This is a genomic window from Blautia hansenii (genome assembly GCF_013304445.1).
Lineage (GTDB): Bacteria > Bacillota > Clostridia > Lachnospirales > Lachnospiraceae > Blautia.
This window is the reverse complement of the sequence record NZ_JAAITA010000014.1, coordinates 1-57,671: the sequence shown is the minus strand read 5'-3', so window position 1 is coordinate 57,671 and position 57,671 is coordinate 1. Positions and strand designations below refer to the sequence as shown.

Annotated in this window: 41 protein-coding genes, 1 riboswitch and 1 other annotated feature (1 of these 43 running past the window's edge); of the genes, 8 read left to right on the top strand and 33 right to left on the bottom strand. The window is 43.2% G+C overall.

From position 1 onward, the window contains the following. Together G5A70_RS10850 and G5A70_RS10845 are read right to left on the bottom strand one after the other, a co-directional pair. A protein-coding gene (locus tag G5A70_RS10850) for an ABC transporter substrate-binding protein (RefSeq protein ID WP_173749664.1) crosses the window boundary here: on the bottom strand, window positions 1-672 show its 5' end (the start). 720 nt of this gene lie to the left of the window's left edge; the window shows 672 of its 1,392 coding nt (coding positions 1-672); the start codon lies at window positions 670-672; its stop codon lies beyond the left edge, outside the window. 207 nt (window positions 673-879) lie between these two features. After that, a complete protein-coding gene (locus G5A70_RS10845) occupies window positions 880-1,854 on the bottom strand; it encodes a family 43 glycosylhydrolase (RefSeq protein ID WP_173749663.1) in 975 nt (324 codons plus the stop codon). A gap of 238 nt (window positions 1,855-2,092) precedes the next feature. Here G5A70_RS10845 and G5A70_RS10840 point away from each other — a divergent pair, with 238 nt between their 5' ends. Next, window positions 2,093-2,746 carry a YesL family protein gene (locus tag G5A70_RS10840; RefSeq protein WP_173749662.1) on the top strand — a complete coding sequence of 218 codons (654 nt, stop codon included), beginning with the start codon at window positions 2,093-2,095 and terminating at the stop codon, window positions 2,744-2,746. A gap of 19 nt (window positions 2,747-2,765) precedes the next feature. Here G5A70_RS10840 and G5A70_RS10835 read toward each other — a convergent pair whose 3' ends face one another. The 8 genes from G5A70_RS10835 to G5A70_RS10800 form a co-directional block, all read right to left on the bottom strand. Further along, a complete protein-coding gene (locus G5A70_RS10835) occupies window positions 2,766-3,071 on the bottom strand; it encodes a winged helix-turn-helix transcriptional regulator (protein ID WP_173749661.1) in 306 nt (101 codons plus the stop codon). Window positions 3,072-3,248: 177 nt separating this feature from the next. Continuing rightward, entirely contained in the window at window positions 3,249-4,442 is a 1,194-nt protein-coding gene (tuf, locus tag G5A70_RS10830) for an elongation factor Tu (protein ID WP_173749660.1), read from the bottom strand. A 152-nt stretch (window positions 4,443-4,594) separates the two neighbouring features. Continuing rightward, complete coding sequence (gene fusA / locus G5A70_RS10825) at window positions 4,595-6,715, bottom strand: elongation factor G (RefSeq protein ID WP_111917898.1); 2,121 nt, start codon at window positions 6,713-6,715, stop codon at window positions 4,595-4,597. A 15-nt stretch (window positions 6,716-6,730) separates the two neighbouring features. Beyond that, window positions 6,731-7,201 (bottom strand): 30S ribosomal protein S7, encoded by a 471-nt coding sequence (rpsG, locus tag G5A70_RS10820; protein ID WP_207657634.1) that lies wholly within the window; start codon window positions 7,199-7,201, stop codon window positions 6,731-6,733. 219 nt (window positions 7,202-7,420) lie between these two features. Further along, window positions 7,421-7,834, bottom strand: coding sequence for a 30S ribosomal protein S12 (gene rpsL, locus G5A70_RS10815; RefSeq protein WP_111917896.1), 414 nt, complete (start codon window positions 7,832-7,834; stop codon window positions 7,421-7,423). Window positions 7,835-8,056: 222 nt separating this feature from the next. Continuing rightward, window positions 8,057-9,550 carry an ABC transporter substrate-binding protein gene (locus G5A70_RS10810; protein WP_173749659.1) on the bottom strand — a complete coding sequence of 498 codons (1,494 nt, stop codon included), beginning with the start codon at window positions 9,548-9,550 and terminating at the stop codon, window positions 8,057-8,059. A gap of 42 nt (window positions 9,551-9,592) precedes the next feature. Further along, complete coding sequence (locus G5A70_RS10805; protein WP_173749658.1) at window positions 9,593-10,435, bottom strand: carbohydrate ABC transporter permease; 843 nt, start codon at window positions 10,433-10,435, stop codon at window positions 9,593-9,595. A gap of 20 nt (window positions 10,436-10,455) precedes the next feature. Beyond that, a complete protein-coding gene (locus tag G5A70_RS10800; protein ID WP_173749657.1) occupies window positions 10,456-11,403 on the bottom strand; it encodes a carbohydrate ABC transporter permease in 948 nt (315 codons plus the stop codon). Between the two features lie 239 nt (window positions 11,404-11,642). On the opposite strand from G5A70_RS10800, the gene G5A70_RS10795 reads away from it, so the two are divergent. After that, complete coding sequence (locus G5A70_RS10795; RefSeq protein ID WP_173749656.1) at window positions 11,643-13,556, top strand: DUF4838 domain-containing protein; 1,914 nt, start codon at window positions 11,643-11,645, stop codon at window positions 13,554-13,556. Between the two features lie 31 nt (window positions 13,557-13,587). Beyond that, entirely contained in the window at window positions 13,588-14,769 is a 1,182-nt protein-coding gene (locus G5A70_RS10790) for an ROK family protein (RefSeq protein ID WP_173749655.1), read from the top strand. Window positions 14,770-14,816: 47 nt separating this feature from the next. On the opposite strand, the gene rpoC is transcribed toward G5A70_RS10790, so the two are convergent. The 12 genes from rpoC to G5A70_RS10730 all read right to left on the bottom strand — a co-directional run bounded on the left by rpoC (window position 14,817) and on the right by G5A70_RS10730 (window position 37,204). Then, window positions 14,817-18,518 (bottom strand): DNA-directed RNA polymerase subunit beta', encoded by a 3,702-nt coding sequence (gene rpoC / locus G5A70_RS10785; protein WP_173749654.1) that lies wholly within the window; start codon window positions 18,516-18,518, stop codon window positions 14,817-14,819. An 18-nt stretch (window positions 18,519-18,536) separates the two neighbouring features. Continuing rightward, window positions 18,537-22,388 carry a DNA-directed RNA polymerase subunit beta gene (locus G5A70_RS10780; RefSeq protein ID WP_173749653.1) on the bottom strand — a complete coding sequence of 1,284 codons (3,852 nt, stop codon included), beginning with the start codon at window positions 22,386-22,388 and terminating at the stop codon, window positions 18,537-18,539. A 190-nt stretch (window positions 22,389-22,578) separates the two neighbouring features. Continuing rightward, the gene (locus G5A70_RS10775; RefSeq protein WP_173749652.1) at window positions 22,579-24,045 is read right to left on the bottom strand and encodes a carbon starvation protein A; all 1,467 of its coding nucleotides are present in this window, start codon (window positions 24,043-24,045) and stop codon (window positions 22,579-22,581) included. A gap of 194 nt (window positions 24,046-24,239) precedes the next feature. Continuing rightward, window positions 24,240-24,614 (bottom strand): 50S ribosomal protein L7/L12, encoded by a 375-nt coding sequence (rplL, locus tag G5A70_RS10770; protein WP_111917888.1) that lies wholly within the window; start codon window positions 24,612-24,614, stop codon window positions 24,240-24,242. A 79-nt stretch (window positions 24,615-24,693) separates the two neighbouring features. Further along, window positions 24,694-25,179 carry a 50S ribosomal protein L10 gene (gene rplJ / locus G5A70_RS10765; RefSeq protein ID WP_173749651.1) on the bottom strand — a complete coding sequence of 162 codons (486 nt, stop codon included), beginning with the start codon at window positions 25,177-25,179 and terminating at the stop codon, window positions 24,694-24,696. Between the two features lie 37 nt (window positions 25,180-25,216). Beyond that, window positions 25,217-25,359, bottom strand: a sequence feature (ribosomal protein L10 leader region). Between the two features lie 74 nt (window positions 25,360-25,433). Beyond that, complete coding sequence (locus tag G5A70_RS10760) at window positions 25,434-27,437, bottom strand: heparinase II/III family protein (RefSeq protein ID WP_173749650.1); 2,004 nt, start codon at window positions 27,435-27,437, stop codon at window positions 25,434-25,436. A gap of 6 nt (window positions 27,438-27,443) precedes the next feature. After that, a complete protein-coding gene (locus G5A70_RS10755) occupies window positions 27,444-31,142 on the bottom strand; it encodes a polysaccharide lyase 8 family protein (RefSeq protein WP_226853661.1) in 3,699 nt (1,232 codons plus the stop codon). A 241-nt stretch (window positions 31,143-31,383) separates the two neighbouring features. Beyond that, window positions 31,384-32,571, bottom strand: coding sequence for a methionine adenosyltransferase (gene metK / locus G5A70_RS10750; protein WP_173749649.1), 1,188 nt, complete (start codon window positions 32,569-32,571; stop codon window positions 31,384-31,386). A gap of 125 nt (window positions 32,572-32,696) precedes the next feature. After that, a riboswitch (SAM riboswitch) is annotated at window positions 32,697-32,795 on the bottom strand. 66 nt (window positions 32,796-32,861) lie between these two features. After that, entirely contained in the window at window positions 32,862-34,154 is a 1,293-nt protein-coding gene (locus G5A70_RS10745) for a UDP-N-acetylglucosamine 1-carboxyvinyltransferase (protein ID WP_173749648.1), read from the bottom strand. A 255-nt stretch (window positions 34,155-34,409) separates the two neighbouring features. Beyond that, window positions 34,410-34,913 carry a shikimate kinase gene (locus tag G5A70_RS10740; protein ID WP_173749647.1) on the bottom strand — a complete coding sequence of 168 codons (504 nt, stop codon included), beginning with the start codon at window positions 34,911-34,913 and terminating at the stop codon, window positions 34,410-34,412. Between the two features lie 6 nt (window positions 34,914-34,919). Then, a complete protein-coding gene (locus G5A70_RS10735; protein ID WP_173749646.1) occupies window positions 34,920-35,513 on the bottom strand; it encodes a flavin reductase family protein in 594 nt (197 codons plus the stop codon). A gap of 32 nt (window positions 35,514-35,545) precedes the next feature. After that, window positions 35,546-37,204, bottom strand: coding sequence for a putative manganese-dependent inorganic diphosphatase (locus G5A70_RS10730; RefSeq protein WP_173749645.1), 1,659 nt, complete (start codon window positions 37,202-37,204; stop codon window positions 35,546-35,548). A 123-nt stretch (window positions 37,205-37,327) separates the two neighbouring features. On the opposite strand from G5A70_RS10730, the gene G5A70_RS10725 reads away from it, so the two are divergent. Both G5A70_RS10725 and G5A70_RS10720 read left to right on the top strand, forming a co-directional pair. Then, on the top strand, window positions 37,328-38,029 hold the full coding sequence (locus G5A70_RS10725; RefSeq protein WP_173749644.1) for a S1 RNA-binding domain-containing protein: 702 nt from the start codon (window positions 37,328-37,330) through the stop codon (window positions 38,027-38,029). Next, window positions 38,026-39,084 carry a PTS transporter subunit IIC gene (locus tag G5A70_RS10720; RefSeq protein ID WP_173749643.1) on the top strand — a complete coding sequence of 353 codons (1,059 nt, stop codon included), beginning with the start codon at window positions 38,026-38,028 and terminating at the stop codon, window positions 39,082-39,084. Before G5A70_RS10725 ends, G5A70_RS10720 begins: the two co-directional genes overlap by 4 nt. 89 nt (window positions 39,085-39,173) lie before the next feature. Here G5A70_RS10720 and G5A70_RS10715 read toward each other — a convergent pair whose 3' ends face one another. Continuing rightward, on the bottom strand, window positions 39,174-40,076 hold the full coding sequence (locus G5A70_RS10715; protein ID WP_173749642.1) for a DUF1002 domain-containing protein: 903 nt from the start codon (window positions 40,074-40,076) through the stop codon (window positions 39,174-39,176). Window positions 40,077-40,296: 220 nt separating this feature from the next. Here G5A70_RS10715 and G5A70_RS10710 point away from each other — a divergent pair, with 220 nt between their 5' ends. Continuing rightward, entirely contained in the window at window positions 40,297-41,466 is a 1,170-nt protein-coding gene (locus G5A70_RS10710; protein WP_173749641.1) for an ROK family transcriptional regulator, read from the top strand. 209 nt (window positions 41,467-41,675) lie between these two features. Here G5A70_RS10710 and rsmA read toward each other — a convergent pair whose 3' ends face one another. Together rsmA and G5A70_RS10700 are read right to left on the bottom strand one after the other, a co-directional pair. After that, entirely contained in the window at window positions 41,676-42,548 is an 873-nt protein-coding gene (gene rsmA, locus G5A70_RS10705) for a 16S rRNA (adenine(1518)-N(6)/adenine(1519)-N(6))-dimethyltransferase RsmA (protein WP_173749640.1), read from the bottom strand. Between the two features lie 15 nt (window positions 42,549-42,563). Further along, window positions 42,564-45,233 (bottom strand): tetratricopeptide repeat protein, encoded by a 2,670-nt coding sequence (locus G5A70_RS10700; protein WP_173749639.1) that lies wholly within the window; start codon window positions 45,231-45,233, stop codon window positions 42,564-42,566. A gap of 242 nt (window positions 45,234-45,475) precedes the next feature. Here G5A70_RS10700 and G5A70_RS10695 point away from each other — a divergent pair, with 242 nt between their 5' ends. Further along, window positions 45,476-46,105 carry a sugar O-acetyltransferase gene (locus G5A70_RS10695; protein WP_173749638.1) on the top strand — a complete coding sequence of 210 codons (630 nt, stop codon included), beginning with the start codon at window positions 45,476-45,478 and terminating at the stop codon, window positions 46,103-46,105. Window positions 46,106-46,223: 118 nt separating this feature from the next. Here the strand turns inward: G5A70_RS10695 and G5A70_RS10690 are convergent, their stop codons facing one another. From G5A70_RS10690 to G5A70_RS10660, 7 genes are all read right to left on the bottom strand, one after another. Continuing rightward, complete coding sequence (locus tag G5A70_RS10690; RefSeq protein ID WP_173749637.1) at window positions 46,224-46,718, bottom strand: QueT transporter family protein; 495 nt, start codon at window positions 46,716-46,718, stop codon at window positions 46,224-46,226. Between the two features lie 64 nt (window positions 46,719-46,782). Continuing rightward, window positions 46,783-46,932 carry a hypothetical protein gene (locus G5A70_RS10685; protein ID WP_173749636.1) on the bottom strand — a complete coding sequence of 50 codons (150 nt, stop codon included), beginning with the start codon at window positions 46,930-46,932 and terminating at the stop codon, window positions 46,783-46,785. Window positions 46,933-46,952: 20 nt separating this feature from the next. Beyond that, window positions 46,953-48,974, bottom strand: a complete 2,022-nt coding sequence (locus G5A70_RS10680) for a TIM-barrel domain-containing protein (protein WP_173749635.1) — start codon at window positions 48,972-48,974, stop codon at window positions 46,953-46,955. 61 nt (window positions 48,975-49,035) lie between these two features. After that, window positions 49,036-49,938, bottom strand: a complete 903-nt coding sequence (locus G5A70_RS10675) for a carbohydrate ABC transporter permease (protein WP_173749634.1) — start codon at window positions 49,936-49,938, stop codon at window positions 49,036-49,038. Between the two features lie 12 nt (window positions 49,939-49,950). Continuing rightward, complete coding sequence (locus G5A70_RS10670; RefSeq protein ID WP_173749633.1) at window positions 49,951-50,859, bottom strand: ABC transporter permease; 909 nt, start codon at window positions 50,857-50,859, stop codon at window positions 49,951-49,953. A 91-nt stretch (window positions 50,860-50,950) separates the two neighbouring features. Continuing rightward, window positions 50,951-52,576: an extracellular solute-binding protein gene (locus G5A70_RS10665; protein ID WP_173749632.1), complete on the bottom strand. Its 1,626-nt coding sequence runs from the start codon at window positions 52,574-52,576 to the stop codon at window positions 50,951-50,953. Window positions 52,577-52,601: 25 nt separating this feature from the next. Beyond that, window positions 52,602-54,860 carry a beta-L-arabinofuranosidase domain-containing protein gene (locus G5A70_RS10660; RefSeq protein ID WP_173749631.1) on the bottom strand — a complete coding sequence of 753 codons (2,259 nt, stop codon included), beginning with the start codon at window positions 54,858-54,860 and terminating at the stop codon, window positions 52,602-52,604. A gap of 483 nt (window positions 54,861-55,343) precedes the next feature. On the opposite strand from G5A70_RS10660, the gene G5A70_RS10655 reads away from it, so the two are divergent. Continuing rightward, complete coding sequence (locus tag G5A70_RS10655; RefSeq protein WP_202031325.1) at window positions 55,344-56,114, top strand: AraC family transcriptional regulator; 771 nt, start codon at window positions 55,344-55,346, stop codon at window positions 56,112-56,114. 355 nt (window positions 56,115-56,469) lie between these two features. Here the strand turns inward: G5A70_RS10655 and tnpC are convergent. Next, window positions 56,470-57,671 (bottom strand): IS66 family transposase (gene tnpC, locus G5A70_RS10650; RefSeq protein WP_173749629.1); only part of this gene is annotated, 1,202 nt, incomplete at its 5' end.

The window sequence follows — 57,671 nt, the reverse complement described above, 5'->3', positions numbered from 1 at the left end:
TACATACTGTTGAAGCATAAAGGCATTGGCCATACCACAGCCCCACTGGTCGATTTCCCCATCTCCGTCTGTATCTTTTGTAAGTTTCTGGCATACATCTACAAACTCTTCATAGGTATATGGATTTTCAGGATCCGGATATGGAATACCTGCTTCATCAAAAATGTCTTTGTTGTAAGCATAGGCAAATACAGAGGCATCTTTCGGAAGTGCATACAAATCACCGGAACCGGTCTTTTCTCCATCGTATCTATAGCTGTTTAATGCCTCCTGCGCCACAAGTCCGTCTGTACTGATTCCTTTCTCATCCAAAATTGGCTGCAAATCTGCAATATAACCATTTTCCACATATTGTTCTACGGCCTCAGGTCCCACATAGAATACGTCCGGCAAATCCCCCGCTGTCATCATTCCTGTTAATGTCTTACTATATTCTTCCTGTGTAGTAATCTGAATATCCACTTTTCCAATCGTATCTTTGTGGTCTTCCTCAAACTTCTTAATCATATCCTTGTACACTTTTGACTCATGGTCATTGGCAAAGATAAAAACAGATAAATTCTTTTTTCCATCTGCCGTTTCAGAAGAATCGGAATTTCCACATCCGGTTAAGGCAGTTGATGCCAACGTGGTTACTGCAAGTCCTGCAGCCAGAATTTTTTTTGCCTTCATAATCTTTTCCTCCCTAGGTAATATTTTCCAATACCTTATTTACTAATTGCTGAAATAATACCACTATTTTTTAGTTTTTTCAATAGTTTTTTATATTTAACTAAACATATACCACACTTTCTCTTTATTTCACAATTCCGCACCCATTATTTTATGCAATTTCAACTATAATTCTATAATATTTTAGATTTTACAAAAGTATATGTTTTATGACATCGTATCGTAAGAAAATACAGGAAAGCCTTTTTCATCATAGTTTACTTTCATAATCATGGCATGACGATTTGGGTCATACAAAGAATCTCCCTGTATTTCATCATACTGTCTCGCATGATAAATACACAAATCCGTCACTCCATCTTCCGCCTTTACAAAGGAATTGTGACCCGGTCCATAAATTCCTTTCTCTGTGTCTGTTTGCAAAACCGGTCTTTTCAGTTTTGTCCATACATGAGGGTCAAGCAAATCCGCATCCTCATGAGCATACAACAGCCCCATACAGTAGCAGGCTCCCGTAGCGCTGGCCGAAAACGTCATATAAATTCTGTCTCCATGTTTTAACACGGCCGGCCCTTCATTCACCCAGAAGCCTTCTCTTTCCCAGGCATAGTCGGGCGTCGTCAAAAGCACTTGAACCGTCGCAAGTTTATTCGGGGCCGCCAGTTTCGCAATATACAAATTGGAAATCTGCTTGCCAACTCCGGTCTTTTCCGCCCATACCCAATAATATTCCCCCTTATGCTGAAAAACTGTTGCATCCAGAGAAAAGGCATGAAAGGAAAACTCATCCCCATCGGCAGCCTGCATCATCCCCAGCTCCTCCCATTCATCTTCTAATGGATTCTGCCCTTTGCAGTGCAGTACATACGGGCGAATTTCCCAGATATCTGCCGCGTCCCCGGCTGCATAATAAATATACCAGCCACCATAGATGTAATGGATTTCCGGCGCCCATATATGAATACTCTGAGGTCCTTTTTCGTGTTTTCTCCAAAGAACGTGTTCTTCGGCCTCCTTCAGCCCCTCAATGGTATCTGACCTGCGCAGTATGATTTTGTTATATTCCGGAACAGACGCAGTGAAATAATACATCCCATCTGTGTGTTTATACACATAAGGGTCTGCTCTCTGTTCAATAAATGGTTGATTGTAACTTGTCTTTTTAAAATTATTTTTGTTCATATTCATTCTCCCTCATACACAGGTTTTATTTTCATACGCTTCAGTCTACACTACTTTTTTACTTCCCGCAATATTTAATTTAGTTTTTATTAAAATATTACAGTTTTAACTAAAGTTTTTTGTCTAAAATTACACTTTCTATCCAAGAAAAAAAACGTTATAATAATTTAAATGAAATTGACAAAACCCGTGTATTCGTACATGAAGAATCTGACAAAACTTTGAAGGAGATGTTTATATGAATTTGTTTTCCTATAACAGCGCATTTTCCCGTTTTCTCTATTTCGTGGCAGATGTGGTAACTTTGCATATACTTTGGATTCTTTACAGCCTGCCCTTGATAACCATAGGCGCTTCCACTACTGCGCTTTATTACAGTTGTATGAAACGTATCCGAACAGGAGAAGGTTATGTATCACAGAATTTCCGCAAGGCTTTCCGACAAAATTTTCGCCAATCTACCATTCTCTGGCTGGGACTGGCTGCTGTAAGTCTTTTATTTTTTCTGGACATCCGAATCAGTATGGCCCTGCAAAACACCATGGGCCGGATAATGTTAATCAGTTGCTCTGTGTTTCTGATTCCTTTTATTCTGCTGGCTCTGTATATTTTTCCGGTACAGGCAAAATTTGAAAACAAAATCTTTAATAATATCAAAAACGCTTTACTTATGTCTATCCGCCATTTTTTCTACTCTTTGCTTTTACTTATGATTTATGCCACCATTGTGCTGCTTGGCTTCTCTTTTCCGCCATTTATGGGGTTATTCCTATGCTGCGGAATTGGACTTACAGCATATTTAACCTCAAATATTTTCATTTATATCTTCAGAAAATATGTACCCGAGGAATTAGAACAGGATTTGGAAGCTTCCGGAAAAACCTTCTATTAACACACAGAAATGGGGCATGTCATGATATGCATGACTGCCCCATTTTCTTCGCTATACAGCAAAATTTTCGCTGTACTCTATAGTTTTTTGTTTTTAAAAATTCAATATAATCTTGTCCCCAGTTTTGCAATGTTTCTATTACCGAATGAAATTTCTTTCCTATTTTCGTTAAAGAATATTCTACTTTGGGTGGAATTGACTCATATTGCTTTCCCTCTACCAGTCCATTCTCTACCAATGTTTTTAATTGAACAGACAATGTTGCATATGGACATTGCCCAAAGCGTTCTTCCATTGTCGGATCTATTTCAAATAATTGCTTCATTTCAATACCTCTTATACATCAAATTCTTCCCCATCTCCCATCCATTTTTATCATACAAACATCTCACCTTTTTCCCCCAACAGAAAAACCCCGGAAACCTTACGGTTCCGGGGCATCTTACGCTTGGACACAATGTATCTTCCGATACTCTATATTTTAGTTGGTTCTAATCAATAATTACTCGATTACTGTAGCAACACGACCTGAACCTACAGTTCTACCACCCTCGCGGATAGCGAATGTAAGACCCTGGCTCATAGCGATTGGGTGAATCAGTTCGATTGTCATTTCTACGTTATCACCAGGCATGCACATTTCTGTACCTTCTGGTAACATACAAACACCTGTTACGTCTGTTGTTCTGAAGTAGAACTGTGGACGATAGTTGTTGAAGAATGGTGTATGACGGCCACCTTCGTCTTTTGTCAGAACGTAAACCTGAGCTGTGAATTTTGTATGGCATGTGATTGTTCCTGGTTTAGCAAGAACCTGTCCTCTTTCGATTTCGTTTCTCTGAACACCACGAAGAAGAGCACCGATGTTATCACCAGCCTGAGCTTCGTCTAACAGTTTACGGAACATTTCGATACCTGTTACAACTACTTTACGTGTTTCTTCTTTCAGACCAACGATTTCAACTTCTTCAGATACGTGAAGAACACCAGCTTCTACTCTACCAGTAGCAACTGTACCACGACCTGTGATAGAGAATACGTCCTCTACAGGCATGATGAAGTCTTTATCTGTGTCACGCTGTGGGTCTGGAATCCAGCTGTCAACAGCATCCATTAATTCCATGATTTTGTCTCCCCATTCTCCGCTTGGGTCTTCAAGAGCTTTTAAAGCAGAACCCTGGATGATTGGAGTGTCATCGCCTGGGAATTCGTACTCGTTTAAGAGTTCACGGATTTCCATATCTACTAATTCAAGTAATTCTTCATCGTCAACCATATCACATTTGTTCATGAATACAACGATGTAAGGAACACCTACCTGACGGGAAAGAAGGATGTGCTCTTTTGTCTGAGCCATAACACCGTCTGTAGCAGCTACTACTAAGATAGCACCGTCCATCTGAGCAGCACCAGTAATCATGTTCTTAACGTAGTCAGCATGTCCTGGGCAGTCAACATGTGCGTAGTGACGTTTTTCTGTTTCATATTCAACGTGAGCTGTAGAGATTGTGATACCACGTTCTCTTTCTTCCGGAGCTTTATCGATATTTTCGAAATCTGTAGCTGTGTTACCAGCAACTCTTGCAGCAAGAGTTTTTGTGATAGCAGCTGTTAAAGTTGTTTTACCATGGTCAACGTGTCCAATGGTACCAATGTTACAATGCGGTTTGCTTCTTTCAAATTTAGCTTTAGCCATTTTGAATGTCCTCCTTGTTTAACATGCGCCCCGTTTGGGCAAATAGTTTTTTTGATTTTGTTGCCTCATAACGAGGCGGTTGATATAGTCAACCTGCTATCCTTGATTATATTGCAAATCAAGGATATTTGCAAGTTTATTTTAACTATTTCTTATTTGTCAGCTTTTCCTGACAGAACCTTTTCCTGTACAGATTTTGGAACTGGTTCATATTTTTCAAAGAACATGGAATAGTTACCACGGCCCTGTGTTCTGGAACGTAAGTCTGTTGCGTATCCGAACATTTCAGCCAGGGGAACGAATCCGCGAATCATCTTACCACCGCCGATATCGTCCATACCTTCGATACGTCCACGACGGGAGTTGATATCACCGATAATATCACCCATGTAATCTTCCGGAGTTGTAACTTCAACTCTCATGATTGGCTCAAGAAGTACTGGTGACGCTTTTGCCATAGCATCTTTAAATGCAAGAGAACCTGCAATGTGGAATGCCATTTCAGAAGAGTCGACTTCATGGTAAGAACCATCATATACGTTAGCATGAACGCCTACTACCGGGAATCCACCCAGAATACCAGCTTTCATAGCTTCTTCGATACCTTCGCCAACTGCAGGGATGTATTCCTTCGGAATAGCACCACCAACAACTGTGGATTCGAACTTGAACAGTTCTTCACCGTTGGCATCCATAGGCTCGAATTTAACTTTACAGTGACCGTACTGTCCACGACCACCGGACTGTTTTGCATATTTGCTGTCAACATCTACAGCTTTTGTAAATGTTTCTTTGTAAGCAACTTGAGGAGCACCTACGTTTGCTTCTACTTTGAATTCACGAAGCAGACGGTCTACGATGATTTCCAGGTGAAGCTCACCCATACCAGCGATGATTGTCTGTCCTGTTTCTTTATTTGTATGAGCACGGAATGTTGGGTCTTCTTCAGCAAGTTTTGCTAAAGACTCACCTAATTTACCCTGACCAGCTTTTGTCTTAGGCTCGATAGCAAGCTCGATAACTGGTTCTGGGAATTCCATAGACTCCAGAATTACCGGATGCTGTTCGTCACAGATTGTATCACCTGTTGTTGTAAATTTCAAACCAACAGCTGCTGCGATATCACCGGCATATACTTTATCTAATTCCTGACGTTTGTTAGCGTGCATCTGAAGGATACGTCCAACACGTTCTTTCTTTCCTTTTGTAGAGTTCAGAACATAAGAACCGGAGTTGATTGTTCCTGAATATACACGGAAGAATGCAAGCTTACCAACAAATGGGTCAACCATGATTTTGAATGCAAGAGCTGCAAATGGTTCATCATCTGAGGAATGTTTTTCCATTGGGTTTCCATCTAAGTCTGTACCCTGAATAGCAGGTACGTCTACCGGTGATGGCATGTACTCAATGATAGCATCGAGAAGCTTCTGAACACCTTTGTTTCTGTAAGCTGTACCACAGCAAACAGGAACAGCAGCACATTCGCATGTACCTTTTCTCAGTGCAGCTTTTAATGCTTCTGTAGAAGGTTCTTCGCCTTCCAGATATTCCATCATTAAGTCATCGTCTAATTCGCAGATTTTCTCTACCAGTTCTGTACGGTACAGTTCTGCGTCTTCTTTCATGTCTTCCGGAATATCTACGATAGAAATATCATCACCTTTTTCATCATTGTAGATGTAGGCTTTCATTTCAAATAAGTCGATGATTCCTTTGAATTCATCTTCTTTACCGATTGGTAACTGAATGCAGATAGCATTTTTACCTAATCTTGTTTTAATCTGTTCTACTGCGTTGTAGAAGTCTGCACCAAGGATGTCCATCTTGTTGATGAAAGCCATACGAGGTACATTGTAAGTGTCAGCCTGACGCCATACGTTTTCAGACTGTGGTTCAACACCGCCCTTAGCACAGAATACACCTACCGCACCATCAAGTACACGCAGAGAACGCTCAACTTCTACTGTAAAGTCAACGTGTCCCGGTGTATCAATGATGTTGATACGATGCTCTAATGCACCTGGTTTCGGTTTGCAGTTTTCCTGCAGAGTCCAGTGGCATGTAGTAGCGGCTGAAGTAATTGTGATACCTCTTTCCTGTTCCTGCTCCATCCAGTCCATGGTAGCAGTACCTTCATGAGTATCACCGATTTTATAGTTTACACCGGTATAGTACAGAATACGCTCTGTTGTGGTAGTTTTACCAGCATCAATATGCGCCATAATACCGATGTTTCTGGTTCTCTCTAATGGATATTCTCTTCCAGCCAATTGGATTTCCTCCTCTTAGAAACGATAGTGAGCAAATGCTTTATTTGCCTCAGCCATCTTATGCATGTCTTCTTTCTTCTTAACAGATGCACCTGTGTTGTTCATTGCATCTAATAATTCATTAGCCAGTCTTTCTTCCATTGTTTTTTCTCCTCTTTTACGGGAGTACAATGTAATCCAGCGAAGAGCTAATGCCTGACGTCTGTCTGCTCTTACTTCGATAGGTACCTGGTAGGTAGCTCCACCGATACGTCTTGCTTTAACCTCTAATACAGGCATGATGTTGTTCATTGCTTCTTCAAATACTTCGATTGCTGGTTTTCCAGCTTTTTCTTCCACTCTGGCGAATGCACCGTAAACAATTTTCTGAGCTACACCTTTCTTACCGTCCAGCATAATGCTGTTAATAAGTTTAGTAACTACCTTGCTATTGTACATTGGGTCAGCCAGAACGTCTCTTTTCTGAGTATGTCCTTTACGTGGCACGTTACTTCCCTCCTTAATCATTTCCGATTAAATCATAGGTACTCACACAAACTATTCTGTATGTTCGCACTCGGTAACTTCTCTATATAAACCCGCAGCCACTCCTGGGCTTATGGAATCCCGGTACAATTTTAATAGTTCTTTGTGACTTCTATGAATTCATCATAATAAAAGCCTCTGATTTGCTTTTACTATTTCTGGATTTTTAAAAGTTACTTATTATTTTTTAGGTCTCTTAGCACCGTATTTAGAACGAGCCTGGCGTCTGTTAGCAACACCTGCTGTATCTAATGTACCACGAACGATGTGGTATCTGGTACCTGGTAAGTCTTTTACTCTACCGCCTCTGATAAGAACAACGCTGTGCTCCTGTAAGTTATGACCTTCTCCAGGAATGTAGCTTGTTACTTCGATTCCGTTGGAAAGACGAACTCTGGCGATTTTTCTAAGAGCAGAGTTAGGTTTTTTAGGTGTAGCAGTTTTAACAGCTGTACAAACACCTCTCTTCTGTGGAGAAGACATATCAGATGTCTTTTTCTGTAAAGAGTTGTAGCTCTTCTGAAGTGCAGGTGCTGTAGACTTTTTCGCTGTAGTCTGACGTCCTTTTCTTACTAACTGGTTAAATGTTGGCATTCCTTTCACCTCCTGTAAAATTTGCACATCCTTCTTCCTTTTAAGAAGGAATTAGTGGCTGCCAGTCATTCAATTCTGAATAAACTTTTTTGCACACAAAAAACTTACGTCTTTTATGCACGCTCTCTCATTATATCCACGAAAAATTACGGTGTCAAGGGCTTTTTCACTTTTTTGCAGAAAAAAACCGGAACCCAAATTCCGGGCCCCGGCTTTCCTCTCTTATTTGCTTTCGTAGTTCTCTGCCGTATAATCTTCTAATGGATTCCAGTTTTTAAATTCAAAATCTGCTGCAGAAACATTCGCCCCCGCTTCTTTTGCTTTTGCAATTCCGTTATCCCATTCTTTCTGTGTATTTTCTGCCAGTGTATTCAGGGAATCTTTGTAATCTGTTTTTCCGGTAAGAACACCCTGTACAATCTGTCCCAGATTCGGGGATACTTCTTTGATATTTGCATAAACAGCCGCTGTATCTGCATTTCCTACGATTGGATCCGGGCAGAGTTTACCCTGTTCCAGAGCCAGTGTGTAGTAATCTTTCATAACGCCGTCTTTCATGTATTTTTCATTCACACCTTCTATTGCTGATACGAAACCTCCATCTTCTACAACCCCAGACTGATATTCTTCAGAATAGAGTCCCTGAAGATATTTTGCTGCCAATTCCGGATTTTCAGAAGTTTTGGAGATACCCATCCATGGCTGCGCACCAATGTAAGGAAGACCGCCCTTTGCACCCTCATCCGGCACCGGCATTTCCATAACACCAAACTCCAAATCCGGATTTTCTTTTTCCCATGTGGAGATACACCATGCTCCCTGAATCAAAAATGCTGCCTGATTCTGTGCGAACAATGCTCTTGCTTCCGGCGCTGCCAGGTTTGCGGAATCCGGATGGAAACTGCCGTCCTGTACCAGTCCGCTGTAAAAATCAAAGGCCTGAATCATAGCATCAGAATTCAGTACATTTTTGCCGTCTACCATACTGATAACACCGATATCATTAGACTTGCTGCCTGCCAGACAAGACAGCGCACGGATTGCGATTTCCAGTCTGTTTATCTGTTTTCCGCCTTCAATCATACCATAGTATTTGCCTTTTCCTGCTTCTGTAACCTGTTTGCAGGCTTCTCTGAATTCACTCCAGGTTTTTGGAAGGTTGTTGGTATCTACACCTGCGTCTTCCAGTACATTTTTATTGTAGAATACCAGTGTATTAACAATATTAGCCGCTTCTGGAAGCACATACACTTCCCCATCCATAGTCGTAATACCTTCATTCAATGCACCTTCTGAAAAAGTATCAAAGAATCCGTCTTCCACATAATCATTCATCGGCATATACCAGCCTTCTTCCACGGCTGTCGACAATTTCACACCGCTTGGAAGCGCAAATAAATCCGGCGCTGTGTTTGCTTTAATAGAAGAGTTGATGGTTGTCTGATACTGGTCTCCTGCCAATACCGTATACTCAACCTTACAGTTGTTCTCTTCCTCAAACTTTTTGTTGTACTCTTCTCTTCTGGCCTTTGTAGAGTCACTCATATCTACAACCTGGAGTACCACCTCTCCATCACCTTTTGCATCTTCTTTTTTCTCAGAAGATGACTCCTGCTCTTTCCCTTCAGAGTCCCCTCCGTTTACCTGAGGACCGCATCCCGCTGCTGATAATACCATCAGACCAGCCATAGCTAATGCTGCAATTCTCTTTTTCATGTTAAAATACCTCCTTAAAATAAATATAGTAAATTTTATTTCTTAACTCTTTACTGCACCTGCTACACCATCTACAAAATATCTCTGCAGGCATATAAATATCAGAATAATAGGCAGAACCGCAATACATGCGCCAGCTGCAATACCTGTCCAGTCCACCACATTTTCTCCCCGAAGGGCATACAGGCCAACCGCCAGTGTCCTCAGCTCCGGTCTGCTCAGCGTAACAATCAACGGCAAAAGGAAAGAGTTCCAGGTCCATATAAACTGCATGATAACTACCGTTGCCATAATCGGTTTGGCCAGCGGAAACATAATACTGGAATACGTTTTCAGGAAACCGCTGCCGTCAATGGTTGCTGCTTCTTCCAGTTCCTTTGGAATCCCCCCGTAAAAACTGGAGAAAAGCATCAGGAAAATAACATGTCCTCCTCCTGCTTCCGCCAGAATCAACCCCAGCAGATTCTGTTCCAGCCCCATTTCCTTCAGCAATTCATAAATTGGAATTACAGTAAATACCAAAGGAATGGTAATACTTGCCATGAAGATTCCCATAATCAGTTTCTTGCCCACAAAAGCATAGCGCCCCATAACATAGCCAGCCGCAGAAGTTGCCAGAAGCACAATCACCACCACACTGACTGTTACAATAATGGAGTTCTTAAAGTACACACCGAAATTGGCATTGTTCCATGCTCTCACATAGTTTTCAAAGTTCAGGCTCTTTGGTATCAAACTTAAACCGCTGGCAAAAAACTCATCCTGGGTTTTCAGCGATGCCGTAATCATCCAGATAAAGGGATATATCCAGATCAGAGCCACAACAGAAAGCAGTACATACACAATACTTCTACCAAATTTCCCTGCAATTTTTTCTCTTTTCATAAATTCGCCTATCCCCTTTCCTAAATATTTCTCTTCTTATTAAAGTAAGTTTTGACCCCGTTTAACACAAGACCGATGATAACTACCATAAGACCAAACAAGAGCGCCGCCGCACTGGCATAACCCAGACGGGGACTTCCGGTTGTACTGGAATAAGCTGTCCGGTATACAAAGGTTGCCACAACATCTGTCGCAAAGTAAGGCCCGCCATTGGTCATGGTCTGCACAATATCGAATACTTTCAAAGAACCAATGACGCACAGCACAGCAATTACACCGCCGATAGGAAGAATCAAAGGAAAAACTACATCTGTAAAGGTTCTGAACTTTCCGGCCCCATCGATTTTTGCGGCCTCATATACATCCTGTGATACACTCTGCAGAGCAGCAATCCAGTAAATCATATATGTTCCCAGGTCTTTCCAGATACCGATAAGCACCACCGTAAAGAGCGCTGTTTTTTCATCTCCCAGAAAGTTAATCGTATCAATTCCCAGAAGTGACAATAGCTGGTTTACAGGACCCGTACCGCCGAAAATAAAAATCATAATAATTCCTACGATAGAAGCAGTCGTTACCACAGGAACGAAATACATGGTACGGAACACTGTAGCCCCTCTCCGGATAATACTGGTCAATATGTAAGCAATAACCAGAGACAAAACAAGCTGAATCGGAACACTTAGCGCCATATACTTAAAGCTGTTTGCCACAGAATTGTAAAACAGGGGATCCGCCAGAAGCTCTTTGAAGTTTCCAAGCCCCACATAGGTGGCATTCATAGTCATACCCGACCAATCCAGAAGAGAATACCAGGCACTGGTAATAATCGGATATCCCTGAAACAAAATGTACAGAATCAAAGTTGGCAGCATAAACACCCAGCACCAGGCATTTTTCCGCAAAATACGTTTTTTTCTGACAGAATTCAAACTTTTGAACTCCGCCAATGTTGTTTTCGTTTTCATATAGCCCTCCATTTATTTATTTTATATAATTATCATTTCCTCTTTTTCCCTTTTCGTTTCCATGGGTATAATATACTATGTTCTTGGTAATAAATCAACATTTATTTACTATTTTGTTAAATATAGTCAATTTAACTTTTTATTTTATGTGCATTTTTCACATATACTTTTCGTTTTCTTTTCGTTATAATCAATTTACAATTTATTATTTTTAATAACCAAACTATGGAGGGCTAAAAATGGATATCCGAGTTGAGTATTTATCAACATCAAAAACCATTCTGTTCGCTGGTTCTGAGTTGAGATATTACTTATCAAAAATAAATAATATGATTTCTTTTTCGCAAGATACTGAGCAGACGGACGAGACTTACCGCAAAAAAATATGCCTCGGACTCTTTCCTGATTCTGAATGTTCTTCAGATGAAGATGAATACGAAATTGAAATCTCCCATTTAAGCGGGCATATCAAAGGCAGTAATCCCCGCTCTGTACTCCTGGGCGTGTATCAGTATCTCACGCTTCTGGGCTGCCGCTTTCTAAGACCGGGAAAAGAATATGAATGGATTCCTTCTGTCCCCCATATAGAAGAAATCCAGATTTCCCGGCGCCAAAAGGCACGTTATCGTCACAGAGGAGTCTGTATCGAAGGCGCAGATACGCCGGAAAATATTTTGGAATTTATCGACTGGCTTCCGAAACTGGGCTACAATTCCTTTTTTCTGCAGTTTGAGCTCCCTTATGCTTTTCTAAATCTATGGTACAGCCATAAAAACAATCCTCTGAAGAAACCGGAAGCATTTTCTCTGGAAAAGGCAGCCGAAATTTCCTCGGTTATTGACCGGGAACTGCAGAAAAGAAGCTTGAAACACCATAGGGTAGGGCACGGCTGGACTTGTTCCGTACTGGGACAAAATACTCTGGGATGGGTTCCTTCAGACACGACTCTTACCAAAGAACAGGAAAACATGACAGCTCTTATAGACGGAAAAAGAGGATTTTTTCAGGGCATTCCAATCAACACAAACCTGTGCTATTCCAACCCAGATGTCATTGCTTCTTTCGCAGAAAAGGTAACGGCTTATGCCATGCTCCATCCTGAAGTAGACTATCTCCATGTATGGCTGGCAGACGCTTCCAACAACCACTGCGAATGTGATACCTGCAAAAAGCATTTACCTTCGGACCTGTATGTACATATTTTGAATGAAATTGACAGAGCCCTGAGCCAAAAACATCTGGACACAAAAATTGTTTTTCTGATTTACGAAGAACTTCTGTGGGCTCCCATAGAAGAAAAATTACTCCACCCTCATCGGTTTGTTATGATGTTCGCCCCTATCAGCCGAACATTTCTGCAGTCCTATGAAATTCCGGAACAACTCCCCGCACCTGTACCGTACCAGAGAAATCAGATTACCCTGCCGGTAAATCTAACAGAAAACCTTTCTTTTCTGGCTCAGTGGCAGAAAATTTTCCACGGAGAGTGTTTCGATTATGACTATCCCCTGGGCCGAGCTCATTATGGAGATATGGGATACCTGCATATTTCGCGGATTATCTACGAGGATATTCACCGCCTGACGGATTTAAAACTGGACGGATACATGAGTTGTCAGGAACTCCGCTGCTTTCTCCCCAACGGACTGCCCAACTACATTATGGGAAAATGTCTTTTCGGAACAGACTGCTCCTTTGAAGAACTGGTGGAGGAGTATTTCCAGGCCGCCTACGGAAAGGACTGGGAATCCTGCTTTTCCTACCTGTCCCGGCTCTCATCTCTGTGCAACTGCGATTACTGCAATGGCAAAGGTAGCCGTCAAAATCCTGCTGTGGCAAAGAACATGAAGCAGGTGGCACAGACAGCAGAAACCTTTTTGTCTGTGTGCGCTGCCCAGGACAAAGCAGCGCTGCCCCCTGTACAGCAGCTTTTCTGGAAACACCTTGACTACCACAGGGAATATTGTATATTATTATCAAAAGCCCTCTTCCTTCTTGCTGACGGCAGGACACAAGAGGCCGGAGAAGCCTGGAAAACCTTTACCTATTATATTTGTTCGCAGGAAGACACTTTCCAGAAAGCCCTTGATGTTTATCGGGTAGTGGAAGTTTCTACCAATTATACTGGCTTTCCTCTGATTGAAAACTTTTAATATTAGATTTGTTACAGGAGGTTTGCAGCTTATGACCACTCAGGAAAACAGAAGCACCATTCTGGAATATATTTTCCGTCATGCTCCGGTTGCCCGTTCAACCATTGCCAAAAAAACACAGATTACCCCCGCTACAGTAACTTCCATATCCTCAAATTTTATTCAGGAAGGTATTATCCGGGAATTAGGTTCGGATGAAACCCTTGGAGACTCTTCTCCCGGACGAAAGAAAATTCTGCTGGATATCGTTCCCGACCATGTATATTCCATGGGAGTAGAATTCACCCTGCGGCATGTACGTTTTCTCATCTGCAATCTCCGGGGAAAACCTGTATTCGAAACTTCCATACTGAGGAAAGCAGAGCCAAAAGAAAACATTACGGAATTCCTGATACATAAAATCACAGAGATTTTGGACAGTCTCCCTGAAATCTCCAACTCTCTTATAGGAATTGGTGTTGCTGTACCCGGACACATTGATCACAAACAAGATAAGGTGATTGTAAATTCTTCTACTTTTCCCGGATTCAGCGGGAAAGAATTAAAAAAGCGCCTTCCATTTCCGGTAATATGTGAAAATAATGTGCGCTGTATGGCTTTCGGACGCTATCTGTTCGACAAGTCTTCACCGGAAACTTTTGCTTTTTTCCATATAGGACTGGGAATGTTCTGTGCCATGATGAAAGACAGCCGCCTCTTTCAGGGTACAAACTACTATGCCGGAGAGATTGGACACACCATTGTAAATCCAGAAGGCAAAAAATGCGAATGCGGCAAGCGCGGCTGTCTTCAGACTTACTGCAGCGAAACCTGGCTCTTAAAATATTGCCGGTTGCTTTACAACAGCAACGCTGCAACGGTTCTGACTTCCCTAAAGCCTTCCGCGGAAGAACTGACGCTGGAGGATATATCCAAGGCCTTCTCCCTGGGCGACCCTCAGGTAGGCAGTTATATTTCCACTGCCCTGAAATATTTAGGTGTTACCATTTCCAATCTGGCCATTATTATGAACCCGGACAAGATTTATCTTCACTGCCCCCTCTTTTCCAACAAGGAAATCAGTGAGGAACTCATGGACTACATTAAGCAGCAGCTCCTTTTTGTGGATGACCCAACAGACCAGACCGTAAACATCCTTCCCTACAATCCTTTGGAAGGCGCTGCCGGCGCTGCGGCCTATGCTATTAAACAGTTTTACATATCTGTTATATAAAACAGAAGCACGGAAAACCCCTTTCGGAATTCTCCGTGCTTCTGTTTTTATTCTTCTGTTAATTCTGCTTCTTCTTCCTCTTCAGAAAGTTCCATTTCTTCTGCTTCTTCCCCTTCTGCATCTTCAGAATCCTCTGCAGTTTCCAGTAATTCATCTTCTGTCTCATCTAAGTCGTCTTCAAACTCTTCTTCGTCATCTCCGTCTGTATCCAGCTTAATGTTGGCATAAGTCTTCATACCTGTACCAGCCGGAATCAATTTACCGATAAGAACGTTTTCTTTCAGACCGATAAGCGGGTCAATCTTACCTTTGATAGCTGCTTCTGTAAGAACCTTTGTAGTTTCCTGGAAGGAAGCGGCTGATAAGAAGGAGTTGGTTGCCAGAGAAGCCTTTGTGATACCCAGCATAACCTGCTGGCCTTCTGCCGGCTCTTTGCCCTCTGCAATAAGTTTTCCATTTTCCTCCTCGAAGTCTAAAACGTCTACCAGAGTACCCGGAAGGAATTCTGTATCTCCATTATTCTCGATACGGATTTTCTTCAACATCTGGCGAACAATCACTTCGATATGCTTATCGTTGATTTCTACACCCTGCAGACGGTAAACTCGCTGTACTTCGCGAATCATGTAATCCTGTACAGCACGAACACCCTTAATTCTCAGGATATCATGCGGATTTACAGAACCTTCTGTCAGTTCGTCACCTGCTTCCAGATAATCGCCATCCTGTACTTTAATACGGGAGCCGTATGGAATCAGGTAAGTCTTGGATTCACCGCTCTCATTGTCTGTAACAATAATCTCACGCTTCTTCTTAGTATCTTTCAGAGTCGCAACACCCTGGATTTCCGTGATAATGGCAAGACCTTTCGGCTTTCTTGCCTCGAAAAGTTCTTCGACACGAGGAAGACCCTGTGTGATATCTCCGCCGGCCACACCACCGGTATGGAAAGTACGCATGGTAAGCTGTGTACCAGGTTCACCGATGGACTGCGCTGCAATGATACCAACAGATTCACCAACCTGTACCGGCTCACCTGTAGCCATGTTGGCACCGTAACATTTTGCGCAGACACCAATCTTACATTTACAGGTAAGAATCGTACGGATTTTTACAGTATCGTATGGCTTGCCTTCTGCGTTTACACCGTCTTTTACCACTCTTGCAGCACGTTTCGGTGTAATCATATGGTTTGCTTTTACGATAACATTTCCATCTTTATCTTTGATTGTCTCGCAGGAGAAACGTCCTGTAATACGTTCCTGAAGACTTTCGATTTCTTCTTTTCCGTCTGCAAAGGCTTTAATCCACATACCCGGAATTTCTCCTGTACCTTCACAGCAGTCCACATCGCGGACAATCAGTTCCTGAGAAACGTCAACCAGACGTCTTGTCAGGTAACCGGAGTCGGCGGTACGAAGCGCTGTATCGGACAGACCTTTACGAGCACCATGGGCAGACATGAAGTATTCCAGTACGTCCAGACCTTCACGGAAGTTTGATTTAATAGGCAACTCGATGGTGTGACCAGTTGTATCGGCCATCAAACCACGCATACCTGCCAGCTGTTTAATCTGCTTATCAGAACCACGGGCACCGGAGTCAGCCATCATGAAGATGTTGTTATACTTGTCCAGTCCGGTAAGCAGCGCTTTTGTCAGGGCATCGTCCGTCTTTTTCCATGTATCTACAACTTCTTTGTAACGCTCTTCTTCTGTAATCAGACCACGTTTGAAGTTCTTGGTAATCAGGTCAACGGTATCCTGTGCCTGTTTAATCATTTCCGGTTTCTGAGGCGGCACGGTCATATCGGAAATAGATACCGTCATAGCCGCTCTTGTAGAATATTTGTAACCCATAGCTTTAATTGCATCCAAAACTTCTGCCGTCTTGGTTGCGCCGTGAGTATTGATAACTTTTTCCAGAATCTGTTTTAACTGTTTCTTTCCTACCAGGAAATCCACTTCCGGAAGCAATTCATTGCCCGGTACAGTTCTGTCAACAAAGCCTAAATCCTGAGGAAGAATTTCGTTGAACAGAAGACGTCCCAGTGTGGACGGCACCTTTCCTCTTAAAATGCTTCCGTCAGCCATTTTCTTCTCTGCATATACAAAAATCTTGGTCTGCAGAGTAATGGCCTGGTTTTCATAAGCCAGAATAGCTTCGTTTACACTCTTGAATATCTTGCCTTCTCCCTTGCTTCCCGGTCTTTCCTGTGTCAGATAGTAAATACCAAGAACCATATCCTGTGAAGGAACGGCTACCGGACCACCATCAGACGGTTTCAGCAGGTTGTTCGGTGAAAGCAGAAGGAAACGGCACTCTGCCTGAGCTTCTACAGACAATGGAAGGTGAACCGCCATCTGGTCACCATCGAAGTCCGCGTTGAACGCAGTACAAACCAATGGGTGCAGCTTAATTGCCTTACCCTCTACCAGAATCGGTTCAAAGGCCTGAATACCAAGTCTATGCAGAGTAGGTGCACGGTTTAACATAACCGGATGCTCTTTAATAACATCTTCCAGTACGTCCCATACAGCCGGCTCCAGCTTTTCTACCATCTTCTTTGCATTCTTGATGTTGTGGGCAGTACCGTTAGATACCAGTTCTTTCATTACAAATGGCTTAAACAGCTCGATAGCCATTTCTTTCGGAAGACCACACTGGAAAATTTTCAGTTCCGGTCCTACGACGATAACGGAACGTCCTGAGTAGTCAACACGTTTACCAAGCAGGTTCTGACGGAAACGTCCTGATTTACCTTTCAGCATATCGGAAAGGGATTTCAGCGCTCTGTTTCCAGGACCTGTAACCGGACGGCCGCGGCGTCCATTGTCGATAAGAGCATCCACAGCTTCCTGCAGCATTCTCTTCTCGTTGCGGACAATAATATCCGGTGCGCCCAGTTCCAACAGTCTTTTCAGACGGTTGTTTCTATTGATAATTCTTCTGTACAAATCATTTAAGTCAGAGGTTGCAAAACGTCCGCCGTCCAGCTGTACCATAGGACGTAAATCCGGCGGAATTACCGGAACAACAGTCATAATCATCCAGTCCGGTCTGTTTCCGGATTCACGGAAAGCTTCTACAACTTCCAGACGTTTTACAATACGGGCACGTTTCTGGCCTGTGGAATCCTTTAAGCCCGCTTTGAGCTCTTTGGATTCTCTTTCCAGGTCGATAGCTGCCAGAAGTTCCTGAATCGCTTCTGCACCCATGCCCACGCGGAATTCTTCGCCATATTTTTCTCTGGCGTCCTGATATTCTCTCTCCGTCAGAACCTGTTTGTACTGCAGGTCTGTAGTTCCTGCATCCAGTACAATGTAGTTAGCAAAATAAAGAACTTTTTCCAAAGTTCTTGGGGACAGGTCAAGAATCAGACCCATTCTGGAAGGAATACCCTTGAAATACCAGATATGGGAAACCGGCGCTGCCAGTTCAATATGTCCCATACGCTCTCTGCGGACAGATGCTTTTGTCACTTCAACACCACATCTGTCACAGATTACGCCTTTATAACGAATCTTCTTATACTTACCACAGTGACACTCCCAATCCTTGCTTGGTCCGAAGATTCTTTCGCAGAAAAGGCCGTCCTTTTCCGGTTTCAGTGTTCTGTAGTTAATGGTTTCCGGTTTTTTCACCTCACCATGAGACCATTCCCGGATTTTCTCCGGGGATGCCAGTCCGATTTTAATGGCATCAAAGGTCATTGGCTTATATACCTCATTCTTTGCTGTTTCTGGCATTGTGGACTCCTTTCCTCCTTACTCTTCGTCAAGAGCATCTTCATCAAAGTCTAAGAATACGTCGTCTTCATCAGCTTCTTCTTCAACATCTACCAGTTCTTCTCCTTCAAACTCCTGTTTGGAGAATCCGTGGCTGCCATAGTCCTCTTCTTCTCTTCCTCTGGAATCGCCTTCGATAATGGAACGCATGTCTGTATCGCCGTAATCTACGTTTTCCATGATTTCCACTTCCTGCATATCTTCGCCCAGAACTCTGACGTCAAGACCCAGGGACTGCAATTCTTTCAGAAGTACCTTGAAGGATTCCGGAACACCCGGTTTCGGAATATTGTCGCCTTTAATAATTGCTTCGTAAGTTTTCACACGACCGATAACATCATCGGATTTTACTGTCAGGATTTCCTGCAGAGTATAAGATGCACCGTAAGCCTCCAGAGCCCAAACCTCCATCTCTCCGAAACGCTGTCCGCCGAACTGAGCTTTACCACCCAGCGGCTGCTGTGTTACCAGGGAGTATGGACCAGTGGAACGTGCATGAATCTTATCGTCTACCAGGTGATGCAGTTTCAGGTAGTGCATGTGTCCGATGGTTACCGGACTGTCGAAATATTCACCTGTACGTCCGTCACGCAGTCTTACTTTTCCGTCTCTGGAAAGCGGAACGCCCTTCCAAAGCTCTCTGTGAGCCTTGTTTTCGTCCAGGAACTGCATAACTTCCGGTCTTAATGTATCTTCATATTTTGCACGGAACTCTTCAAAATCTTCTGTATTTACATAATCATTTGCAAGCTCCAGTGTATCCTGAATATCATTTTCGTTTGCACCGTCAAATACCGGTGTCGCAATATTGAAGCCAAGTGCTTTCGCAGCAAGACTCAAGTGGATTTCCAGCACCTGTCCGATGTTCATACGGGAAGGCACGCCCAGAGGATTCAGTACGATGTCCAGCGGACGTCCATTTGGCAGGAACGGCATATCTTCTACAGGAAGTACACGGGAGACAACACCCTTGTTACCGTGACGACCGGCCATCTTATCACCAACAGAGATTTTTCTCTTCTGTGCGATGTAGATGCGGACAGCCTGGTTTACACCCGGTGACAACTCGTCGCCGTTTTCTCTTGTAAACACTTTTGCGTCTACGACAATACCGTATTCACCATGCGGCACTTTCAGGGAAGTATCACGCACTTCTCTTGCTTTCTCACCAAAGATAGCACGAAGCAGTCTTTCTTCTGCAGTCAGTTCTGTCTCTCCCTTTGGAGTTACCTTACCAACCAGAATATCTCCGGCACGAACTTCCGCACCGATACGGATAATACCTCTTTCGTCCAAATCTTTTAATGCATCGTCACCCACACCAGGAACATCTCTTGTAATTTCTTCCGGTCCCAGCTTGGTATCTCTTGCTTCCGCTTCATATTCTTCAATATGAATAGATGTATATACATCATCCATAACCAGTCTTTCGCTCAGAAGAACGGCATCCTCGTAGTTGTAACCTTCCCAGGTCATGAATCCAATCAACGGGTTCTTACCAAGTGCCAGTTCTCCGTTAGAAGTAGAAGGCCCGTCTGCAATAACCTGTCCTGCTTCTACATGCTCACCCTTAAACACAATCGGTCTCTGGTTGTAGCAGTTACTCTGGTTACTTCTCATGAATTTTGTCAGATGATAAACGGATTTTGTACCGTCATCATTTTTAATAGTAATTTCTTTTGACGCAGCACACTCTACAGTACCTGCTTTATCCGCAAGCACACAAACACCGGAGTCCACTGCTGTTTTTGATTCCATACCAGTACCAACCACCGGCGCGTCTGTCGTCAGAAGCGGCACGGCCTGACGCTGCATGTTGGAACCCATGAGCGCACGGTTGGCGTCGTCGTTCTGCAGGAACGGAATCAAAGCTGTAGCCACTGAGAACACCATCTTCGGGGATACGTCCATATAATCGAACATCTGGCGTTCGTATTCCTGTGTTTCTTCTCTGTAACGACCGGATACATTCTTATGAATGAAATGTCCTTCTTCGTCCAGCGGCTCATTCGCCTGTGCTACATGGTAATTATCCTCTTCATCTGCTGTCATATAGATAACTTCATCTGTAACACGAGGATTTTTCTTATCTGTCTTATCAATCTTTCTGTAAGGCGCTTCTACGAAACCATACTCATTGATTCTCGCATAAGAAGCCAGAGAGTTAATCAGACCGATGTTCGGACCTTCAGGGGTCTCGATAGGACACATTCTTCCGTAATGGGAGTAGTGGACATCTCGTACCTCGAATCCGGCTCTGTCTCGGGACAGACCGCCAGGTCCAAGTGCGGAAAGACGTCTCTTATGTGTCAGCTCACCCAGAGGGTTGTTCTGATCCATGAACTGGGACAGCTGAGAAGAACCGAAGAATTCTTTCACTGCTGCAGTTACCGGTTTGATATTAATCAGGGACTGCGGTGAAATACCATCTAAATCCTGGGTGGTCATTCTTTCACGAACCACTCTTTCCAGTCTGGAAAGACCGATTCTGTACTGGTTCTGCAACAGTTCACCTACAGCTCTGATACGTCTGTTTCCTAAGTGGTCGATATCATCATCGGTTCCAAGACCGTATTCCAGATGCATGTTGTAGTTGATAGACGCCAGAATATCTTCCTTTGTAATGTGCTTCGGAATCAATTCATGAATGTCTCTCCTGATTGCGTCTTTGATATCTTCCGTTTCTTCATTTTCTTCCAGAATCTTTGCAAGTACCGGATAGTATACGAATTCTGTAACACCCAGCTCTTTCAGTTCTTCCTCGCTTAAATCCACATGACTTCTGATATCTACCGCCATGCTGGAAAGTACTTTGATGTTGCGCTCTTCGCCCTGAATCCATACATATGGAACAGCAGCGTTCTGAATCTGGTCAGCCAGTTCCTTTGTTACAACGGTTCCGGCTTCTGCGATAATCTCGCCTGTTGTTACATCCACGACCTCTTCAGCAAGCATCTGCCCTGCAATACGATTACGAAGGAGTAATTTCTTATTAAATTTGTAACGTCCCACTTTTGCCAGGTCATAGCGCCGCGGGTCAAAGAACATGCTTGTAATCAGGCTCTCTGCACTTTCCACAGCCAGCGGTTCACCCGGGCGAATCTTTTTGTATAATTCCAGCAGACCTTCCTGATAGTTTTCGGAAGTATCCTTTGTAAAGCTGGCTAAAATCTTTGGTTCTTCACCGAATAAATCGATAATTTCCGCATTCGTGCCAATACCAAGAGCACGAATCAAAACTGTAATAGGGACTTTTCTGGTTCTGTCTACACGCACATAGAATACGTCATTGGAGTCGGTTTCATATTCCAGCCATGCGCCCCTGTTGGGGATAACAGTAGAGGAATACAGGGTTTTTCCCAGTTTATCGTGTGCGATTGCATAATAAATACCCGGTGAACGTACTAACTGGCTGACGATAACACGTTCAGCACCGTTAATAACAAACGTACCGGTTGCTGTCATTAGTGGCAAATCACCCATGAAAATCTCATGTGTAGCAATTTCGCCGTTTTCTTTGTTGTGTAATCTCACCTTTACTTTCAAAGGCGCTGCATATGTTGCATCTCTTTCCTTACACTGCTCGATGGAATATTTCTTTTCATCTTCACACAAAGTAAAGCCAACAAATTCCAAGCTCAATTTACCGCTATAGTCTGCGATTGGAGAGATGTCTTCAAAAACCTCATTTAAGCCTTCGTCCAGAAACCACTGGTAAGAATCTTTCTGAACCTCGATGAGGTTTGGCATTTCCAGTACCTCTTTCTGGCGCTGGTATGACATTCTCATTGCCTTACCATTAGTTACGGAACGGATTCTGTTTTTCTCCATTGACGTTTCACCCCTTGTATGTTTTAATTTAATTAATGCTGAAGTCTCTTTTTGATAGACTCCTAGGCATAACTTGCCATAATAGTGCATTTCTCACTATATCATGCTTTGTCAAGAGTGTCAATAGATTTTCCTAAAATAATATTTTTCCCGACACAAAAGAGAACCTCCGCAAAGGTTCTCTCAAAATCTATTTCACGGCTGCTGCCCTATTCTTGCCATACCAAAGTATCACACCCACATAAGCCACTGCCGCACATACACCAACGATATAAGCGCCTGTCCATGGAATATTAAACCCAATCTTAGCATTCGCTATATAGGTAATTGTAACAAAAGCATACCAGGCACCCGGTATCAAAGGCATCCACACAAATTTTTCTTTTTTATGTTCAAACATCCAGATAGATATTGCCAAAAACGCAAACAACGAAAGGGCCTGATTCGACCAGGCGAAATAACGCCACAAAACATTAAAGCCATTTGCATTCATTTTAGCAAATACCAGAATCGCTGCCACCAGCGAAAAGATAACCGCCGACAGCGCCAAACGTTTCTTTGTCGAAGTCTGATCAATACGGAACGTATCCGCAATAGCCAACCGCAGTGAACGAAGCGCCGTATCTCCTGACGTAATGGGAAGTACAATAACTCCAACAAGTGCTATAATACCGCCCACAGAACCCAGCAAATTCTTACAAACCACACCAATGGTTGCCGTAGCCAGAGCCGGATCTGCGCTCTGAAGTCCCAGATTGTAAACTCCCATAGCTCCAGCAGCCCAAACCATAGCAATAAATCCTTCCACAATCATCATGTTATAGAAAGTCATACGTCCTTCTTTTTCACTTTTGACAGTACGGGAAATAATCGCCGTCTGTGTAGAGTGAAATCCAGACAAAATACCGCAAGCCACTGTAATGAAAAATACCGGAATAAAATGATTTTCCCCAAAGTAATCTCCGTAAGCAACCAACGGACCATTCCAGTTATCCCAAAGTTCTACCAGCGGATATCCCTGCACAAAAAGCCCTATAAACACACCAATAGCTGAAAACAGAAGCACTGCACCGAAAACCGGATAAATCCTTCCGATAATAGCGTCGATAGGAAATACCGTTGCAATAAGATAATAAGCAAAAATCACCCCATAGATTACCCAGGTAGAAACTGAAGTTGCTGCACCGTCAAATCCAAAGACCTGCGTCGCGGCTATGTCTCCCGGCGTGTAAACAAACACCGCACCCACCAGTAGAAGCAGTAAACTGCAAAAAACCTGATAGACTCCATAAACACCCTTATTGCTGTACTTCCGTATCATATCCGGCATCTGTGTTCCACCGTCCCGCAGACAAATCATACCGGAAAAGTAATCGTGCATAGCTCCTCCGATAATATTTCCGATAGGAATCGTAATAAAGGCAATGGGGCCAAACAAAATCCCCTGGATAGGACCCAGAATTGGACCTGTACCTGCAATATTCAGCAGGTTAATAAGACTGTTTTTCCACTTTTTCATAGGCACATAATCAATACCATCCTGCTTGGTATAAGCCGGAGTCTTTCTGTCATCCGGTCCAAAAACCTTTTCGCAGAATCTTCCATATAACGCTGCACCTACAAACAAAATCACAAGACCAATGATAAACGTAATCATTATCTTTCCACCCTCTTTTCTCTTTTTTATTACAGTATAGTATTAAAGCGTTAATTTGTAAAGTTTTTATCGCAGGAAAAATGACGAAATTATTTATAAAATTTTATTCAATTCAACAAAAAACTGCCGCATCGATGACTTTCATCACCGTATGCGGCAGTTTTGATTTTCCAGAAATGCTCTGAACGTTAAAATTATTTAAGAGTAACTTTAGCGCCTTCTGCTTCCAGTTTTGTTTTGATTTCTTCAGCTTCTGCTTTAGATGCAGCTTCTTTCAGAACCTTAGGAGCTCCGTCAACTACTTCTTTAGCTTCTTTTAAGCCTAAGCCTGTAGCTTCACGAACGATTTTGATAACTTTAACTTTGTTTGGTCCAACTTCTGTTAATTCTACGTCGAACTCATCTTTTTCTTCTGCTGCTTCTGCTGCTCCGCCTGCTGCTGCAACTACAACACCTGCTGCTGCAGATACACCAAATTCTTCTTCACAAGCTTTTACTAATTCGTTTAATTCTAATACGGATAATTCTTTGATAGCTTCAATAAATTCAGCTGTTGTTAATTTTGCCATTATAATTTACCTCCAATTTTTTCATTCATTATATTATTTGGTCTGCCCCTTTGGGCGGTCACTTCACTGAAACTGCTTATTAGGCCTGCTGTTCAGCAATCTGATTAAGCACACGAGCGAAGTTTGCGATAGGAGACTGGATACTTCCAAGCAATTTTCCAAGAAGTTCTTCTCTTGAAGGAACCTGGGAAAGTGCTTCGATTCCTGCCTTATCGTAGTAAGCGTCTTCTACAACACCTGCTACTAATTCCAGTGTCGGAACTGTTTTTGCGTATTTAGCAAGGATTCTTGCAGGAGCTGTTGCATCTTCTGTACATACAGCTAAAGCGTTTGTTCCTTCTAAATGCTGGCATAATTCTTCGCAAGCTGTTCCTTTGAATGCAAAGTTCATCATTGTGTTTTTGTAAACTTTGTAAACAACTCCAGCTTCTCTTAATTCCTTACGCATCTGTGTATCCTGCTCAACATTGATACCTTTGTAGTTTACTAAAACTACAGCTGCTGCATCTTTAATGCTGTTGGAAATTTCTTCTACGACAGGTTTTTTAAGTTCTACTTTTGCCATGAATTAGTGCACCTCCTTATTTTTTTAGGCTGCGCTGCTCAAAATTAAGAAAGCCTCTTTGCACAAGACAAAGAGGCTCAAAATCAATCTTATGAATCAAGAATGAATCTTTCCTCGGCAGGCGTTTTTATCCTTATGCCTTACGGCACCTGCTGTCTTCGGCAGCTATTCCTCTGATAAATTATCACAAAAACAATAATTTGTCAACGGTTTTTTTACTTTTCTACAGTAAAACAACTTTCACTTTTTATATCTCATGCGAAACTGATGGTATTTTCCCCGTCTGCACTTATCAAAAGACGTCCTATCCCCATGCAGGAATCCATTTGAAGCAAGTCATGAGGACCGGTTAAGTCCTTATATCTAAATATAAGCCGATACTCGTGATTATCCGTACGAATATACAGACCCTGAGCATATTCTTCTTTCAGCGCACAGTTTCTTACCGGATTATAAACCGACCGCATACACACCTGAACCGGCTGCATCTGCTTTCCTGCCAGCACCGCAAACATGGCTGTCTGCCCTTCCCCCTGCGCCTCTGCACTTACCGCCTCATTTTTTTCATACAAATTATAATGACGGGAAATTTTGCTTTCTATTCTGTGAAAAGAAATGTTTTCCTGCGGAAATACCAGCTCCATTTTTGCCCTTGTCCCATTGTATACAATTCTGTTATCTTCGCAAACAAGATTTCCCTGATTATTAAAATGGAAAAGCCTGCTGTAGGTGTGCTTTTCGCTGGTGTATGCCATATCTGCCAGAACATATACCCCCGGCTCCAACACCACAACCATTCTCTTTAAAAGCACCTGTACCCCCTTTTGCAGATAACCGGTATGCGCCCCTTCCAATACCAGATACCCTGCCTTTTGTATTGGCGAAATCCTCAATTCCGGCGCGGCATACTCACTCCCCCATGCATCGGTATATTCCATAAAATCCTTATTGTCCACCAACAGCGTATTGTGCGCATACGCACTTTTCAGCCAGATACGATTTTTCTCATGATAAGTGTACTGATACCTTCCCGCGTCGACCAACACATCCTCACCCTCACTGACTACATCTATATGCAGCTTGTCATTATGTCCGTGTCCGCCTCCCAGGCAGCCGTTTCTAAAGTGCAGATATTCTCCGTTACGTTCCCAGTTATTTCGCACATAATAGTTTCCGCTTTCTTCCAGCATAAAGTTTGTCTGCTGGGGCACACGCCCTAAAATTCTCTCATAAATTTCAGCTCCCTCTCTGCGCAAATCCCATATGCTTTCATAATCCGGGTACTGTCCGGCACAGCCTTTTAACACTTCCGCCTCCTTCTTTCCCTCTTTTGCAAGCAGAATAGCAGATACCGCCAGCATATCCTCTACATTCGTCTCATCGCTGTCTCCTGTAAGGGGCTGGCAGCCGTCCGGCTTTTTCCATGCCACATTCACCATAGCCATACGTCTGGCTGCTTCTGTTATTTTCTCAGGAATCTTTCTGCCCCAAGCCTGCAACATATGGATAGTCTCTAAGACGCAGTGAAGCACTTCATTATGGTACATACAGGACTGCTCCCAGTGTACGCCGTCCGAAAAAATCTGAATTTGAACTTCCTGTTCCAAACGCTTCAGCGCTGTTTCTGTATAAATTTCTTTTCCCAAAGCAAGCCCTATAAAAAGCAGACCGTGATTTTCAAGAACACCCCAGTTGCTGGATATCTGAAATCCCCTTTTCGCGTTAAAAAGATATTCTCCATGCTCTTCCAGGCTCTTTGTAAACAACTCCATAAAATCATCGTCTACCAAAGAACTGTTCTCGAAATATAAAATACTTTTCGTCCAGTTCTCTGCCCGGATTCCCGCCTCAATCTCTCTCCATGTGACCTTTTTGCTCTCTTGATTCAGAGGCACATGCTCAATCCAATCCCTCAGGATGCGGACAAAGGCTTCTGCATATTTTTCATTTCCTGTCATAGCATAAGCCTGTCCGAGGCAAATAAAATATCTATGCCGGTTCATCTGATAGATAAATTCCGAATCATCTGTGGGCATATAAGTCCAATCAATAGGATATTGAAATTTCTCAATTTTATAAGTGCGCTCCATATCCCATGGCAAATCAAAGAGAAATTCCAAACGAACCGCCTCATCCGCAATGCGCATAATCTGTCGGCAGTTCTCCTTGTGCTGCTGCAGGACCGTTTGCGTACACCAGCGAAATTCCCCTTCTTTATATCTGTTTTTCTGTCTTTCAAAATATGTTTTCTTATTCATAACACTCTATTCCTTTGTTTCAGAAATTTTTCTCTTAAACACGATAAACAGTGTGCCTCCCGCTATAAACATAGCAGACCATACGGCAAACGGTGTCTCATCTCCTGTTTTTACCTTATTCGGCTTTATCTTATCTGCACTTGCAGAAAACGCTTTATCAAATACCACACCAAAACTGTTTAAAGTTTCCACTTCTATCAAAGCACGCCCATCCTTTACTTTAACTTGGAACTTCTGCACCTTTGGATTGTCACAGGAAAGCACTGCAACCTCTTTTCCATTGTATCTCTCTCCCACAGGAAGCTGAAGTTCTGCTTTATGAGGAAGGGCAATCTCTTTTCCATCCTTTAAAAGCTGAATTTCAATAGGATTACTCAGCTGTTCCTTAGAGGAAAGCTCCTTCTCCATAAGCTTTACGTCTGCATGCTTTTTATCCAATGCTTTTACAGACAACTGCATATCAGAGGTTAAACCCTCCCCTGTTAATTGAATACCATGTTTTTCATTCAGCAATGTGACTTTTCCCTGGCTTTCCGGTCCTTCTGGTGTTTCTGGTGTTTCCGGTACCGCAGGAGACGAAAGCCGAAGTTCTGCCATACATGCCTCACCATTTGTTCCGGCCATGTGGAAGGTCAAAACAACCCCGCCTTCTTTCTTCTCGCAAGTTACATTTTCGTCCATTTGGATGCTGTCTGCTATTTCTTTGTTAACAGTAATCCGAATAGCCTCTGTATTCTTCATGGTAGGGTCAGAAACAGAAATTTTCAATGTTCCGCCGCCTGTTTCCTGCAGCATAACCGAAGCGGGTTTATCGCTTGTTATTCCTTCTACACTTCCTCCCTGCTCCTGCCAGAAATTTATTCCTGTAATCCCCAGTTCCTGGTGACGGACAGCCTGCACTTCACCGCTGTTTTCCAACACCGTTATTTTCGGTGCTTTTGCATAACGCTCTGTTTCCTCAACGCTTGTTTCCGGCAGCAGCACGTAGCTGTAAGCGGCATTTTCTGGATTCTGTCCATGGTCAACCCACATTTCCAGATAATTCTCTGTGCTCTCTCCTTCAAAGGTTCCTATATCCTTCCAGTTTCCTGTTGTCCGTCCCCGACGAACCTGAATTTCTGTATTTTCCTCCGGAAAATAATATCCTGTTCCCGCCGACTGATTCCCCTCTAAATGTGCCCAGCTTACCTTATCAAAGCTTGTACCTGACGCATCTGCACTGCGTTCAACAAGTTCTTTTACATTCGCTTCTTTGACCGGAATATCCGTTTCCTCTCCATTTACAAGCAAACGATTACTTCCATCTTCCTTCAGTTTTTTGTTTTCAATAGTTGTTTCCACAGGAAGTTCCATATTTTTATTCGTAATTCCTGCACCCAGACAAACAATCTCATCCCCAAACATGAACCACGACTTCTTGCCCTTTAACTCAGGAGCATAAGAAACCGGAGCATCTCCTGCAATTCCCTGTGTTTCTCCGGAAAACGCCATACCACTGATACCATAATTGCCAAGGGAAGTTCCTCCCACCCAGCTTTCGTTGGAACAGAAGTCCCCGCCCTGTGCAAATCCAGAGCCATCCGGCTTTCCCGTTCCGATATTCACAGGAACCACGGTAGTTCCCGGCAGCCTTAACGGATTTACTGTATTCCAGTAGTTTTCTGTATACTGTTCATCTGCATCATAAATATAAGTCATACCGTTATTCTGATGCCATCCAAAACGATTTTCGTCGTTCATAATTTCCGTATTCTGAATACGCTCTGAGTACATGGACAGGGCAAATAAGTAATTCTCTGTTCTGTGAACAGCACGGTCCATGAGCGGATAGGATTTATGTATTGGCGTCACCTGGCTTTGAATGGAGCTATCTTCTAAAATTTCCTTGGCTTTCTTTTTTATTGCCATGTTTTCCGCACCTGTAAGACTGTCCACAAATCCTTCATCCTCTTCCATCCAGTATTTCAAGGAAGAAAGTGTAGTATTCTTAGCTTCTTCGCTGAAAGAATCTGCAATCTGAAGAATAACCGTCATCGCCTCACGTCCCGCTGCCTTATTGCTGCTTGCAGGTCTGGACACAGAACGCCCCTTCAGGCAATCCAGCATCATTCCTCTGTACATGCCATTGCCAAAACTTTCTACTATATAACTCTCCAAATTTTCCTGAACCTGTTCCGGATACTTCCAGGGTGTGCCGGCAAGCAGAGAGGGTATTTTAGCTCCTCCCTTCATGAATTCAATTCCATAAGCCCCTAAATATGGTACTTTTATGTGGTCCAGATAAGAACCATCCGGATAAAAACCGCTGCTGTATCCATTCCCTGCTATCTGGGTGCTGTCTTCTACATTCTGAATAACAAAGGTTTCAGATGAGGCCAGCATTCCCAAATACACCAGTTCATTATCCTTTCTTAATGCGCCAAGGCCTACCGCTGTTGTGGAGCAGTCAATAATATTAGCCCCCTGAGCCTCCCGATATCCCTGGCCATGAGTACTGGCCGTGTTAATTACCCCTTCATGAAATGGGTCTGGCTGAAAGAAATAAAGAGATTCTGTATATGCCATAACCTGTTCCTCTGTCAGCCCGTCGTAAACCAGGACCAACGCCGGAATCAAGTCTTTCGGAATCCCAATCTCCCAGGTCCACCAGTTATCGGTCTGGCTTTTGGGTGTATAGCAGGAACCACACAGAAAATCCAGTATCTTTGTGATATCTTTCAGCATATCCTGATTCTGATACAGCTTTCCTCCCTCTGCGGCATAGGCTTTACACATGGAAAGTACTTTCTTAAAGGAAGGACGAAATTCCACCGCATCATCTTTGTATGGAATATTTTTATTCCCCTTTGCGCCCTCATCTTCTGTCCACGGAATACCGCTGCACTCCTCCTGCCCCTTATAAGCATAAGAATTCCAGATAGTTTCTGCCTCCTGGTTAATCTCCTCTAAAACCTCTGCTCCGCCTTCTTCCAGAGACAACTCCTTACCGATTAAAGATTCTTTCCACACCTGACGGATTTTCCCATAGTCTTCCTCCGCCGCAGACGGCAATACAGAAGGAGACTGATACAGGATTTCTACCTTCCACTGCGCTGTCTTTCCCTGGTCATCCTGTGCCACAACCACGACATTCCCTTTATTTTCTCCGGTAATTACTGCATTTCCACCCTCATCTGCAGTAATTTTTAACAAATGCTCTGCACTGGCATCTCCGGCCATACGGTTTCCGTCCGTTTCCCCTTCTTTTAACTCTCTCTTAATTTTTGAATAACCCGCATCTCTCAAAAATCCCCCGTCCTTCTTTAAGAATTTTGCACTCCATGTAACATTTTCAGAAAAACTCTCCGGTTTTTCCAGTTGGAGACTTTCACCCCTGACAACTGTAATTTTCTCATTTTCCACCGGCACTTCCATTTCCAAAGTTTCCTCTTTCTGTTCCTCAACGCCTGGCACAGACTCTGCAGCTGCACCTTCTTCTGTCTTTTCCTCTTCGTCTTCCTGCAGAACCTCTTCTTCCAATTTTTCTCCTTCTTCCGGCAGTGCCTCTTCTTGCTTTTTGCCTTCCTCTTCCGACAGCGCCTTTTCTTCTGCAATTTCCTGCGTATTTACCGGCTCTGCCCATACCCCTGTTACATGACTCATGCTCATTGCCGCAATCAGTATGGCACTCATATACTTTTGTGTTTTTCTTTTACCTGTTTTCATGGTTCCTCCTTTTTGAAAACCCTTCTTTTTATTCTTTTAAGTTACCATTCCCCCCTTCTTTTATAAATACAATATTTAGATTTCTCTATTACTATCTATAGGTTACTCTATTTTTTCTATTATTTTTTTAATATTCTATTATTTTTCTAAAGCAAAAGGTTCCCTTACCTATCGGTAAAGAAACCTTTCTCTGTCTTCGCTATGAAATTTTATTAAGTATTTCCCGTTTCTTAATATAAAATTATAAATACTTTTTCAATGCTTCTGCTTTATCCAGCTTTTCCCATGGCAGGTTCAAATCATTTCTTCCGAAATGTCCGTAAGCTGCTGTCTGTTTGTAAATCGGACGGCGAAGGTCAAGCATTTTGATAATACCTGCCGGTCTTAAATCAAAGTTTTCACGAATAATTTCTACCAGACGGTTATCAGAAAGTTTCCCTGTTCCGAATGTATCCACCATAACGGAAGTAGGATGAGCCACACCAATGGCATAAGAAAGCTGGATTTCACATTTCTTTGCCAGACCTGCTGCCACAATGTTCTTTGCTACATAGCGGGCTGCGTATGCTGCAGAACGGTCTACCTTTGTGCAGTCCTTACCGGAAAATGCACCGCCGCCGTGACGTGCATATCCGCCGTAAGTATCTACAATAATTTTACGTCCGGTCAAACCACTGTCTCCGTGAGGGCCGCCGATTACGAAACGTCCAGTAGGATTGATAAAGAATTTTGTATTCTCGTCTACCATTTCCTTTGGCAGAATCACATCAAAAACGTGTTTCTTAATATCTTCATGAATCTGTTCCTGGCTTACTTCCGGGTCATGCTGTGTAGAAAGCACTACTGCATCCAGACGTACCGGTTTGTCATTTTCATCATACTCTACGGTAACCTGTGTCTTTCCGTCCGGTCTTAAATAAGTCAGAGTACCGTCTTTACGAACCTTTGTAAGCTGTAAAGCCAGTCTGTGGGCCAAAGCAATCGGATATGGCATATATTCTTCGGTTTCATCTGTAGCAAAACCAAACATCATACCCTGGTCACCTGCACCGATAGCGTCCAGCTCTTCCTCAGACATTTTATTTTCTTTAGCTTCCAGAGCCTTGTCCACGCCCAATGCAATATCTGCAGACTGCTCGTCAATAGTAATGATAACGCCGCAGGTATCTGCATCAAATCCATATTTTGCTCTTGTGTATCCGATTTCGCGAACCGTATCTCTTACGATTTTCGGAATATCCACATAAGCGTTTGTTGTGATTTCACCCATTACCATCACCATACCTGTTGTGGTTGCTGTTTCACAAGCAACACGGCTCATTGGGTCTTTTTCCATAAGCGCGTCCAGAATGGCATCGGAAATGGCGTCGCACATTTTATCCGGATGGCCTTCTGTTACTGATTCAGATGTAAACAATCTTTTTTCCATGTATGAATTCTCCTTTTCTTTGTCTGTATATTTTCTCCTGCCCGGTGGTTCTCCATTCAGAACACATTTCCGCGTAAAAAATGAGCCCACCTAAGCGGACTCATCTATATTTCGTAATATGAACCCTCTTATTGTTCGACTACTCGCTCAGGTTGGCACCTTCCGCTTGGCGGGGTTGCCGTGACTTCACAGTTCCTATGTAACTCCATCACTCTGAATAAGAGAAAATATAAATATTCAGTTGCAAATATTACAATAACCTTTTTGCAGGCTTTCGTCAAGTATTATTTTTATCCCACTCTCAGCTGAAACTTCTTCAGTTCCTTCTCGCTGGACACTTTTTCGATTTCTGCTCCAAGGCTTCTGAGTTTCTCCTCGAATCTCTCATACCCTCTCTGGATATACACAATATCATCTACAATGGTAATGCCTTCAGAAGCCAGTCCTGCAATCACAAGGGCTGCTCCCGCACGCAAATCAGGCGCACTGACTCTGGCACCGGTAAGCTTCTGCACACCGTCAATGATGGCGGTATTGCCTTCCACCTTAATATTGGCACCCATTCTTGCCAGCTCGTCCGCATATTTGAAACGATTCTCAAAAATACTCTCCGTTACAATGCTTGTCCCTTCGGCCAGTACCAGAGCTACCGCAAACTGCGGCTGCATGTCCGTAGGATAGCCGGGATACGGCATGGTTTTTACATTCGTGCGTTTCAGACGCTTATTAGCCACTACACGCACAGCGTCATCAAACTCTTCCACCTGACATCCGATTTCCTCCAGCTTTGCGGTGGTGGCTTCCAAATGCTTAGGAATGACATTTTTTACCATAACATCTCCCATGGTAGCGGCTGCCGCACACATGAAAGTACCTGCCTCAATCTGGTCCGGAATGATGGAATATGTGGTTCCGTGAAGTTTTTCCACACCCTGAATACGGATAACATCTGTTCCCGCACCTTTGATGTTGGCTCCCATGCTGTTTAAGAAGTTGGCAACATCCACCACATGAGGCTCTCTGGCCGCATTTTCAATGGTTGTGTTCCCCTCTGCCATAGCTGCTGCCATCATAATATTAATGGTAGCGCCTACAGACACCATATCCAGGAAAATATGCTTTCCGGTCAGATGGTCTGCCTTTGCCACAACAGCTCCGTGAATAATATCCACAGACGCTCCCAGGGCCCGAAATCCCTTTAAATGCTGGTCAATAGGACGACTGCCGATATTACAGCCTCCCGGAAGCGGAACTTCCGCATTTTTATACTTGCCTAAAAGAGCCCCCAAAAGATAATAGGACGCTCTGATTTTCTTAATATACTCATACTCCACGCTGATATTTCCGATAGTCACCCCTGCAATTTTCACCTCTGTAGGACTGATACGGTCAACGGTTGCACCAATTTCTCTGATTGCTTCCAATAAAACATTAATATCTCGAACATCCGGTAAGTTCTCAATGTGTACCGTTTCATCTGTCATAATCGCCGCTGCCAAAATGGCAAGTGCTGCATTCTTTGCACCGCCAATCTCTACTTCGCCGACTAACGGATTTCCACCTTTGATAACATACTGTTCCATATACGCACCTCTTATTTTTCCAGGCAACAATGGCCTTGTCTCAATCTATATTCACTGCTTTTCTGCAGTATTGACATTTTCTAAATTATTTTCTGAATTCTATATAAAAAGCCATATCCGAATCAAAGTCTGTCTTTCAAAATATCCTATTATTATTTTATGGCTTACCCATTATATTATAACAGATAAGCCCATTTGTAAATAAAAATTAACATTTTCATCGGATACACATGTTTTCTCTTTCGATATTCTCTATTATTTTTTCAGTTTCTCTATAATTTTCTGTAAAGTCTCTTCTATATTCAGATTTTTCTCATCAACAACAATATCTGCATATTTTTCATACAGAGGCGTTCTCTCATCATACAGGTCTTTCAGCGTCTGTCCGTCTCTGAGAACCACACCTCTTCCTTTGAGATTTCCCAGTCTCTGTCTGAGGATTTCATAGTCCAGCTTTAAATACACCACTGTACCAATTTCCCGCAGATGCTCCATGGCCTCTGTGCAGTAGGCAACGCTTCCGCCTGTGGCAATCACTGCTTTTTCCGTTTCAATAGAGGCGTTCACCCGGTTTTCAATTTTCAGAAATCCGTCCTGTCCCTCGTCGGCAATAATTTCGCGCAGCAGTCTTTTCTCTGCTTTCTGAATCAGAAGGTCTGAATCCACAAACTCGTATCCCAGCACTTTTGCCAGAATGACACCCACGGTGCTTTTTCCCACACCCGGCATTCCGATTAATACTACATTCTGCTTTTCCATGGCTGTTTACCCCTTCTTTCTCGGCTGTTTCTTCTTCCGTTTCTTCTTAATGCTGTATCCGAAAGTCCCCAGCTTTTTCCCAAGTCCATAATATTCTCCATGAGAATATACAATAGGATTTGCCGAAGCCAAATCAAACTTCCCCTTCTCGTCCATATAAGCCGTATCCACATGCACAGCCAGTACATCTGCAGTAAAGACACTGTGGCTTCCGTATTCTTGAATCTCTCTTACCCGGCACTCAATGGACACGGGAGATTCCCCAATCATGGGCACCCCTACATGGCTTGCCTTTTCTCTGGTCAAACGCAGTTCTTTAAACTTATCCACATCCCGGCCCGATTTCACACCGCAGTAATCCGTGGCAAAAGCCAGCTTTTCCGTTGTCAGGTTAATTACAAATTCTCTGGTATCCGTAAGCATTTTATAAGAATATCGCTCCGGTCTTACGGAAATAGATACCATTGGCGGATTGGTACACACCGTTCCGGCCCATGCTACCGTAATAATATTGTCATGCCCTTCCTCATCTGCCACACTGACCATTACCACCGGCAGCGGATACAGCATGTTTCCGGGTCTCCACTCTGCTTTCGCCATACAAATCTCCTTCGCTTTCCTGATTCTGTTTCTTAATTATTATTCTGCTGCAGGGTTCCGATAAATGCAGGAATCAGCTGTTTCTTCCTGGAAACCACTCCCTGCAGTACATAGCCGCCCTGCGCTTCCTTTACGCCAAAGGATTCCTCCACCAGACGGCAGCTTCCCTCTCCGTAACAGATGACTTCTGAAGATTCTTCTAAAATATTCGTCAGCATAAAGAATACCATGGAAATTCCGTTTTTCCCACATTCATGCTGCATAAAAGGAATCAGCCGCTGCTTCAAATCCTCCAGTTCCTCTGCATTCATGGAACTTATCTGTCCCACGCCGAAATTCACCTTGTCAGAAGTGAAACGCTTGAAATCCTGATAGAATATAACCTCTGTGGTCTTTCCCTTCAGATTGCTGCCTGCCGTAAACATTTCCTTTGCGTGTTCTTCGATATTAATACCTGCAATGAGCGCCAGCGCACCTGCCGCCATTTTATCAGAAGAAGTACAGGTAGGAGAGCGGAACATCAGCGTATCTGAAATAATAGCTGAGCACAGAAGACCTGCAATAGCCGGACTGATTTCCAGCGCCTTTTCCGTATACATCTGATACATAATGGTGGCTGTACAGCCCACCGGCTGGTTACGGAACATAATGGGCTGCAGAGTTTCCAGAGAGCCCAGTCTGTGGTGGTCTATAATTTCCAACACCTCAGCTGCGTCAATGTTGTCTACAGCCTGAGTTTTCTCATTATGGTCAACCAGAATCAACTGCTTCTTCTTCATTCCCAACAAATTACGGCGGGAAACCGTTCCGATATACTTCCCGTGCTTATTTACCACCGGAAAGGCCCTGTGCCGGTTCTTTACCATGATATCCCGAATATGGTCTGTAAAATCATCCGTCTGAAAGGTAATGAGATTTTCCTTTTTCATAATGTGTTTCACCGGAATACTCTGATTGATCAGCCGGGCTACCGTAAAGGTATCAAGGGCAGACTGAATCACCACACACTGATTCTTCTCTGCCGCCATTTTAATATCCTCTGCTACCTCCGCATGATTACACACAATAATGCAGCTCACATTCTGCTCAATGGCACACAAATGGTCTTCATGGCGGTCTCCTAAAATGACCAAATCGTCTTCTTCCAGAAATTCTCCCAGTTTGTCCGGATGTGCCGCACCGATAACCACTTTCCCCTTTACAAAGTAGCCGTGGGAGTTTCCTGTCACCACAGTACCCTCCACAGTGTTGGCAATGCTTCTGTATTGGGTTCTGGCATTAGACAGAAAATAATTGTCATGGGCGTCCATGTAGGATTTTGCAATATCCCCCGTGGTAATCAGCCCCTCTAACTGTCCGTCCTCCTTGGTAATAGGAAGTGTTACGGCGCTGCTCTCTTTCATAATGGCCCAGGCGTCTTTAATCGAAATATTGTTGGGAACTCCCGGTGTTTCCCGAATTTCCATGTCCTTCACCTGGGTTCCCACATCCGAAAGATATCCCGGCGCCTCCACGCCAAACTTTTTCAGAACATACTCGGTTTCTTCATTTATCTGTCCTGCACGCTTTGCAGAATATTTACATCCGTTGTTCACTCTGTTTTTGATATCTGCATAAGCAATTGCCGAACAGATAGAGTCCGTATCCGGATTTTTGTGTCCTATAATGTATATTTTCCCCTGTTTCGCCATATCCTTTTCCTTTCAGGTTTTCCAGCATGAAATGCGATAATTGATGATTTTATAGTAACACACTTCTAAATCAATGGCAATTGTGTTATACTGGACGCAAATCGAAAATTGGGAGGTACAAACATGTCAGAAGAAACAAAGAAACAGGAAACGATGGAAGATTTCATGGAGGAAATCAACGCGTCTTTCTCCAATTTCCGGGATGACGATATGCTCATCTGGGACAAACTGGTGCAGATGCAGGAAGATAAAACAGAATTTGAAGTCACAGTAGAAGGCATTGTAAAGGGCGGCGTCATTGCCTATGTGGAAGGTATCCGGGCTTTTATTCCGGTTTCCAAGCTGGCTCTGCACTATGTAGAAAATCCGGAAGACTATCTGAAAAAGACACTGATGGTAAGAGTATTTGAAGCAGACGAACAGGAGAACCGCCTGATTCTGTCCGCCAAAGAAATCTTAAAGGAAAAGGCAGACGCTGAAAAACTGGATAAAATCAATGATATTAAAGTGGGAAGCATTGTAGAAGGAAAAGTAGATTCTCTGCAGACTTACGGTGCATTTATTGATTTGGGAGACGGACTCTCCGGTCTGGTACATATTTCCCAGATTTCTGATAAGAGAATCAAATCCCCCAAAGCCGTTTTAAACATAGGGGATACCGTGACAGCGAAAGTCATCAAAAACGAAGACGGCAAAATCAGCCTGAGCATGAAGGCTCTGATAGAGATTCCGGAAGAAAAAGAGGAAGAACCGGATTATGAACTGCCGGAAAGCGAGGAAATTTCCACCTCTTTGGGTTCTCTGTTTAAAAATCTGAAATTATGAGAAAACTATTAAATCGTTTCTTTATTGAAGGTTCCAGTGGTATGGCCTGCGGTCTGTTTGTGACGCTGGTACTGGGAACCGTTCTGCAGCAGACTGCAGGACTTCTGGAAGGGCAAATGGCTGCCCTTCTTCTTCATCTGGGACAGCTTGCCGTATCCCTCACCGGCGCGGGAATCGGCATTGGTATTGCCACCCGTCTGGGAGAAAGTTCCCTGGCAGCTATTTGTGCGGCAATCGCAGGAACTGTAGGCGCTTTTGCCGAAGAATTTGCTTCCGGGGCGCTTTTTACAACAGAGGGAACCTTGTCCCTTTCGGGAAAAGCAGAGCCTCTGGGGGCTTTTTTTGCCGCATTTACTGCCATTGAACTGGTACGGCTTATAGAGGGAAAAACCAGGGCAGATTTGATTCTGGCTCCTGTTGCCGGAATCTTAGGCGGTTCCCTTGTAGGTATCTGGGCGGGAATTCCCATTACCCATCTTCTGCAGTATCTGGGAGAAACCATGAATTGGGCCACTCAGCAGAATCCGCTCCTTATGGGCATCACAGTGTCTGTGCTTATGGGCATTTTTATTACGCTGCCTCTAAACTCCGTAGCGCTTGCTGTATCCCTTAACCTCACCGGTCTGGCTGCAGGCGCCGCTACCATTGGCTGCTGCTGCAGTATGGTTGGCTTTGCCGTTGCGGGATACAGAGAAAACGGAGTGGGCGGTCTGTGCTCGCTGGGGCTTGGAACTCCTTTTCTGGAATTTCACAAAATTATACAAAGACCTCTTATCTGGCTTCCCACCATACTTTCCAGCGCCATCTTAGGCCCTGTGGGCACTATGGCAGCAAAGATGAGCAACACTGCCGACGGAGCCGGGGCCGGTTCTATGGGACTTCTGGGACAGATTTCCACCTTTCAGACCATGACCGCGCAGGAAGAACCCGCCATAGTTATGACAAAAATCCTGCTTCTGCATTTCGTACTACCTGGGCTTCTGAGTCTGGGCATCGCAGAGGGCATGAGAAAACTGCGGCTGATTAAAGATGGGGATATGGCATTGGCACTGTAAACGGATAACTCGCAATAAAAACCATATCCATATTGAAAGTCAAAAGGACTGCGGCATGAAACCGCAGTCCCTTTCTACATTATATTCTGTCAGTTCTCTGAATTTCCGGAAAACAATTCTTTGATAAAGCTGATAATTTTCTCGAAAAATCCCTGTACCTGCTCCTTATTAATATCCAGCTTCAGTCCCAGGTCTTCAATCTTTCCGTACAAATCTTTTGCCTGTTCTTTTAAAGTATCCACATCCAGATTCAGATTGTCAATCTTCTCCATGAGTTTTACAATGGCCTGACGGTCCTCCTCCGAAAGCTGAATACTCATTTCCTGAGCCGCCTTGTCCACCACTTCGCCAATCTCCTCGGCCGTAACTGCGTGTCCTTCTACTACCTGCTCCTTGACTGCGCCAATAAGCTGCTCAGCCTTATCCGTGTCTCCTACACTTTCTGCCACTTTTCCGGTAACCACCAGCTCGTTGGTAGCAGTTTCCACATTTTCCGTCTTCACAGCCTCTCCCGTCATGTTCTCATACGACTTGATAGCACCTACTAAAGCTGCTGTACCGGAAATATTAAAGGGACCTGCCACAATAATGTCTGCGTCCTTAATTCCTGCAGTAGCCAATGCATTTTCATACATGCCGGAAGTGCAATAGGTAATGTTTTTCGTTGTTACGTTAATACCATTCCCCTCTTCTTTTCCTTCCACCAGTACGGAAGACAGCGCCCGCGTACCGATAACGCTTTTATCCAGGTAAGAATCCAGATAATCATGCTCATCCTGATTGGTAACGGTTGCCACTGTATAGTTTTTCAATTCATCCTCTGTCACTCCCAGCAGGTTCAACACCGTTGCCCTTTCATTCGCATTCAAATCCGCTCCAAGAGAAACATAAGGTACATTCAGCTTTGCATCTTCCCTGTCTGCATAAGCAGAAAACGGTGTAGCTGCTATCATAAGCCCTGTCAACAGTAACGCAATTCCTCTTTTCTTCATATTCCTGTCTCCTGTTTCATCAAATTTCAAATCTCTGTTTTAAATTTCCACCCCATTATAGCACAAACCTGCAGCAGAAACATCTAAAGTTTATCTAAAGTCTTTCCAAATACTTCTGAAAGGCAATTTTGTTTACCCTTTAAACAAATTATCCTTGCCCCTGTCTGCCGAACCGTGTATGATAAAAGCAGATAAAATTTTGTACGAAGGAGGCGTCATTATGCCCGTTGTCAATCAGGAAATGATACGGAACACCAACCGACGGCTGGTGCTGGAATATATTGTAAACAATCCCCCCATCTCCCGGGCGGATTTAGCCAAACAACTGCAGCTTACCAAGGCCACCATTTCCAATATTGTGCAGGAACTTTTAGACCGAAACCTGATTCTGGAAATCGGAAGTGCAAAAACCGCCATGGGCCGGAAACCTATTCTGCTGGAATTTCACAAGCACTGCGGCTATGCCCTTGCCATAGACGTGCGTCCCCGGCAGATTATTACTCTAATCACAGATTTAAAAGGGGAAAACTGTCAGGTAACAGAATATCCGTTTTCTTCTGACGAAAACCTTCTGCCGCTGTTGGAAGAAATTATTGCCGGACATATAGAAAACTGCCGGGATACTTCTTATGGAATCGTGGGAATTGCTATTGGTATTTATGGTGTGGTACAAGAAAATCAAATTGTTTTCACACCATACTATCCCCTCCCGGACCCTCATCTGGGGCTGCTGCTTTCAGAAAAATTCAATATTCCCGTTCTTGTGGAGAATGAGTCCAATTTTTCTGTGTTGGGGGAGTCTGCCTTTCACTACGGCTACGAAAACATGATACACATCAACATCCACGACGGTATCGGTATGGGAATTTTGATTAACGAAGAACTCTATAAAGGACATGACGGATATGCCGGAGAGCTGGGGCATACCATTCTCTTTCCCGAAGGAAAACCCTGCGCCTGCGGCAACGAGGGCTGTCTGGAACAGTACGCTTCTGAGAGAGCCATTCTGGAAGAATATGCCTGCAGAACCGGCCGGGAGACAGTAACCGCAGAGGAATTTTTAGAAGATTATCAACAGAAGCTGCCGGAAACCAAAGAAATGATGGATTTGTTTGTAAAGTACATGGCCATTGGCATAAATAATGTAGTAAATACCTTTAACACGGATTTGATTGTGCTAAACAGTTTTTTCTCCAACTGTATTCCCGACATAAACCGGCGAATTGTGGAATATCTCAGCCGTCATCAGAACCGCGACTGCAAAATCATCCCTTCCCGCCTGCAGGATATTTCCTGCTTAATCGGGGGTATCCGGGTGTGTACAGAACATTTTCTGGATATTCGCCACCTGCAGATTCAAACCCTGTCCCCGGATTTGGAGAATTCTTAACATTCATAAATCTTTTGAATTTCGTTCATGAATTCTTCACAACTTCAACACGATTTGAACATATTTACGGGATATACTAATATCATAAAAATAATACAGAGCACATTATTTTTATATTTTCTTTTTCATATGTCGACTCGCAAGAGTCGGCTCTCCTTCCTTTAATATTTATAGAAAAAGCCACCGCAGAAAATGCGGTGGCTTTTGTGTTACCGTAATTTTACAAATGCATTGGCAAGGGCTGCAAAAGCTTCCAGCGTCAGGGCTTCGCCCCGAATACCTTCCGGAAAACCGCAGGCTGCTATGACATTTTGAATTTCTTCTTTTGTAAAGGAGAGTTCCGGCGAATTTTTCAGACCATTTGCCAGCGTTTTCCTTCTCTGATTAAAAGATGCCCGGATAATGCGGAACATCAGCTTTGTATCCTCCACTGCAACCGGCGGTTTCTCATGTCTGGTAAGACGGATAACCGCACTTCCTACCTTTGGTCTCGGCATAAAGCAGTTCGGCGGCACATTTGCCACAATATAAGGCTCGGCATAATACTGCACGGCCAGAGACAGGGCACCGTAATCTTTCGTTCCCGGTCCTACCTGCATACGGTCTGCCACTTCCTTCTGCACCATAACCGTAATAGAGTCAATAGGCACTTCTCCCTCAAACAATCCCATGATAATCGGCGTTGTAATGTAATAGGGCAGATTCGCCACAACTTTAATGGGTTTTCCACCGTTGCGCTCCTCTGCCAGCTTTCTGATGTCTACTTTCAATATATCTTCATTGAGAATCGTTACATTCTCATAATCCTGAAGCGTGTCCTCCAGAATGGGAATTAACACCTTATCAATTTCTACTGCAAAGACCTCTCTCGCCGCACTGGCCAGATACTGGGTCATGGTCCCGATACCGGGACCAATCTCCAGAACAAAGTCTTCTTTTGTAATCTCTGCAGCATTTACAATTTTATCTAACACATGGGTGTCAATGAGGAAATTCTGCCCGAATTTTTTCTGAAAAACAAATTCATACTTCTGGAGAACTTCTATAGTTCTCTTTGGATTTCCCAGATAAGGGGCTGTCATTTCGTTTCCTCCTGTTTAAATGTCAAAGTCTTTTTCATACAGCATGATTCTGCCGCTTTCGTCCAGATGGCGCTTTCCTACCTTACGGCCAGGTCTTCTGCCCTTTTTGGACGCCCTTCTAATGGCTTCGTCCATCATTTCCCGTACCATACCAATGGCCACCGGGTTTTCTTCATTCTGATTGTCTCCAATCAAGGTGTACAGCGCTAATACCGCCATGTCATCAATTTTATATCCCAGTTCTTTTGCATACGTTTTTGCAAAGGAAACCAGCTCGTCATTGGTAAATACCGGAATCACCACGCGGGAATCAAATTTTTTCATAAATTCCGGATAATCTGCTTCCAGAGCGCGGATACCCGGCTTCAGGTCTTCCAAAATCACAGTCAGACGGTTTGTCTTAAATTCCATAGCCTTGGACAGATTCTCTACGGTTTCGCCACTTAATTTACCTGCGTCCTCTACAACCAGAAATCCTCCTGCCAGAGTATTCACTACTGCTGCAGGGTCTTTCTTATTCAACTGCTCTGCGGTAAGGAACGCAACTCTGGCACCTTCCATTTGGCGTTCTTTGCAGAGTGCTTTAATCAACCCTTCGGAAAGACGTGTCTTACCGGAGCCTTCACGTCCGGTCACAATAATATTGCCGGAACAGGAGGTCTTTGCACACGCAGATTCCTGCGCAGTATCCAGCGCTTCATTAATCTGCTGGCTCATACCCGGAATCGGTGCAAAATAGGTGAAAAGACGTCTGTGCTCTTCTTCTGTCAGATGGTGGCGCATAAGACCTTCCACTGCCGTCTGGAATGCCTGGGAACTATGCTGTCCGCTCGCTTCCACAGACGCTGTCACACGTTTCATGTGTGATTCTTCCTTATTAGGTTTTACCACATCTTCCAGTTCCTGTGCCAGAACTTCTGAGAAATCAAGTTCTCCCAGCTTTTCTTTTACAGCCTCTACCGGAATTTCCTTTGTAGCGCCTTCCGGCACTTCCAGTTCTGCCGGCTCAACAATATCCGGTATTTCGATTGTGCCGGAAACTTCTGCCGCTTTGGACTCCGTCTCGACTTCCTCTACGGCTTCCGCTTCTTCCAGTTCTGGTTCTGTTATGTCCACAACTTCTGGTTCTTCTGATTCTGTTTCGATTTCTACAGCGACTTCTTCTCTTTGCGGCTCTGCTTCCACATTCTCCACAGCTTCTGCTTCTTCCGGCTGTTCCGCTGTATTAGAAGTTTCCTTTGCATTTTCTCCAGCTGCCAGAGCATCAAATTCCTCTGCCTTTTCTGAAAGGGCTGCACTGAGATTTCCTGCCACAATCGCTGCTCTTGCTGCTGCCGGTGCCGGCAGTCCGGTATCCGGAACTGCAGTCTGAACGGCTTCCTCTGGCTTCGGCTGCTCTGCTTCCGCTTCAACTTCATCTGTTTCCGCTGTTTTTGCAGTTTCTTCGGTTCCACCTTCGGGCTGCGTCTCCTCGGCTACTGCCTGTGCCAGTTCATTGGCTGTCTCTGCCAAAAGCGCTTCCAAATCAAATTCCAAATCCTTTGTATCTGTTTTGAAAGCCTCTGTATCTGCGCTCTTAGGCGTAAACATCTGAGATTTCGGCGCTTCTGCCTTGACCTCCATGGTCATAGCCCCACCTACATGGAAAGGTTTAAATCCTGTCTGTCTGTGAATATCTTCCGGCTCTAAGTCCTTAACAATATACTCTTCTTTCTTTTCAGACGGTCTGCTTTCCGGTTCACAGGTAGCCGCGGTTTCTTCCGCTTCCGCTCCGCCCTGGAAAACATCTCTCAGTCCCTGTGCCACTTTATCCTGAAGATTTTCAGGCTGCTGTGGCTTTGCCGTATACATCGGCACTGCTTCCTCTTCTTCGGGAGCCTCCGCAGATACGGCAGGTGTCCCTGCACTTATATCACCAATGGTAATACTCTTTAAAATCTCCTCAATTTCCTTATCCTGACTGCTGCTTAGAGCATTATCAGCCGCTTTTTCCGTTTCCGCTGTCAAAACTGCCGCATTGGCTGCTGCTCCCGCCGGATTCCCTGCTCTGTTAGCTGATGGTTTCAGAAATCTGCTGTCATATTTCTCTTTCTGTGACGTTGTCAGCGGTGCAAACTTCATTTTCAGTTCCATAGCCTTATTCACATAACGGCCTTCACTAAACCACAAAATCAAATCATCGCACTCTTCTACACACGCTTCCGTCATTCCCGCTTTTGCATACAGACGAGCCAGTTCGTAAGCCCAACGCTCTGTATATTCTCGGTCTTTATATTCCTGTAATATGGAAATCTGCTCTTCAATAGGGGAACGTCTTGCCCTGTAAATTTTATACTTCAGGATATAACGGCTGTTGTCATTGGGAGATACTTCCACAAACCGTTTATAATAATCCACAGCCTCGTCAAAGTTTCCCATTTTAATGGAAAGTTCCACCAGTCTGTACAGAACTGTTTTTCCAATAGGCGCTCTCTGGTGAGCAAGAAGAAGCAGTCTACGACTGTCATTATACCTTTTGTTGGCCTCATAAATCTCACCGACCATGCACAAGGTTCTGGCACTGCGAACTCTTCTCCAGTCAATCGTATCAACAATTTTGAGGGCACCCTTGTAGTCTTGTCTGTCGACCAGGTCCGTAATTTCATCAAGTTTTGCCCTGTACTCGTTTTTGTCCAATTTTTTCACCTCTGTAACTTCTTGATTGGTATATAGTTTCAAATATGTATTCTTATCTATAATCTGTTGTTGAGGGTATAAGATTCCATAATTGATTTTAGTTTATCATACTGCGATATAGATGTCAAAGTAAATGATTGGCATATTTTGAAAAGGATTGTGCAACTATAAGTGAAAAAAGCATTAGATTTCTCAGTATAAAACGCCTATACTGAAACTGTATTTACAAATTTTTTATGTGGGAGGTTGTTATGGATAACAGATACAGAAGAGACCACGAAATGGCATATTTTTCAGACGAATCCGTTATCAGCGAACAGTTGGAAACGAAAAAAGCGGTAAAAGAATACAATGCTGTTATGCCTTTTGATATGAAGAAGGGCATGGACTGCATTGCCCGTACCGGTATAAAACACAAAGAAAATATATATTTTGAGCCGCCTTTCCACTGTGAATACGGAAACCATATTGAGGTAGGCGAAAATTTCTATGCAAATGTTAACTGCATTATGCTGGACGTAGGTAAAATCACTATTGGAGACAATGTGCTCTTTGGTCCCAACGTCTCCATCTACACCGCCGGACACCCCATCCACCCGGAAAGCAGAAATTCCGGCTATGAATACGGAATTCCCGTCACTATTGGCAGCAACGTCTGGATTGGCGGAAGCTGTGTCATTCTCCCTGGTGTTTCTATTGGAAATAATGTGGTAATCGGCGCCGGAAGTGTGGTAACAAAAGATATTCCCGACAATGTATGTGCCGCAGGAAATCCCTGCCGTGTTATCCGGGAAATTACAGACGCTGACAGACCTTTTTACTTTAAAGACCGCAGATTTGACGACGAAGCATGGGCGAAAATCAACAGAAACAAAAAATAGTCCCTTGTAAAATGTTTCTGTAATCTTTCAAAAAGCTGCTGCATAAACAACTATCCGGTATTTACCTGATATGTTTCATACAGCAGCTTTTCTCTTATATTATAATTTCAAACCCTGTTTAGCCCCTGGCAGATACAAAAAGACGTCCCTTGTATTTGCCCAGCACCACAGCCAGGATATTTCCCATAATTCCGCAGGAAATCACTTCACCAATTCCAACCGTAAGCATCATAAACGGAATCGGCAGAACAACGCCGTAAGCATAGCGCAGTACAAAAGGAACAATCACAATGTTTGCCAATATAGGAGGCAGAACTGCGATGATTCTGTGGCATTTTCTAAGCTGGTAAGTACCTACTGCACCAATCAGAGTTGCAATACTTCCGAAAATAATATCCGGCAGAACTGCGCCTCCGGTGATGTTGCCTATAAGACAGCCTACAAACAGTCCCGGAATTGCCGCAGGTGTAAAAATTGGCAGAATTGTCAAAGCTTCTGCTACCCGGACCTGCACTTCCCCAAAGCTGAAAGGTGCAAATATCATAGTCAGCACCACATAGATAGCAGCAATCATGGCTGCCTGGGTTAAAAAGGTTACACTTTTGTTTTTCATATTCTGTTTTCTCCTTTAGTTTTGTTTTACGAGTGGAAGGTCGCGAACACTCGATTAAATTGCCCTATAAGACCTTGTTTTTTATGGGCTTTACAACGATTGGTAGTATAGCATGAAAAACAGAAAAAAGCAAGAACGATACGCCGCCGGGCAACTCTGCCTGTGTCATTCCATCATCCTCCGACAGATAAATAAAATCCATACCGCTTCCCATAATTTTGTAACTCCTTTTTATCAAGGCTTATCATGCATGTTCAGGATTTTTCCTATAAACTCCGGATGTCTTCCATCACGAATAAATACAGGAATCTTCTCCAGCGGTGCGTCTGTGAGAATTTCCTGTCCGCCCTCGAAAATTTCCCCTGTATGAAGATCCGTCCATCTTGCCCCTTTCGGAAGATACACCTTTCTCCACTCCGCGTCTTCGTAGACCATGGGCGCAATTAACAAATCACTGCCATACATATACTGTTCTTTCACATCCCAGGCCTTCTCATCATCCGGAAATTCATAAAACATGGTTCTCATGACAGGACTTCCTTTTATATGTGCCTCTTTCATAAACTCTCTTGTGTAATCTCTCATACATTCTCTGAACGAAATATATTTTTTCAAAATTTTATAAACCGTCTCTCCGAAACTCCATACCTCATTCTCCACCCCGGTGTGACAATTAGGCAGTCCATCACTGCCCGGTAGCATAGATGCAGGCATACGGTCTCCATGAAGCCGCATAACCGGACAGAAAGTCCCATATTCAAACCAACGGACCAACAGCTTCCGAAATCTTTCATCTTTAGGATTTCCTCCTGCAAATCCTCCAATATCTGTAGTCCACCATGGAATTCCTGCTAATCCCATATGAAGCCCTGCACAAATCTGTTTCCGCAAATCTTCATAAGTAGAATGTACATCTCCGGACCACACTAAAGCCCCATATCTCTGGCTTCCCGCCCACGCACAGCGAACTAAATTGACAATATTCTTCTGTCCTTGCTTTTCCATACCCTCATAAAAAGTTCTGGAATACATTTGAGGATAAATATTTCCCACCTGGACATTCGGTCCCATATGGTAACGATAATTCTCAAAATCATAAACTCCGAATTCCGGTTCCGCTTCATCTAACCAGAAAATCCGAATACCGTGGTCATAATAATTCTTCTTACATTTTTCCCACACAAATTTTCTGGCTTCCGGATTTGTCGCATCAAAGAAAAGGCTATCACCCCCAAAGGTCATGGATATGTTTACCCCCATCTCCGGCTTTACCAATAAATTTCTTTCCTTCATTTCTTCAAAGTTTTCGCTTCTTAAGTCAATTTGCGGCCATACAGATACCATCAATTTCACACCCATGGCCTCTAACTCTTTATTCATAGCCTCTGGATCCGGAAAAAACTTCTCATCAAACCGGAAATCCCCCATTCTTGGCCAATGAAAAAAATCTATCACTATGACATCTAAAGGAATATTTCTTTTTTTATATTCCCGAGCCACATTTAAAACCTGTTCCTGATTCCAGTACCGCAGTTTGCACTGCCAGAACCCCAGACCATATTCCGGCATCATAGGCACCTTCCCCGTAGCTTCCGCATAGGCCTCTTCAATCTCGGCAGGGGTATCTCCCGCTGTAATCCAATAATCCAATTGTTTCGTACTGTAGGATTCCCACTGCGTTACGTTTTTCCCAAAAGTCACCTTTCCCACTGCCGGATTATGCCACAAAAAGCCATACCCCCTACTGGATAGCAGAAAAGGCACACTGGCCTGGGAATTTCTATGTGCCAGTTCCAGAGAACAATATTTTAAATCCATGACTTCCTGTTGGTACTGCCCCATTCCAAACAATTTTTCCTCTTCCTGACTTTCAAAACTAACAGTCAGTCTATAATCACCTCCCAGAATCGGTTTGAATTTTCTGGCATAGAGATTCAAAGCCCCATGCCAGCCCTGCTCCTCCAAAAGCAGACGGTTCTCCTGGTTATAATAAGCAATCGTACCTGTTTTTGACCAAGGGTCTTCCGTCAAAACCGCCTTGATTTTCCCATTGATAATCACTCCCTGGTGTTGGGTGATTTCCACAACAGCCCCGGCTGCTTTTGTTATAGGAAGCAGGGCATAATCTGTTTCCTGTATATCGCCCATCATAGTACTGCGTACCCGTAAGCTGTTCCTGCCCCAGGGTTCTATTACCATTTTCTCTCCATTAAAGGTCCATATTAACTTATTGTTTGCTCTGCTGATTCGTCCCATAATCCTTCTCCTCACAGTCTTCCTCTGACAATTCTTTCCTTTCACTAAACCGCTTTTCTTATTATCCTTTTACAGCACCAATCATAACTCCCTTTTCAAAGTATTTCTGGATAAATGGATAAACACATAAAATCGGCAAGGTAGATACAATAATTGCGGCATATTTTACCTGTTCTGCAAACATTTGTCCATAACCTCCGGCCCCGGCTCCGGTTCCGTTGGCAAAAGCCTCATTCAAAAGAAGAATACTTCTCAAAACAATCTGTAAGGGGTCATTGTCATTATTGCTGTTAAACATCAAAGCATTAAAGAAATCATTCCAGTGATATACTGCATAGTACAAAATAAGGACTGCAATCACTGCCTTGGAAAGCGGAAGTACCACAGAAAAGAAATATTTAAAGTGAGAACACCCGTCAATGACCGCCGCTTCGTATAAATCATTTGGTATTGAACTTTCAATAAATGTTCTTGCAATAATCAGATTATAAGTATTTACTAACACCATAACAACCAGAATGGTCTTTGTGCTGATTAATCCTAAAGAACTGATTGTCATATAAAGAGGCACCAGGCCTCCGCTGAAAAACATGGTAAATACAAAGTAAAACATAATCTTTCCCCTGCCTTTAAAATCCGGCCTGGATAAAGCATAGGCCGCAGGCATGGTAACCGCCATATTCAAAGCAGTTCCAACTACTACATAAAAGATAGTGTTCAAATACCCCTTCCAAATACGCGTATCTTGAAGAATCTGCTGAAATCCGTAAAAATTAATATCTTTTGGCCAGAAGATTACCTTACCCTGATTTACCAAATTTGAATTGCTGACAGATGCAATAATGACAAACCAAAGAGGATATACGATAATAATAAAAACCACAATACTCAAAATCAGTACCGCCGCATTAAAAATCCGGTCACTCATTGATTTCTCTTTGATTACATTTCTTTTTCCTGACATTTCTATTACCCCCTACATCAATCCGGTTCCTGTCACCTTTTTAGACAGGTGATTGGTTACTATCAAGAACACAAAGTTAATCACCGTATTAAACAAACCAACAGCCGCACCAAAGCTAAACTGAGTGGATTTAATACCCACGGTATATACATAAGTAGAGATAACCTGGGAAGCACCAAGATTCAAGCTGTTCTGCATCAGAAACACTTTATCAAACCCTACATTGAGAATATTTCCCATATTCAGAATCAGCACAATCATAATGGTAGGAAGAATTGCCGGAAGGTCTACATGAAGCATGGTCTGCCAACGGTTCGCACCATCAATTTTGCATGCATCATACAACTGCGTATCCACAGATGACAAAGCTGCAATGAAAATAATACTGTTCCATCCCATGGTCTGCCATACACCAGACAGCACATATACTGGCATAAAGGCTTTTTCTGACCCCATTAAATTGATATTTTCGTTTACCAGATGAATCCCTTTTAAAAATCCATCAATAACACCTGTTCCATCAGCCAGCATAATACGCAGAATTGATACCATAACAACTACTGAAATAAAATAAGGAATGTAAACCGTTGTCTGTACGACCCTTTTCCACTTTTTATTCCGAAGCTGATTAATTACCATGGCAAGAATAATAGGAACCGGAAATCCGACTACAATACTGGCAAAAGCAATGACAAAGGTGTTTTTTAAAGTTACCAAAAACATAGGACTTTCAAAATATTGTTTGAAATATTTCAGCCCGGCCCACGCCCCTCCGGCAATTCCTTTCGTAAAATCATAATCACGAAAAGCTAATTGAATACCGTACATAGGAACATAACAGAAAATAAAAATGTACAGCATAGCCGGAAACAGCATCACCCACAACTGCCAGTTTTTATAAAAATATTTTTTTGCTTTCATCCTACCTCTCCCTTCCTGTTCAATCCAGAAGAAATACGGAAAGGGCTGCAGCACGCATGGATATGCAGTTTATGCAGCAACCCTTTTGCTCTTATTCTCCTAAATAATTATCAAATGCATTTTGGCGAATCTTCAATACTTCTTCAAGTCCTGCATCTTTAACACTCTGTACATAAGAATCCCATTCTGCATCAATATCAGCTTCTCCTGTAATCCATAAAGACCACTTGTTATCAATAATATTATTGATATTCGCTTGGTTCATGGCCATTGTATTCTGTTCTTCATCCGTATATTTCATAAAGAGCTGCGGATAATAAATATTTTCGTTATTTTTAGATAATGCCTCTTCATAAACACTTCTCTCATTCAAGGCGTTTTCCATATCCTGAGACATTTCAATCTCCACATATTCACGGATATACAAAGGTCCAAAATCAGCAAATGTACTGGTCCATTTCCAGGTTCCCGGGTCCATCTCTTCGTCCTGCGGCGGCAGCACTTTATAATGATTATCATCTACTTTTTCCACACATCCATCGGAAATGCCACCAAACAGAACTTCGACGGATTTTGTCTGGTCATAGAAACCATCAATAAATTTCATAGCAGCTTCTTTATCTGCACATTTTGCGCTCATAGCCACACGGTCCGCCTGCATATTCAACTGATCCATATCATAATTCCAGTAAGTTTCATAAGTGCCCGCCTTCACTCCATCATCATAAACCAAAGGAGCTACTGCAATATACTGGTCTGACAAAGTGCCAAATTTATCTGTCTCCTCCCATCCAAAACATGCACCTACCAGAGCTTCTCCATTTTCATTTCCTCTGGATAAAGACTGATAAGCAGAATAGTCATTCGTAATGGCATTTTTGTTAATCAGACCTTCTGAGTACCAACGATTCATTGTCTTAATAAAAGATTTATAGCGTTCATCAATAGCGTAACATTTTACTGTTTTATCTTCTACAAAGTATCCGTCTGTTCCAATGTCTGTAAGCTGGATGCCCAGAGACGGAAGCAGTTTTAACAGAGAATAGGCAGAGTTAAACCAGGCATTGTTTCCGCCATACGCATTGTAGTCTAATGGAATTTCATCACTGGGGTCTCCATTTCCGTTAGCATCTTCTTTTTCAAAGGCTTTTAAGACTTCTTCAAATTCTGAAAACGTAGTAGGAACTTCCAGCCCCAGATTATCCAGCCATGTTTTGTTCAGGAATAATACCGTGTTAGTTTCCGGCCATACGGTCTGCATCTTGGGAATACTGTAGATTTTTCCGTTTCCTGCTGTTGCCAGAACTTTTGTATCCGGAACTTCTGTAAACATTTCCTGTATATTGGGCGCGTTTTCCTCGATTAAAGGAGTCAAATCTTCAAATAATCCTGTATATTTCGTATAATCAGCTGCATTGGTTGCATTAAAAAGCAAATCCGGGATATCTCCGGAAGCAAATCTGGTAGATTTTACAGTTTCCCAATCCTGACGAATCTGTTCCCACTCAATCTCCACACCGGCCTCTTCTTCTAATTCCTGAACCCATTTCATGTCTTCTACATCCTGGGTCGCCGAATGAGATACAAACAATGCTTTTAATTTTGTTTTGCCATCTGCTGTCTTTTCCGGTTCACTGCTGCCGCCTTTACCACAGCCTGCCAGCATGCTCACAACCATAACCCCTGCCAACAACATAGATACTGCTTTTTTCTTCATACCTTTTCCTCGCTTTCCTTAATGTTTAATCTTTTTTCTTTAAATACAACTCATCAAAAATCCGGCACACCCCTTTTTTGCACTGGAACTTCAACCGGACTTTTCCCTCTTCTGAAAAACAACCTTTCTCCAGCGGAATCTCTAAAACCCCAAATTCTTCCTGTTGTTTTGGTACGTCAATATCCTGCTGAAAACCTCCGGAAGCAAAAAGCGTAAAGACGCTTCCCCTATCTCTTCCGGAAAGAGTCATGCATAAAACAGCTCCATCTTTCTCACCCTGCATTTCATAGGAAAACCATCCCTTTTCCCTGCAATACCTGGCCGAATGTCCGTCTACTATATCTGAATCTGTAAATTCTCCCTGAATGTGATGTGCAAGTTCATATTGGTCATTTCCCACCGGGAGTACGTCCAACTGCTCTCGTTTCAGTCTGTATCTTCTTTCTTCCCGCTCTTTAATGGCCTTCAGTTCTTTGGAGCCCTCCGGATAAACCATCCAGTAAATCCCGTAACGCTCCTGATAGCGCAGATAATGAGGAGTAAAAATTAGCGTCTTCTCCTGATTTTCCAAAGTAAACTGCATTTTTCCAGGGGTCTTTTTTAGAAAATATCCGGGATTCCGGTAAAATTCTTCTAAGCTTTCTTTTTTTAACACAATATAATCTGGAAGCAGTATTTCTTTCTGGGGAACCAATACATTCACACCTGTATAAGTCTCTTCCATTTTCTCTTTTCCCATATCCCCGCTCAACACATAAGGCCCGTAGACAAATGCACACGCATGAACATTATCCGGTAAAACCTTACACTCCAGTTCCATCGTATAAGTAATCACAACACTATGTCCTTCTTCCAATCCCCGTTCTAACAATATCCATTCCTTTTCTGTCACAGCCGAAATACCATTTTCCATTATTGCTGGCTGTTGTTTATTCCATTTCGGAATCAGCAGCCGGACTTTTGGCTGCTTCATGACCCGACTATTCTCTGTCACCTGAATCTTTACCTGGTAGGCATTTTCTTTCTGCTCACAGGTAACAGCCAGCTTCACTCCCCCTTCTTTCCAGTAAATCTGACAGTTCTCACAGCGGATGATATACATGGTATCCTCACTTTTATAAGCAGCCCCCTCTGTAAGTTTTGTAAAATTCTCCATACCGCTTCCGGTACAGCACCAAAAGCTGTCATAAGGAGTGCTGTATACTTTGAAATATCCCGAAGCCATGGGCTGGAAATATGTAGTCATTCCTGTTTCCGGATTTTGGGAAGATAAAATAGCATTCAAATATGCATTTTCGTAAAAATCTGCATATTTTCTCTCCAGGGTAATTTCAAAAAGCGCTTTTGAAAGCTTCAGCATATTATAAGTATTGCAGGTTTCACAATTACAGGAGGTTCGTTCCCCATCCAAAATATCCGGTTTCCCAAAATGTTCCCACTCACTGTTCCCCCCTGTCACATAAGAATGATGAGAAACCACCATGTCCCAAAATTTCTCTGCTGCAATCAGATAAAACTTCTCTTCTTCGCCCAACACACAATACCTTTTTAACGCACCCAGCACTTTAGGAATTGTAGTGTTTGCATGGAGACCATTTAGAATATCTTTTCCTTCGTATAATTGCTGAAACAGAGGCATTTCATCAAACTGATGTGCCGCTTTTAAAAACTCTTCTCTCTGTGTAATGCTATACAACTCATACAAACAGTCATTCATGCCGCCGTATTCCACAGCCAGCACCTGTTTACGAACATCTTCTGACCAGCCCAGGCAGCGCCGGGAAATCCATTTTCCCAGATTCTCTGCTACTTTTTTTGCTGTTTCATTTTTCGTATACGTATAAACAGAAAGTAAGCCGCTTAAAATCTTATGCATGGTATACCATGGAACCCAGGCAGGTTTCTTCTGCTCTACCCTGTCAAAAATTTTCTCCGGGCTGGCAAATAAGAAACCGTCCTCTCTCTGACATTCTTCCAACCCCGCAGACATATATATAAGGCGTTCCAATAAATCTTCATCTTTCGTGTATCCATAGGCCTGAGAAACTGCTGTTAAATAATGTCCCAACGTATGTCCCTGAATTTCCGTCACTTCCCAGCCTTGATACCGTTCTTTTTTAGGCGTAAGTCCTGCTGTCTCGTAAAACCCAGCCATAAGCCTGTCACAATCCAGCGAACGTAAATAAATCAATTCCCGCTTGAAGGCATTTTCCTTATATTTCTCTTTTATTTTAACTGTTCCATAGGGAAAATCTCTTACTGCTTTCTTTACTTTGTCACTCACCGCTGCTGCCCCCTCTCTTAAATGTAGGGTCATTATAGCGTTGGATTTCCTTTTCGTAAATATCACTATTTCTCAAAAGGTGTCATTTTGTCACATCTTACTTTTTGAAACCTGACACTTATTCCATTTTGACACTTTTTCTTACCATTTCCTCATTTTCAGTTTTTCTTTGTACTTTCGGCTTATTTTTTGTTACTATTGCATATTTTTCTGTTTTTTATTTTATGTAATGCTCTGTTTTATTTCTATTTTTAGTGTCATTTTGTCAGTTTACAATTTAACCTTTTTCCGTTTACTCTATATTTGGTGTCATAAGGAAACTTGTTATTTATCAAGCCCCATATTATAATGTTTGTATTAAATTGCACAGAAGGAGAGCGAACTATGCATGTATTTGAATTACCATCTAATACTGTTTACGAATATATATTTACGGGCAAATTTCAGGCTCCCTCCCCCCATTGGATACATCAGGAGAGTCCTTTGAAAGATTATGAACTTTTCGTTGTGACTGAAGGTACTCTTTATATTTCCTATCAGGGAGAAGCCTTTACTGTCGAAACAGGAGATTTCCTTCTGCTCCCACCAGGCGGTATCAGAAAGGGGGTTCGCCCTTCAGACTGTTCTTTTTACTGGCTGCACTTTGTTACGGGACAGAATCCTTGCCCAAAGGAAATCCCTGACGCTCTGCTTTTGGCTTACATTGTCACCTCCAGCAAAACAATCCCTGTTCCCAGACATGGCTCTATTCCAAACCTGGAAAAAGTTGTAATCCTCATGAAACAACTCCAGGATGAGGTCAAAAATAATTATCCTGCATGCGGGCTGAATGCCATGACAACCAGTATTCTTATGGAACTTTATGGTCAATATTACATCCGGGCACAAAGGGTCAGCAGCATTAAAGATGTCCAAAAACAGCTTTATTACGATATCGTCGACTATATAAAACTCAATGTGTCAAAAAATTTGAAAGTGGCTGAAATTGCCGCCCATTTTGGCTACAATCAAAAATACCTTTCCCACTTATTCGCTTCTATTACAGGCACTCCTCTGAAGCAGTTTATTCTTTCTATAAAGATTGATGCGGCTAACTTTATGCTTACAGATACCAACAAATCCATTTCTCAAATATCCCGGGAATTGGGTTTTTTAGACAACCACAACTTTACCAGAACTTATAAATCTGTAACTGGACTTTCTCCCTCTAAATACCGCAATACTTTTGCTAAACGAATATTGTTTGACAAATAACGTCCTTCCGAATTACTTTTCTTTCTCTGTTTCATTCTCGCAAACTCCTCTTGCGCCCATATTTCAAGCCAATGCAAAGACCTTTTGCTTGCATTGGCTTACCGTCGGATATAGAATTTACTTAGACAAACACAACAGGAGAATTTAAATACATCTCGTGTTCTTATTAATCGTGGAAAACGTCCTCACGGCTATTGCAAACGTTATATTTAAATACATCTCATGTTCTTATTAATCGCTTGTGCATACACCGGAAAATCGTACATGGTTTCGATTTAAAGTAAGCGCCCAATAATACTGCGGTAAAATTTAAAATTACCCCAGCCCTTTGCGAGTTGGAGTAATTCACTATAATTCACATGCGATTTTTGACAGACTGGAGTTTTTCACTCCAAGGTGCAAGTTCTGCCAGCTGTTCATCCGTCATATCTTTACTTGGCCGATTCTCCAGCAGAAATTTGAGATATCCGTAAATATTCAGGCCGTGTGCTTTTGCCATCTCAACCATTGTGTAGACTACCGCACTGGCATTCGCTCCGTCCACGGAACTGCTGAACAGCCAGTTCTTCCGTCCTACTGCAAATGGACGGATTGCATTCTCGCTGAGATTGTTGGTAAAGCTGCAGTGCCCATCCTCCAGATAGGTCTCCGCTGTATCACGCCGGTTGAGAACATAATTAACCGCTTTATCCATCCGGGTATTCCGGACGGGCTTCTGCTGATCGAGCCACGACCAGAAAGCCTCCAGAACAGGTTTTTCCTTCTCGAGACGCAGCTGTTTCCGCTTTTCATAATCACCGGAATGCTTTTTGTTTATAGAGTCCTCAATGGCGAATAACCGGTTGCAGTACTGGACTCCCTGCACTGCCGGCTGGCTGTAATCATACTGCCTGCCTTTAGGAACAGCGTCGATAAAGTATCGGCGGATATGTGCCCAGCAGGAGCAGCGCCTAATCCCCGGCAGATTGTTATAACCCTGATAGCCGTCAGTTTCCAGATATCCGCTGTAGCCTTCCAGAAACTCTCTTGCGTGGCTGCCGCTCCTGGTAGGGGAATAGCCATACAGGATAATCTCCGGAAGTCCATCCTCACCACTTCGGAACAGCCACATGAACGACTGGGTCTGAGCCCTGCGGCCTTCCTCTTTCAGCACCTGGCCCCGAGTCTCATCTGCCATGGCAAAGTTCCTTTTCAGCAGTTCACGGTGAAAGTAATCATACATTGGCTGAAAATAGTTCTGCGAACAGTAGATAATCCAGTTAGCAAGGGTGGTCCGGCTGATCTGGGCCCCATACTGTTTCCAGTCTTTCTCCTGCCGGTAAAGGGGAAGCCCATTGGCATATTTCTGGTACATGGTCCATGCAACGGTGGATGCCGAGGCAGGACCTTTCCCAACCAGAGCCGCCGGAACCTGGGACTTTATGATTACAGGTTTTTCTGTGTCGCCGAGTCCTTCCTTGCAGGATGGGCATCCGTAGCTCTGGCTGTAGTATTCGATTACTTTACAAGTGGCAGGAATGAATTCCAGTTCCCGGCGGACATACTCCTCGCCAATCA

What these genes read in the sequence shown, in the direction of transcription:
- G5A70_RS10845 (WP_173749663.1), bottom strand. Translation starts at nt 1,854, where the DNA reads ATGAACAAAAATAATTTTAAAAAGACAAGTTACAATCAACCATTTATT.
- G5A70_RS10840 (WP_173749662.1), top strand. Translation starts at nt 2,093, where the DNA reads ATGAATTTGTTTTCCTATAACAGCGCATTTTCCCGTTTTCTCTATTTC.
- G5A70_RS10835 (WP_173749661.1), bottom strand. Translation starts at nt 3,071, where the DNA reads ATGAAGCAATTATTTGAAATAGATCCGACAATGGAAGAACGCTTTGGG.
- tuf (WP_173749660.1), bottom strand. Translation starts at nt 4,442, where the DNA reads ATGGCTAAAGCTAAATTTGAAAGAAGCAAACCGCATTGTAACATTGGT.
- rpsL (WP_111917896.1), bottom strand. Translation starts at nt 7,834, where the DNA reads ATGCCAACATTTAACCAGTTAGTAAGAAAAGGACGTCAGACTACAGCG.
- G5A70_RS10810 (WP_173749659.1), bottom strand. Translation starts at nt 9,550, where the DNA reads ATGAAAAAGAGAATTGCAGCATTAGCTATGGCTGGTCTGATGGTATTA.
- G5A70_RS10805 (WP_173749658.1), bottom strand. Translation starts at nt 10,435, where the DNA reads ATGAAAAGAGAAAAAATTGCAGGGAAATTTGGTAGAAGTATTGTGTAT.
- G5A70_RS10800 (WP_173749657.1), bottom strand. Translation starts at nt 11,403, where the DNA reads ATGAAAACGAAAACAACATTGGCGGAGTTCAAAAGTTTGAATTCTGTC.
- G5A70_RS10795 (WP_173749656.1), top strand. Translation starts at nt 11,643, where the DNA reads ATGGATATCCGAGTTGAGTATTTATCAACATCAAAAACCATTCTGTTC.
- G5A70_RS10790 (WP_173749655.1), top strand. Translation starts at nt 13,588, where the DNA reads ATGACCACTCAGGAAAACAGAAGCACCATTCTGGAATATATTTTCCGT.
- rpoC (WP_173749654.1), bottom strand. Translation starts at nt 18,518, where the DNA reads ATGCCAGAAACAGCAAAGAATGAGGTATATAAGCCAATGACCTTTGAT.
- G5A70_RS10780 (WP_173749653.1), bottom strand. Translation starts at nt 22,388, where the DNA reads ATGGAGAAAAACAGAATCCGTTCCGTAACTAATGGTAAGGCAATGAGA.
- G5A70_RS10775 (WP_173749652.1), bottom strand. Translation starts at nt 24,045, where the DNA reads ATGATTACGTTTATCATTGGTCTTGTGATTTTGTTTGTAGGTGCAGCG.
- rplL (WP_111917888.1), bottom strand. Translation starts at nt 24,614, where the DNA reads ATGGCAAAATTAACAACAGCTGAATTTATTGAAGCTATCAAAGAATTA.
- rplJ (WP_173749651.1), bottom strand. Translation starts at nt 25,179, where the DNA reads ATGGCAAAAGTAGAACTTAAAAAACCTGTCGTAGAAGAAATTTCCAAC.
- G5A70_RS10760 (WP_173749650.1), bottom strand. Translation starts at nt 27,437, where the DNA reads ATGAATAAGAAAACATATTTTGAAAGACAGAAAAACAGATATAAAGAA.
- G5A70_RS10755 (WP_226853661.1), bottom strand. Translation starts at nt 31,142, where the DNA reads ATGAAAACAGGTAAAAGAAAAACACAAAAGTATATGAGTGCCATACTG.
- metK (WP_173749649.1), bottom strand. Translation starts at nt 32,571, where the DNA reads ATGGAAAAAAGATTGTTTACATCTGAATCAGTAACAGAAGGCCATCCG.
- G5A70_RS10745 (WP_173749648.1), bottom strand. Translation starts at nt 34,154, where the DNA reads ATGGAACAGTATGTTATCAAAGGTGGAAATCCGTTAGTCGGCGAAGTA.
- G5A70_RS10740 (WP_173749647.1), bottom strand. Translation starts at nt 34,913, where the DNA reads ATGGAAAAGCAGAATGTAGTATTAATCGGAATGCCGGGTGTGGGAAAA.
- G5A70_RS10735 (WP_173749646.1), bottom strand. Translation starts at nt 35,513, where the DNA reads ATGGCGAAAGCAGAGTGGAGACCCGGAAACATGCTGTATCCGCTGCCG.
- G5A70_RS10730 (WP_173749645.1), bottom strand. Translation starts at nt 37,204, where the DNA reads ATGGCGAAACAGGGGAAAATATACATTATAGGACACAAAAATCCGGAT.
- G5A70_RS10725 (WP_173749644.1), top strand. Translation starts at nt 37,328, where the DNA reads ATGTCAGAAGAAACAAAGAAACAGGAAACGATGGAAGATTTCATGGAG.
- G5A70_RS10720 (WP_173749643.1), top strand. Translation starts at nt 38,026, where the DNA reads ATGAGAAAACTATTAAATCGTTTCTTTATTGAAGGTTCCAGTGGTATG.
- G5A70_RS10715 (WP_173749642.1), bottom strand. Translation starts at nt 40,076, where the DNA reads ATGAAGAAAAGAGGAATTGCGTTACTGTTGACAGGGCTTATGATAGCA.
- G5A70_RS10710 (WP_173749641.1), top strand. Translation starts at nt 40,297, where the DNA reads ATGCCCGTTGTCAATCAGGAAATGATACGGAACACCAACCGACGGCTG.
- rsmA (WP_173749640.1), bottom strand. Translation starts at nt 42,548, where the DNA reads ATGACAGCCCCTTATCTGGGAAATCCAAAGAGAACTATAGAAGTTCTC.
- G5A70_RS10695 (WP_173749638.1), top strand. Translation starts at nt 45,476, where the DNA reads ATGGATAACAGATACAGAAGAGACCACGAAATGGCATATTTTTCAGAC.
- G5A70_RS10690 (WP_173749637.1), bottom strand. Translation starts at nt 46,718, where the DNA reads ATGAAAAACAAAAGTGTAACCTTTTTAACCCAGGCAGCCATGATTGCT.
- G5A70_RS10685 (WP_173749636.1), bottom strand. Translation starts at nt 46,932, where the DNA reads ATGGGAAGCGGTATGGATTTTATTTATCTGTCGGAGGATGATGGAATG.
- G5A70_RS10680 (WP_173749635.1), bottom strand. Translation starts at nt 48,974, where the DNA reads ATGGGACGAATCAGCAGAGCAAACAATAAGTTAATATGGACCTTTAAT.
- G5A70_RS10675 (WP_173749634.1), bottom strand. Translation starts at nt 49,938, where the DNA reads ATGTCAGGAAAAAGAAATGTAATCAAAGAGAAATCAATGAGTGACCGG.
- G5A70_RS10670 (WP_173749633.1), bottom strand. Translation starts at nt 50,859, where the DNA reads ATGAAAGCAAAAAAATATTTTTATAAAAACTGGCAGTTGTGGGTGATG.
- G5A70_RS10665 (WP_173749632.1), bottom strand. Translation starts at nt 52,576, where the DNA reads ATGAAGAAAAAAGCAGTATCTATGTTGTTGGCAGGGGTTATGGTTGTG.